Annotated in this window: 53 protein-coding genes and 2 pseudogenes (1 of these 55 cut by a window edge); 20 read left to right on the top strand and 35 right to left on the bottom strand. The window is 64.3% G+C overall.

All coding sequences use genetic code 11. The annotated features are described in order from the left end of the window. Together F6X42_RS28030 and F6X42_RS28025 are read right to left on the bottom strand one after the other, a co-directional pair. Nucleotides 1-166: the 5' portion of a MarR family winged helix-turn-helix transcriptional regulator gene (locus tag F6X42_RS28030; RefSeq protein WP_187637300.1), read on the bottom strand. Its footprint begins 257 nt before the window's first position; only the first 166 of its 423 coding nucleotides appear in the window; the start codon lies at nt 164-166; its stop codon lies beyond the left edge, outside the window. 82 nt (nt 167-248) lie between these two features. Continuing rightward, complete coding sequence (locus tag F6X42_RS28025) at nt 249-671, bottom strand: MarR family winged helix-turn-helix transcriptional regulator (RefSeq protein ID WP_187637299.1); 423 nt, start codon at nt 669-671, stop codon at nt 249-251. A 252-nt stretch (nt 672-923) separates the two neighbouring features. Between F6X42_RS28025 and F6X42_RS28020 the strand changes: the two genes are divergently transcribed. From F6X42_RS28020 to F6X42_RS28005, 4 genes are read left to right on the top strand one after another with little or no spacing between them, the layout of a single operon-like run. Further along, complete coding sequence (locus F6X42_RS28020) at nt 924-3269, top strand: TonB-dependent receptor (protein ID WP_187637298.1); 2346 nt, start codon at nt 924-926, stop codon at nt 3267-3269. Nucleotides 3270-3290: 21 nt separating this feature from the next. Then, entirely contained in the window at nt 3291-3911 is a 621-nt protein-coding gene (locus F6X42_RS28015; RefSeq protein ID WP_187637297.1) for a MotA/TolQ/ExbB proton channel family protein, read from the top strand. Further along, the gene (locus tag F6X42_RS28010) at nt 3911-4309 is read left to right on the top strand and encodes an ExbD/TolR family protein (protein ID WP_187637296.1); all 399 of its coding nucleotides are present in this window, start codon (nt 3911-3913) and stop codon (nt 4307-4309) included. The genes F6X42_RS28015 and F6X42_RS28010 overlap by 1 nt, the downstream gene beginning before the upstream one ends. A 31-nt stretch (nt 4310-4340) precedes the next feature. Continuing rightward, nucleotides 4341-5045, top strand: coding sequence for an energy transducer TonB (locus F6X42_RS28005; RefSeq protein ID WP_187637320.1), 705 nt, complete (start codon nt 4341-4343; stop codon nt 5043-5045). A 7-nt stretch (nt 5046-5052) separates the two neighbouring features. Here the strand turns inward: F6X42_RS28005 and F6X42_RS28000 are convergent. Both F6X42_RS28000 and F6X42_RS27995 read right to left on the bottom strand, forming a co-directional pair. After that, nucleotides 5053-5376 (bottom strand): annotated as a pseudogene (locus F6X42_RS28000) (tannase/feruloyl esterase family alpha/beta hydrolase); the annotation flags it as partial. Nucleotides 5377-5389: 13 nt separating this feature from the next. Further along, a complete protein-coding gene (locus F6X42_RS27995) occupies nt 5390-6355 on the bottom strand; it encodes a GlxA family transcriptional regulator (RefSeq protein WP_187637295.1) in 966 nt (321 codons plus the stop codon). A 110-nt stretch (nt 6356-6465) separates the two neighbouring features. On the opposite strand from F6X42_RS27995, the gene F6X42_RS27990 reads away from it, so the two are divergent. Further along, nucleotides 6466-6756 (top strand): YciI family protein, encoded by a 291-nt coding sequence (locus F6X42_RS27990; RefSeq protein WP_187637294.1) that lies wholly within the window; start codon nt 6466-6468, stop codon nt 6754-6756. A 56-nt stretch (nt 6757-6812) separates the two neighbouring features. Here the strand turns inward: F6X42_RS27990 and F6X42_RS27985 are convergent, their stop codons facing one another. Beyond that, nucleotides 6813-7625: a DUF4377 domain-containing protein gene (locus F6X42_RS27985; RefSeq protein WP_187637293.1), complete on the bottom strand. Its 813-nt coding sequence runs from the start codon at nt 7623-7625 to the stop codon at nt 6813-6815. A gap of 272 nt (nt 7626-7897) precedes the next feature. Next, nucleotides 7898-8431, bottom strand: a complete 534-nt coding sequence (locus F6X42_RS27980; protein WP_187637292.1) for a DUF8737 domain-containing protein — start codon at nt 8429-8431, stop codon at nt 7898-7900. Nucleotides 8432-8518: 87 nt separating this feature from the next. Here F6X42_RS27980 and F6X42_RS27975 point away from each other — a divergent pair, with 87 nt between their 5' ends. Continuing rightward, nucleotides 8519-9451 (top strand): LysR family transcriptional regulator, encoded by a 933-nt coding sequence (locus F6X42_RS27975; protein WP_187637291.1) that lies wholly within the window; start codon nt 8519-8521, stop codon nt 9449-9451. On the opposite strand, the gene F6X42_RS44275 is transcribed toward F6X42_RS27975, so the two are convergent. From F6X42_RS44275 to F6X42_RS27955, 4 genes are all read right to left on the bottom strand, one after another. Continuing rightward, on the bottom strand, nt 9438-9581 hold the full coding sequence (locus tag F6X42_RS44275; RefSeq protein ID WP_246530250.1) for a hypothetical protein: 144 nt from the start codon (nt 9579-9581) through the stop codon (nt 9438-9440). The two genes, F6X42_RS27975 and F6X42_RS44275, sit on opposite strands and share 14 nt — an antisense overlap. A gap of 176 nt (nt 9582-9757) precedes the next feature. Continuing rightward, nucleotides 9758-10648 carry a transglutaminase family protein gene (locus F6X42_RS27965; RefSeq protein ID WP_187637289.1) on the bottom strand — a complete coding sequence of 297 codons (891 nt, stop codon included), beginning with the start codon at nt 10646-10648 and terminating at the stop codon, nt 9758-9760. After that, nucleotides 10645-13248 carry a circularly permuted type 2 ATP-grasp protein gene (locus F6X42_RS27960; RefSeq protein WP_246530249.1) on the bottom strand — a complete coding sequence of 868 codons (2604 nt, stop codon included), beginning with the start codon at nt 13246-13248 and terminating at the stop codon, nt 10645-10647. Before F6X42_RS27960 ends, F6X42_RS27965 begins: the two co-directional genes overlap by 4 nt. 68 nt (nt 13249-13316) lie before the next feature. Then, nucleotides 13317-16805, bottom strand: a complete 3489-nt coding sequence (locus tag F6X42_RS27955; RefSeq protein WP_187637287.1) for a transglutaminase family protein — start codon at nt 16803-16805, stop codon at nt 13317-13319. A gap of 291 nt (nt 16806-17096) precedes the next feature. On the opposite strand from F6X42_RS27955, the gene F6X42_RS27950 reads away from it, so the two are divergent. Continuing rightward, nucleotides 17097-18167 carry a zinc-binding metallopeptidase family protein gene (locus F6X42_RS27950; RefSeq protein ID WP_187637286.1) on the top strand — a complete coding sequence of 357 codons (1071 nt, stop codon included), beginning with the start codon at nt 17097-17099 and terminating at the stop codon, nt 18165-18167. A 78-nt stretch (nt 18168-18245) separates the two neighbouring features. Here F6X42_RS27950 and F6X42_RS27945 read toward each other — a convergent pair whose 3' ends face one another. The 3 genes from F6X42_RS27945 to F6X42_RS27935 form a co-directional block, all read right to left on the bottom strand. Continuing rightward, the gene (locus F6X42_RS27945; RefSeq protein ID WP_376776442.1) at nt 18246-19535 is read right to left on the bottom strand and encodes a DUF3443 domain-containing protein; all 1290 of its coding nucleotides are present in this window, start codon (nt 19533-19535) and stop codon (nt 18246-18248) included. 32 nt (nt 19536-19567) lie between these two features. Then, on the bottom strand, nt 19568-20017 hold the full coding sequence (locus tag F6X42_RS27940) for a DUF2844 domain-containing protein (RefSeq protein ID WP_187637319.1): 450 nt from the start codon (nt 20015-20017) through the stop codon (nt 19568-19570). A 525-nt stretch (nt 20018-20542) separates the two neighbouring features. Beyond that, complete coding sequence (locus F6X42_RS27935; RefSeq protein WP_187637284.1) at nt 20543-20968, bottom strand: phasin family protein; 426 nt, start codon at nt 20966-20968, stop codon at nt 20543-20545. Between the two features lie 350 nt (nt 20969-21318). Between F6X42_RS27935 and F6X42_RS27930 the strand changes: the two genes are divergently transcribed. From F6X42_RS27930 to F6X42_RS46000, 3 genes and pseudogenes are all read left to right on the top strand, one after another. Beyond that, nucleotides 21319-21714, top strand: a complete 396-nt coding sequence (locus F6X42_RS27930) for a hypothetical protein (protein ID WP_187637283.1) — start codon at nt 21319-21321, stop codon at nt 21712-21714. A 589-nt stretch (nt 21715-22303) separates the two neighbouring features. Next, the gene (locus tag F6X42_RS27925) at nt 22304-23095 is read left to right on the top strand and encodes a DUF4410 domain-containing protein (protein ID WP_187637282.1); all 792 of its coding nucleotides are present in this window, start codon (nt 22304-22306) and stop codon (nt 23093-23095) included. 20 nt (nt 23096-23115) lie between these two features. Then, a pseudogene (locus F6X42_RS46000) lies at nt 23116-23421 on the top strand (TonB-dependent siderophore receptor); the annotation flags it as partial. A 147-nt stretch (nt 23422-23568) separates the two neighbouring features. On the opposite strand, the gene F6X42_RS27915 reads toward F6X42_RS46000, so the two are convergent. The 4 genes from F6X42_RS27915 to F6X42_RS27900 form a co-directional block, all read right to left on the bottom strand. Next, complete coding sequence (locus F6X42_RS27915; protein WP_187637281.1) at nt 23569-24066, bottom strand: universal stress protein; 498 nt, start codon at nt 24064-24066, stop codon at nt 23569-23571. A 118-nt stretch (nt 24067-24184) separates the two neighbouring features. Beyond that, nucleotides 24185-25048 (bottom strand): chloride channel protein, encoded by an 864-nt coding sequence (locus F6X42_RS27910; RefSeq protein ID WP_312892922.1) that lies wholly within the window; start codon nt 25046-25048, stop codon nt 24185-24187. A 121-nt stretch (nt 25049-25169) separates the two neighbouring features. Beyond that, entirely contained in the window at nt 25170-25511 is a 342-nt protein-coding gene (locus F6X42_RS27905) for a hypothetical protein (RefSeq protein WP_187637280.1), read from the bottom strand. 18 nt (nt 25512-25529) lie between these two features. Next, a complete protein-coding gene (locus F6X42_RS27900; RefSeq protein WP_187637279.1) occupies nt 25530-25847 on the bottom strand; it encodes a DUF1840 domain-containing protein in 318 nt (105 codons plus the stop codon). Nucleotides 25848-26084: 237 nt separating this feature from the next. On the opposite strand from F6X42_RS27900, the gene F6X42_RS27895 reads away from it, so the two are divergent. From F6X42_RS27895 to F6X42_RS27885, 3 genes are all read left to right on the top strand, one after another. Further along, on the top strand, nt 26085-27251 hold the full coding sequence (locus tag F6X42_RS27895; RefSeq protein WP_187637278.1) for an HPP family protein: 1167 nt from the start codon (nt 26085-26087) through the stop codon (nt 27249-27251). A gap of 117 nt (nt 27252-27368) precedes the next feature. Then, nucleotides 27369-27785 carry a MarR family winged helix-turn-helix transcriptional regulator gene (locus F6X42_RS27890; protein WP_027195810.1) on the top strand — a complete coding sequence of 139 codons (417 nt, stop codon included), beginning with the start codon at nt 27369-27371 and terminating at the stop codon, nt 27783-27785. 2 nt (nt 27786-27787) lie between these two features. Then, nucleotides 27788-29602 carry a chloride channel protein gene (locus F6X42_RS27885; protein WP_187637277.1) on the top strand — a complete coding sequence of 605 codons (1815 nt, stop codon included), beginning with the start codon at nt 27788-27790 and terminating at the stop codon, nt 29600-29602. A 53-nt stretch (nt 29603-29655) separates the two neighbouring features. Here the strand turns inward: F6X42_RS27885 and F6X42_RS27880 are convergent, their stop codons facing one another. Further along, complete coding sequence (locus tag F6X42_RS27880) at nt 29656-30057, bottom strand: hypothetical protein (protein ID WP_187637276.1); 402 nt, start codon at nt 30055-30057, stop codon at nt 29656-29658. Between the two features lie 128 nt (nt 30058-30185). Next, a complete protein-coding gene (locus F6X42_RS27875; protein ID WP_187637275.1) occupies nt 30186-31088 on the bottom strand; it encodes a glutamate/aspartate ABC transporter substrate-binding protein in 903 nt (300 codons plus the stop codon). A gap of 258 nt (nt 31089-31346) precedes the next feature. Between F6X42_RS27875 and F6X42_RS27870 the strand changes: the two genes are divergently transcribed. Continuing rightward, on the top strand, nt 31347-31970 hold the full coding sequence (locus F6X42_RS27870) for a LysE family translocator (RefSeq protein ID WP_187637274.1): 624 nt from the start codon (nt 31347-31349) through the stop codon (nt 31968-31970). A gap of 321 nt (nt 31971-32291) precedes the next feature. After that, complete coding sequence (locus F6X42_RS44265) at nt 32292-32912, top strand: DNA cytosine methyltransferase (protein WP_187637273.1); 621 nt, start codon at nt 32292-32294, stop codon at nt 32910-32912. A 28-nt stretch (nt 32913-32940) separates the two neighbouring features. On the opposite strand, the gene F6X42_RS27860 is transcribed toward F6X42_RS44265, so the two are convergent. After that, nucleotides 32941-34542: a hypothetical protein gene (locus F6X42_RS27860; protein WP_246530246.1), complete on the bottom strand. Its 1602-nt coding sequence runs from the start codon at nt 34540-34542 to the stop codon at nt 32941-32943. Between the two features lie 875 nt (nt 34543-35417). Here F6X42_RS27860 and F6X42_RS27855 point away from each other — a divergent pair. After that, nucleotides 35418-36851 (top strand): UbiA family prenyltransferase, encoded by a 1434-nt coding sequence (locus F6X42_RS27855; RefSeq protein WP_246530245.1) that lies wholly within the window; start codon nt 35418-35420, stop codon nt 36849-36851. Nucleotides 36852-37051: 200 nt separating this feature from the next. On the opposite strand, the gene F6X42_RS27850 is transcribed toward F6X42_RS27855, so the two are convergent. Then, a complete protein-coding gene (locus F6X42_RS27850) occupies nt 37052-37438 on the bottom strand; it encodes a hypothetical protein (protein WP_187637271.1) in 387 nt (128 codons plus the stop codon). A gap of 149 nt (nt 37439-37587) precedes the next feature. After that, complete coding sequence (locus F6X42_RS27845; RefSeq protein WP_187637270.1) at nt 37588-39003, bottom strand: aminotransferase-like domain-containing protein; 1416 nt, start codon at nt 39001-39003, stop codon at nt 37588-37590. A gap of 183 nt (nt 39004-39186) precedes the next feature. On the opposite strand from F6X42_RS27845, the gene aptA reads away from it, so the two are divergent. Then, the gene (gene aptA / locus F6X42_RS27840; RefSeq protein WP_187637269.1) at nt 39187-40515 is read left to right on the top strand and encodes an omega-aminotransferase AptA; all 1329 of its coding nucleotides are present in this window, start codon (nt 39187-39189) and stop codon (nt 40513-40515) included. 25 nt (nt 40516-40540) lie between these two features. Here aptA and F6X42_RS27835 read toward each other — a convergent pair whose 3' ends face one another. Further along, entirely contained in the window at nt 40541-41065 is a 525-nt protein-coding gene (locus F6X42_RS27835) for a DUF6496 domain-containing protein (protein ID WP_187637268.1), read from the bottom strand. 197 nt (nt 41066-41262) lie between these two features. On the opposite strand from F6X42_RS27835, the gene F6X42_RS27830 reads away from it, so the two are divergent. Continuing rightward, entirely contained in the window at nt 41263-41514 is a 252-nt protein-coding gene (locus F6X42_RS27830) for a hypothetical protein (protein WP_187637267.1), read from the top strand. A 43-nt stretch (nt 41515-41557) separates the two neighbouring features. On the opposite strand, the gene F6X42_RS27825 is transcribed toward F6X42_RS27830, so the two are convergent. The 11 genes from F6X42_RS27825 to F6X42_RS27775 form a co-directional block, all read right to left on the bottom strand. Beyond that, on the bottom strand, nt 41558-42766 hold the full coding sequence (locus F6X42_RS27825) for an ABC transporter substrate-binding protein (RefSeq protein ID WP_187637266.1): 1209 nt from the start codon (nt 42764-42766) through the stop codon (nt 41558-41560). 102 nt (nt 42767-42868) lie between these two features. Next, nucleotides 42869-46525, bottom strand: a complete 3657-nt coding sequence (locus F6X42_RS27820; RefSeq protein WP_187637265.1) for a molybdopterin cofactor-binding domain-containing protein — start codon at nt 46523-46525, stop codon at nt 42869-42871. Further along, nucleotides 46522-47028 carry a (2Fe-2S)-binding protein gene (locus tag F6X42_RS27815; protein ID WP_187637317.1) on the bottom strand — a complete coding sequence of 169 codons (507 nt, stop codon included), beginning with the start codon at nt 47026-47028 and terminating at the stop codon, nt 46522-46524. The genes F6X42_RS27820 and F6X42_RS27815 overlap by 4 nt, the downstream gene beginning before the upstream one ends. A 31-nt stretch (nt 47029-47059) precedes the next feature. After that, entirely contained in the window at nt 47060-48259 is a 1200-nt protein-coding gene (locus tag F6X42_RS27810; RefSeq protein ID WP_187637264.1) for an amidohydrolase family protein, read from the bottom strand. A gap of 34 nt (nt 48260-48293) precedes the next feature. Further along, complete coding sequence (locus F6X42_RS27805) at nt 48294-49007, bottom strand: ABC transporter ATP-binding protein (RefSeq protein WP_187637263.1); 714 nt, start codon at nt 49005-49007, stop codon at nt 48294-48296. After that, nucleotides 49004-49813: an ABC transporter ATP-binding protein gene (locus tag F6X42_RS27800; protein ID WP_187637262.1), complete on the bottom strand. Its 810-nt coding sequence runs from the start codon at nt 49811-49813 to the stop codon at nt 49004-49006. The genes F6X42_RS27805 and F6X42_RS27800 overlap by 4 nt, the downstream gene beginning before the upstream one ends. Continuing rightward, complete coding sequence (locus tag F6X42_RS27795; RefSeq protein WP_187637316.1) at nt 49810-51762, bottom strand: ABC transporter permease; 1953 nt, start codon at nt 51760-51762, stop codon at nt 49810-49812. Before F6X42_RS27795 ends, F6X42_RS27800 begins: the two co-directional genes overlap by 4 nt. Before the next feature lie 175 nt (nt 51763-51937). Next, nucleotides 51938-52522, bottom strand: coding sequence for an amino acid synthesis family protein (locus F6X42_RS27790; protein ID WP_187637261.1), 585 nt, complete (start codon nt 52520-52522; stop codon nt 51938-51940). A 58-nt stretch (nt 52523-52580) separates the two neighbouring features. Continuing rightward, the gene (locus tag F6X42_RS27785) at nt 52581-53171 is read right to left on the bottom strand and encodes an amino acid synthesis family protein (RefSeq protein ID WP_187637260.1); all 591 of its coding nucleotides are present in this window, start codon (nt 53169-53171) and stop codon (nt 52581-52583) included. Then, nucleotides 53147-54088, bottom strand: a complete 942-nt coding sequence (locus tag F6X42_RS27780) for a UPF0280 family protein (protein WP_187637259.1) — start codon at nt 54086-54088, stop codon at nt 53147-53149. The genes F6X42_RS27785 and F6X42_RS27780 overlap by 25 nt, the downstream gene beginning before the upstream one ends. 14 nt (nt 54089-54102) lie before the next feature. Then, nucleotides 54103-55701 carry a 6-hydroxynicotinate reductase gene (locus tag F6X42_RS27775; protein ID WP_187637258.1) on the bottom strand — a complete coding sequence of 533 codons (1599 nt, stop codon included), beginning with the start codon at nt 55699-55701 and terminating at the stop codon, nt 54103-54105. 218 nt (nt 55702-55919) lie between these two features. Here F6X42_RS27775 and F6X42_RS27770 point away from each other — a divergent pair, with 218 nt between their 5' ends. Together F6X42_RS27770 and F6X42_RS27765 are read left to right on the top strand one after the other, a co-directional pair. Continuing rightward, nucleotides 55920-56612, top strand: coding sequence for a TetR family transcriptional regulator (locus F6X42_RS27770; protein WP_187637257.1), 693 nt, complete (start codon nt 55920-55922; stop codon nt 56610-56612). Between the two features lie 457 nt (nt 56613-57069). Beyond that, nucleotides 57070-57372 carry a tlde1 domain-containing protein gene (locus F6X42_RS27765; protein ID WP_187637256.1) on the top strand — a complete coding sequence of 101 codons (303 nt, stop codon included), beginning with the start codon at nt 57070-57072 and terminating at the stop codon, nt 57370-57372. Here the strand turns inward: F6X42_RS27765 and F6X42_RS27760 are convergent. Next, a partial coding sequence (locus F6X42_RS27760) for an integrase core domain-containing protein (protein ID WP_187637255.1) occupies nt 57315-57538 on the bottom strand: 224 nt, incomplete at its 5' end. The two genes, F6X42_RS27765 and F6X42_RS27760, sit on opposite strands and share 58 nt — an antisense overlap.

The following is a 57538-nucleotide window of genomic DNA, read 5'->3' as shown; positions in this document are numbered from 1 at the left end:
CGGCGATCTGCTTCATCGTCATCGGACCGGTGCGATTCAGACGCCCCAGCAGCGAAAACTGCGTGATGGTCAGCCCGACATTCGACAGATGCCGGTCGTAGATCTGCGATACGTGGCGTGCGGCCTGGCGGATCGCAAAACAGTCGTCGTCGAAAAGCGCTTCCATTCGCTGCACTTCCTTTGCTTGTCAGTGCATATGCACACAAAATGACGTTATAGAACCCGCCGAAGCGGGTTCCTCTGCCGATCTAGTCCGTGATGCTGAAAAGCTCTGCGCGCAGCGTCTTCGCGCGCCCGCGACCGAACTTCTTTTCGAATTCTTCCTGCGCGGCGCGCCACGCGACGGAGGCCTGATCGAACATGGTTTCGCCCTGTTCCGTCAGACTGAACAGCAGCGTGCGGTTGTCGTGGTCCGCCGCTTCAGCCAGCACGAGGCCGTCGCGCTGCAACGGCTTCATCGCGCGGACCAGCGTGGTGCGCTCCATGACCATGGCGTCCGCGAGCTCCGCCATCGGCAGGTTAGGCGTGCGCGCCAGCTTCGCGAGGATCGTGAACTGGGCAGCCGTCAACCCGACGCTGCCGAGATGGCGCTCGTAGATCTGCGTGACGTACCGCGCCGCCTGGCGCAGCGCGAAACAGTTGCATTCGTCGTAAGAGATAGGGCGGTTCATAAAACCAACTCTATGTGTGCATATGCACGCTGTCAAGTTTTTTGCGGTTGGGCGGCGTTTGTGACTTGCCAGCAGAAAATGTTATGTTATAACATTTGGCTCAAGCCGACGCCCCGGTTCCGGCGTGATCGCAGCCCGAACCGTCAACTTTCAGTTCGCCTGTCCTTCCCCTGCCGGCCAGGGGCGAGGTGGGCGAGCTTTTGCCGAACGCTTTTGTTCATCAACGCATCGTCCATAGAGCGAGCAACAATAATGAAAAACCGCACACTGACCGCCCAGGCGGCGATCGTGTTCTGTACCGCCATCTCGAACGCATGGGGCGCGCCAAGCAACGCCATATTGACGGGCACGGTCTCCGATCCCGCGGGCCAACCCGTCGCTCACGCGAAAGTGGAGGTACAGGACGCGAGCGGCGCCTCCATCGGCGCGTCGAACACGGACACGTCGGGCCACTTCTCGATCGACGGCGTGGCGCCCGGCACGTATGCGGTCGTCGTCACCGCGGCTGGTTTTGCAAGCGGCAGCAGTATCGCGACCGCCCAGTCCGGCGCCCCGGCGAACGTTAGCGTGCAACTGCAAAAGAGCGGCACGCTCGACGTGCAGGTCAACGCGCAACGCCTGAACGCTGCCCGCAACGGCTTGCTGCCCGAAACGGGCAGCAGCGTCTATCGCTTCACGCAGGCGGATATCGACACGATGCCGGCAGGCGCGAACACGCCGCTCAATCAGGTGCTGCTGCAAGCGCCCGGCGTCGCCAACGACTCGTACGGCCAGCTGCACGTGCGCGGTGAGCACGCCAATCTGCAATACCGGATCAACGGCATCATCATTCCGGAGCCGATCAGCGGCTTCGGCCAGTCGTTCGACACGCGCATCATCGATCAATTGAACCTGCTCACGGGCGCCCTGCCCGCGCAGTACGGCTACCGCACGGCCGGTATCGTCGACATCCGCACCAAATCGGGCGACATGGGCAGCGGCGGCTCGATCGACGTATTCGGCGGCAGCCATCAAACCGTCAAAACAAGTGCCGACGTGTTCGGCAGCGAGGGACCGTTCAGCTACTACCTGAGCGGCTCGCTCGGCATGAACAATCTCGGCATCGAGAATCCGACGGCGAGCGCCAATGCGATTCACGATCACACGCGCGAGGGCAATGCGTTCGGCTATCTTTCGTATCTGATCAATCCGCTCACGCGCGTGAGTCTGTTGTTCGGCGCGACCAGCAACCAGTTCGAGATTCCGAACACGCCGGGGCTCACGCCGAACTTCGCGCTCAACGGCCGCAGCACATTCGATTCGTCGCAACTGAACGAAACGCAATCGGAGCTGAACAATTTCGCGGCGCTCGCGCTTCAAGGGACCAACGGCGGCGCGCTCGATTACCAGGTCGCGTTCTTTACACGCTATACGCGCACGAAGTTCAACCCCGATCCGATCGGCGACCTGATGTTCAACGGCGTGGCATCGGAGGACTTCCATAGCAACACAGCCAACGGCGTGCAGGTCGATACGACCTGGCGCATCAACGACAGGCACACGGTCCGCGCGGGCGTCTTCTTCCAGCAGGAACACGCGGTATTCGACAATAGCGTGTCTGTGTTCCCCGCCGACGCGGACGGCAACCAGCTCTCCGACGTGCCCTTCAACATCCAGGACAGCAGCAGCAAGACCGGCTATCTGTACAGCCTGTACGCCCAGGACGAATGGAAGCTGACCGACCGGCTCACGCTGAACTATGGCTTGCGCTACGACCGCATGGACGAGTACACGAGCGCGAGCCAGTTGAGCCCGCGCATCGGTCTCGTCTACACGCTCACGCCGTCGACAACGCTGCATGCCGGCTACGCGCGCTACTTCACGCCGCCGCCGTTCGAACTCGTGTCCGGCTCGACGATATCGAAGTTCGACGGCACGACGAATCAGAGTTCGGTAACGCAGAACGATCCCGTGAAGCCGGAACGCAGCCACTATTTCGATCTCGGCATCACGCAGAAACTCGGCCCTGCCGTCACGCTCGGACTCGACGCGTACTACAAGAAATCGACCGACCTGCTCGACGAAGGACAGTTCGGTTCCGCTCTGATCTACGTGCCGTTCAACTACCAGTACGGCAGAACGTATGGCGTCGAATTCACCGCCAACTACAAACAGGACAATCTCTCCGGGTATCTGAACCTCGCGTATAGCCGCGCGCAAGGCAAGAACATCAACTCCGCGCAGTTCAATTTCGGTGCGGACGAACTGGCGTTCATCTCGAACAACTGGGTGTCCCTCGATCACGACCAGCGCGTGACCGCATCGTTCGGCGCGGCATACGACTTCCACCAAACCACCTTCACGTTCGACGGAATCGTCGGCTCCGGCCTGCGCAGCGGCTTTGCGAACACCGATCGCCTGCCCGTCTATGCGCAGTTCAACCTCGGCGCGATCCAGCACTTCAACGAGCCGATGATCGGCAAGTGGGACGCGCGTCTGGTGGTGATCAACGCATTCAACCGCGTGTACCAGTTGCGCGACGGCTCGGGCATCGGCGTCGGCGCACCGCAGTACGGTCCGCATTTCGCGGTCTATGCGGGCGTGACCAAGTACTTCTGATCGACGGCAGGGAGAATCATCATGCAGGAATGGACAGGCTTTATCGCGGCGATGCGCACAGGCGGATGGATCATGTATCCGCTCAGCGTGCTCGGCGTGCTCGCGTTGACCATCATCATCGAGCGAGCGTATGTGTTCGCCCGCTTCTCACGCGCACCGGCGCGCCTTTTGCAACCTACGTCAGCCGATGACGACCGTCTGGACAATCTCGCCCCGCACCACGCGTTCCGGCGCATGGCCACGCCGTGGTTGCCCGAATCGGACTCGCCGCTGTGGCTGCGCGAGGCGTCGGCGCAATCGATCGCGTCGCAGATCGAGCGCGACATGGGCCGCGGGCTGTGGCTACTCGAAACGATCGTCACGGCGGCGCCGCTGCTCGGCTTGCTCGGCACGATCGTCGGAATGATGAAATCGTTCCAGCTGTTCGGCGGCAATGGCCTCGTCGATCCGGGCGGTGTCACGGGCGGCGTGGCGCAGTCGCTGGTGGCGACCGCGATCGGACTGATCGTCGCGGTGTTTGCGCTGTTCGCGTTCAACTATTTTTCACGGCGGCTCGAGCGTCTGATGGATGAACTCGAACTGTTCGCCAACGCGCGACTCAGCGCGCTGCGCCTGCAACACGAGGCGCAAGGACAGCGCTGATGAAACTCAAACGCTCGCGCGCCTCGCGGCGCGGCCGCATCGAAATCATTCCGATGATCGACGTGATGTTCTTTCTGCTCGCGACCTTCATGCTCGCCTCGCTGGCGATGCAGCGTCTCGACGCGGTGCGAATCAACCTGCCTTCGGGACGCGCGCAGCCGATCAGCACGAGCGAGCCGCTGACGATATCGGTGAACGACAACGGCGAGGTTTCGGTCAATCGCCACGTCGTTCGCGCGGATCAGATCGAGCCCGAAGTGAAGCGTCTGCTGCGCGCAGACGGCAACGTCGTCATCGCAGCCGACGATCATGCGGGACACGGCGCGGTCGTGCAGGCAATGCTCGCCGCACGACGCGCGGGCGCCGAACACTTTCTGATCGCCGTGCATCGTGAGTAAAGATTGCCGCGAGTTGGTCGAGGGGCACGGTGTGGGGACGTTGGGAACCTCAATCGCTTGTCTGATTGCGCTCGGAATCTGGCTGTCGGTGCTGATTGCGCTGTCGTCCGGATTGCTGAAGTCGAACCCGCCGGCCACAACGCCAGCCCCACTGGATATGCGCGTGGTCGTACTCGACGAACCTGCGTCGCCTGCGTCTCGTGCACCGGAATCTCGGGCTGCGGTTCCACCGGAACAGGCGCCCCCGCACGCGCGGACGCCATCGCGCACATCGGCGCATCGCGCGGTGCCGCCTGCGCCGACCAGGCCACAAGCGCTAACGACGCCTGCCGCCGCAGCGCCGCCTGCACCGGTTGCGAGTCCGGCTCAACGCCCGTCGCAAGATGAACGGGCGGAACAACCGGCCGCCACCGGTTTGCCGCAAACATCCGAGGAGCACGCCGCTGCGCCGAGCGGCGCTGCAACGTCCAACACCGCCGCCCGTTCCATTTCGCAACCGCTACCGACGCTGCCCGACGACTTGCGCGAGCAGGCCTATCAGACGATCGCGACAGCCCGCTTCACGATCCACGCCGATGGCTCGGTCAATGTCGAGCTCGTTCACGCGACGCCGAACCCCCGTCTCAATCAGCTGCTGCTCGACACGTTGCGGCGCTGGCGCTTTTTTCCAGCGCTGCGCGATGGCCAGCCCGTCGACAGTACGCGGGACATCCGCGTGCATTTCAACGTCAGTTGAGCAGCGCTCACTGGCTTGCGCAGGTGAAATTCGCCGCGACGTTCACGTCGCCCGAGCCGTTATAGCGCGGAAACGTCGGATACTGACACAGCGGCCGCGTGCGTCCGGGCACGCCCGCCGTATCGGCGACGATCTGCGCGGGCGGCGCCACGCTTTTGTCGACCCAGTTTTCGAGCGTCGTCAGCGAATCCCACGAGGCGTTGAACACCGTACTGACCGCATGGCCATAGCCGGGAATCTCATAGAAGCGCACGAAGTTCGCCACGGCGGACGCGCCCATTGTCGCTTGCAGTCGCTGATAGTACTGCTCGGTCGAGCGCGTGCTGACGACTTTGCAATCGCCTTCAACGCAGATCCGCACGCAGACCGCGCACGCCTTTGCCAAGCCGTCGGCGCAACAGCGTCCGCAACGTGGCGCCGTCGACATAACCGACCTCGGCCGCGATCGCGTCGATACCGAGGCCGCTGCCATGCAGCAGCGACTGCGCGTGCTCGACACGCAGGTCCTGAAAGTAGGCCAACGGCGATTTGCCGAGTACGTCCTGGCAACGGCGCTGCAGCGTACGCGCGCTCGTCGCCAGCGCGGCCGCCGCATGTTGCAGCGAGAACCCTTCCTTCAGATGATCGCGCGCCCATCGCTCGAAACGCTGAATCAGCGGATCAGCCTGAGCGAGGTGATTGGGGATGATGTACGGCGCCTGCGATGAGCGCAGATCGGCGAGCAAGTAGCGCGACACGAGCGCGGCCAGTTCGGGGCTCGCGCGGCGGATCAGCCACAGCGCGAGATCGAGGTGCCCCATCGCTGCGCCCGCCGTCACCCCGACGTCCGATGGCACCAGCATGCGCGACTCGTCGAGCGACACCGCCGGATAGCGTTGCCGGAACAATGGACCCAGCCACCAGGTCGTCGTCGCTTCGCGATGATCGAGGAGTCCGGTTTCCGCGACGAGGAACGTGCCGATGCACGACGCGGCGAGCAGCGCGCCCTGGGCGTGCCATGCCAGCAGTTGCGCTGCGGCGTCGCGCACGTCCGGCCGTTCGAGAGCCGGCAGCAGTTGCTCCGGTGTGCCGGTACTGAGCGCGGGAATGATCACCCAGTCCGGCTTCAGGTCCGCGGTGATCGCTTGCACGGGTATGGCCAGCCCCTGCGCCGAGCGGACCTTCTTGCGCACGCCGACGATCGACAGTTCGAAGTGCGGCCGCCCGCCCATCTTCGCGGCGGCGAACCGGTTGGCGAGCGAGAACGCGTCGAGCATGACGGTGAGGCCGGTGTCGAACAGCCCCTGCAACGCGAGCACGGCGATGCGCATGGCGTAAATGACCCTAAAGTTGTCATTTGCGACGATACAGGTTTTCCCGGTGCAGGGCTACAGTGAACCCAGTTGCAAATCGCAACGAACGTCGATCAAGGAGGTCACTCATGAAAGTTTTCGCCATCGCATCCGCGCAACCGACCCTCACCCCCGACAAGCTTCAGCAGCACATGCCGCACGAGGTGCCGGCCACACTCCAGCTTTATCTCGACGGCAAGGTCGAGCAGTTCTGGTTCCGCGACAGGGCCGGGCCGATCTTCCTGATGAACGTCGAATCGGAGGACGAGGCAAAGGCAATACTCGACGCGTTGCCACTCGTGGCTGACGGACTGGTCAAGTACGAGTACCTGCCGGTGGGACCGCTCGCGCCGCTCGCGCGGCTGATCCAGAAGGGATGAGGTTGCTGGCGGGATCAGACGTGCCGTCGGCGTGGCCGGCGGCACGCCGAAAAGCATCACTGCCCCACCTTCTCCGATTCAACGACGAGGTCCAGTACATAAGCGACCGACGCCCCACCGGCAGGCGGGTTTGTGATCGTAAAACGCTTCACGCGCACCACGTTACGGATGCCCGGCGTGTGCGTATAGCCTTCGATACTCTGATTCAACGGCTGCCAGGGACCGGGCGTGCCGCTCGCCAGGCCCTGCTCGTCGAAGAAGCGCTCGCGCACGAGCAGACATTGCGCGTCCGGCGTCGACGGATGGTTGCACGGCACCGACTGCGGCGCTACTTCGAGGAACGCTATCTGACCGGGGCCGCCATAACGCGTTTCGGCCGTGGGCAAGCCGGTGAAGCTCAGCGTATTGCCGTTATCGGTGACAAGTTGCAGGCTCGGCGCGTTGTCACGTGCGAGCAGGTTCACGTTGACGCTGCCACGCACACGCTGCGAGACCGCATCGTCGAGTGCGGCAAGCGCGGCATCGTGGCAGGCCATCATCGTGCTGACCATCGGGCCGATCTGCAGATGTCCTTTCCTCACCGTGTAACCTGCTCCCATGCTGTTGCAGCTATTGACGACGGTGATCCGGTACGGACTGAAGTCCAGTTGCACTGGCCTGTCCGGGCGGGCGAACAGCGCATCGATGCGGTTGCCGTTGCTGTCGATCGCGTTGCTAAGTTGCCAGTGGTACCGGGTCAGCAGCTCGGTACCGGTCTGCGACGCCGGGTTCGCGACGGTCGTGGCCGCCGACGGCGCCGGCGCTGTCACTTCGGGTGTCTGCGCGCAAGCGGCGAGAACGAGCGGCAACAAAAAGAGGCGGAATTTCACGTCGGCACCTCGGTGAGTTCAGTGGTTGTTCCGGGCGTTTGCTCGCGCCGCCAGGCAAAGGGGCGCGAGAATCAGTCGCATGCGCGAAAGCCGGAAAAGCCAGTGAAGCGCACCGCCCGGCCGCATTACGCCGGGTTTGCGCACCTGCGTCGTTCAGGCCGCGAGCATCGACTCGACGACCGACAGCATAACGCAGGTGGATGGCCGAAGTCGCCGCTCGATGCCTGATCGGGTTGTTCGTTAGGTCGCCGAACTGCGGATCGTGATGCGGGCTACACGTTGGAAATGTCATGGCTCACGGCAGCAACGGCGCGAAGCCGTTTGAACCGGGGACGCAGCATCAGATAGAAAGCGGCAACATGCGTGATCGCCAGCACCGGCACATAGATGATCGGGATCGCGTACAGGGCGCCCAGTTCGCCCGAATGCGCGGGCAGATCGGCCGCTGTCGCGTGGTAGTAGTCGAGGATCAGATCGACCGCGCCGACCACATTGAAAGCGACCACGAGCGACCAGAAAAGCGGACGTATCCGGGCCATCAGCAACGCCAGCATCGCCAGCACGCCGGTGGCGAAATCCCCATAGGCAGCGAACACGGCGAAGCTCGCGGGCAACTGCGCACTGACGACGCCAGGCAGCAGGAAGGCGAGCCCGAAGAAGCGGAAGCTATGCAAGGTGGCGATCGCGCGTTGCGCGTCGAACGCGGTCATTGACCTGAGCTTCGGCCAGACGTAGGTGCCGAAGAACAACAGCCAGGCAACGTAGCCCAGAACGAGATGCAACTGGAAGAGAAGCTGCGATGACATGGTGCCTCCTATCGAAGGTTGGATGCGCAGGTGATAGGTGTACCATCGTCTCGCGCGAGCGACTATTCCTCACAATGTTGACAGGCTATGAAGCAGAACTTCACAGTCAGGCAGGGCGCGCTCGACGGCGTCGAGGTCTTCCTCAGCGTGGCCGAGCATCGCAGTTTTCGCGGGGCCGCGGCGGCACTCGGCGTGACGCCGTCGGCGGTCAGTCAGGCGGTGCGCGTGCTCGAAGCGCGCATCGGCGCAACGCTGTTCATCCGCACCACGCGCAGCGTCGGCTTGACCGAAGCCGGCGAGCGCTTTCTGGCTCGTGCCAAGCCGGCTTTCGAGGAACTCGTCGCCGCCAGCGAGGTGGCGCGCGGACTGGGCGAGCGACCGTCCGGCCTGTTACGACTTTCGGTGCCGCGCGCGGTCGTGCCGATCCTGCTGGAGCCGCTGATCGCGTCGTTCTGCAAGGCCAATCCCGAAGTCGAGGTGGAAGTCGCGGCCAGCAAGGAACTGATCGATCTCGCGGCGGAAGGCTTCGACGCCGGCATCCGGTTGGGTCAGTTCATTGCCGCCGACATGATCGCGGTGCCATTGACGCCGCCATTCCGCCTGGTCGTGGTGGGGAGTCCTGGCTATTTCACGGCGCGCGGCCGCCCCGAGAATCTGAACGATCTGCGCGCACATGCCTGCCTGCGCTGGCGGCGCTCCAGCGGCGCGCTCGCGTTGTGGTCGTTCAACGACAACGGCCAGCCGGTCGAGATCGCCGTCTCCGGTCCATTCATTGCCAGCGATTTTCCGGGCATGCTGGGCGCGGCGGTCGAAGGCATCGGCCTTGCCCAGTTACCTGAGCCGATGGCCGCCGAGGGGTTGCGAACGGGAAAGTTGCTGCGCGCTCTGGATGCGTACGCACCGGTGATGCCGGGCGTGTTTCTGTACTATCCGAGCCGCCGGCAGGTCATGCCGAAGCTGCGTGCGTTCATCGATCATGTGAAGAGCCGCACGGCGCGCCCGTTGCCTAGCGATAGTTGACGAAGTTGATGATGTCGTTGAGAAACCACGGCAGAATCAGTTGTGTGTCGGAATAGCTGGTGCCGACGGTGAGTCTCGGTGGTCTTGAAGCGGCGTCGGCGGGTGGTGCGCCGTCAGGAGCGTGCAGCATGTAGGCGTTCGTCTCGACCGCCGGCTGATTCTTCGCCGGAGTCGTTGTGCAGCCGGCAGCGAAAACGACGAGAACGGCTGCGAAGCAAAGGGACTTCATGAACGGTTGAACTCCGGCGGCGTTTTCTCCATTATGGCCGAACTCAGTCGAATACCGGCAACGAACCGCGCCGGCTATCACAACTCCAGCACCGTCACCCCCACTTCCATCCGATGCGCGCCGCCACCAAGAATCGTCCCACGCAGCAACGATACATCGCTGTAATCGCGCCCAATCGCGAGCGTCACATGATCGAGATCGGCAAGCATGTCATTGGTCGGATCGAGATCGATCCAGCCGCTGGCGGGACAATGCACCGACACCCACGCATGCGATGCATCCGCGCCGATCAGGCGCGGCTGGCCCGGCGGCGGATCGTTGCGCAGATAGCCGCTGACGTAGCGCGCGGGCAAACCTAGCGAGCGCAAACAGCCGATCATCACCTGCGCGAAATCCTGACACACGCCGCTCTTCAGTTCAAACGCGCGTTCGGCCGGCGTATCGAACAGCGTCGCCGACGGCTTGTACACGAAGTCCTCGTGAATGCGATGCATCAGATCGATCGCGCCCGCGACGAGCGGGCGGCGGGGCGTGAAGCTCGGCAACGCATACGCGCGCAGCGACGGCCGCAGCGCGATATTCGGCGATGCGAAACAGTACTCCGCTTCTGGACGGAACGCGCCGCCCATGTGAAACCTCAGCGCCTCGGCCACCGTCTCCCAGGCCGGGGTGGCCTCGGCGTCGAGGTCGGTCCAGCGCGGCGTCAGCGCGACCGTGGTTTCGCTGATGAGTTGCAGACGTTCGTGAGGTGTATCGAGCGCGAAGTACAGCACGTCGTTGCCGAACGCGTCGATGCGGCTGTGCCGGTACGACGGCTCCGGCTCGATCCGCTCGCTTCGCGAGATCACACGCTGCCACGAACACGCGAGCGGCCGGATGGTCGCCAGATGCTGCGCGGTTTCGACGTACGTCGAATAATGGTAGGTAGTGCGATGCGAAACGGACAGCACCGTCGGTGTGTGCTTCATACCCACACCTGCGAAGCGACCGTTGTCGCGTGACTGAAATAGCGCGCGCTGATCTCATGCGCGGCCGCGTTGGCGAAACCGCCGATCTGATCGCACAGCGCAATCAGCTTGCCATACGATCCGTGTTCGTCGAGCTCGCACAGCGCTTCGAGCGACGGCAGCAACTCGACGCCCGGCAGCAGCTCCGCGAACGGCCGATGCCGCAGGCTGCCTGCCGCGATGGCGATCTCGTTGAGCTTGTTGCGCAGCCGCTCGTACACGCCATAAATGCCGCGTGGATTGTGCGGTTCGATCACGAGCAGATCGACCAGCGCGGGGACCTCGAACCGCCCCGGATACAACGAGCGATACGTGAGCGTGCTGTCGAACATTTGCAGCAGCAGATCGAAGCCGGCGGGCGTCGCGAGCTGGCCGTTCGCGGCGACGCCGCGCATGAACGCGGCCATTGTCGCGACGCGTTCGATATGACGCCCGACAAATAGCAGCCGCCACGCTTCATCGCGTGTCATGCGGTCGCCCTGCGCGCCGCTGATCGCCGATAGCTGCACCGACAGATGCTCGAGCGCATTCGCGAGCGTCACGCGGTCGTAGCGATCGAACGCACTGCCGCCGCTAGCGGCAGCCGCGCCGCCGTTGCCCTCGCCCACGCCCGCGCCCACGGCTGGCAGCAAGACCTGCAACGCGTCCTGAAAGTCGTTGCGCGCCGCGAGGATCATGCGCCAATGATCATTCGACAAACGCCCCCGCACCTCGCCGTTCGCGCGGGCCTGGCAATCGAGGTTCTGGCTGATGCTGACACTACCCGCGCTGTCGCCGAGATTCGCGATGAGCGCGCGCTCGAACGTCTGCGGCGATGCCGGCCCGTGCGGCGACGAGAGGTCGCCTGGCTGCACGAGGCCGCACCAGGTCGCGAGTTGGACCAGCGTCGCGAACATCGCGTCGGCGTCGTTGCCTTCGAGCGAGCCGAGAATCAGCCGCAGCAGCCGCACGTTGTTTTCCGCGCGCTCGCCGTAGCGGCCCGCCCAGAACAGGTTCTCCGCGGCACGGCTCGATACCGTGCGATGCTTGCGCGTGAGGTCGGCGGGCTGCATCGGCGAAGGCAGCAGCGTGAACGTCGAGCTTGGCTGGCTCGACAGCACCCAGGTATCGACGCTGCTGCCGCCGTGCTGCATCGATACCGTGGTCTGACGCTCGGCGGCCATGCGCGTGAAACCGCCCGGCATCACGTGCCAGCCGCCGTTGACGTCGGCGATCGCATAGACGCGCAGCACCGACGGCCGCCCGCCGATCGTGCCCGCCTCATAACGCGGCGTGCACGAAAAGCGCTGCTCCTGCTGGATCGTGAACGCGTCGGGCAACGCGTCGACGCGCTCGCGCCATGCCGCGAGCGGCTGCCTGCCCCGCTCGATGCCGGGCGGCGCGTCGCGTCCCGCGAGCGGCCATGTCGGCACGATCAACGCGTCGTCGAGATGCGTGAACGCGTGCTCGCGCGCGGCCTGTTCGCCGCACCACCAGGTCGGCACGCCGGGCAGCAGCAGCGCTTCGCCCAGCAACGCTTCGGCGATGCCCGGCATGAAACCGTGCAACGCCGGCGATTCGGCGAAACCCGAACCCGGCACGTTCGACACGATCACATTGCCCGCGCGCATCACCTGCAATAGCCCCGGCACGCCGATCGTCGAATCGGCGCGCAACTCGACCGGGTCGCAGAACGCGTCGTCGAGACGGCGCAGCACGACGTGCACGCGTTCGAGCCCAGCCAGGGTCTTCAGATAGAGCCGGTCGCCACGCACGGTCAGGTCCTTGCCTTCGACCAGCGTGACACCGAGATAGCGCGCGAGAAACACGTGCTCGAAATAGGTTTCGCTGTATGGCCCCGGCGTCAGCAGCGCGATATGCGGCGATGCATCAGCGCTTGGCTCGTTGCGCAGCGTCGCTTGCGCGGCCTGCACGAGCGTCGCGATCAGTTGCGAATAGAGCGGCGCGAGCCGGCTCACGCGCAGCGAGCGGAACGGCTCGGCGAGCAGCGTCGACACGATCAGGCGGTTTTCGAGCGCGTAGCCGAGCCCGGACGGCGCCTCGGTGCGATGCGCGATCACGCTCCACTCGCCCCCCGGCGTGCGCGCGAGATCGAGCGCGACGACCTGCAGATATTGACCGCCGGGCGGCGTGAAGCCCTTCACCGAGCGCAGATAGCCCGGATGGCCGAACACCAGCGCGGGCGGCAGTTGCCCCTGTTCGAGCAGCGTCCGCGGTCCATAGATGTCGGCAACGATCGCGTTGAGCAGATGCGCGCGCTGCGCGACGCCGCGCTCGAGGTGCGCCCACTCGGCCTCGCTGATCAGGAACGGCAGCAGGTCGAGCGCCCACGGCCGCGCCTTGCCGTTGTCCGCGTAGACGTTGTAGCTGATGTCGTTGTCGCGGATCTGCTGCGCGATCGACGCATGATGGTCCGCGAGCCGTGCCACGCCGCCTTCGTCGAGCAGCGCGAAGAACTGCCGCCATGGCTCGCGCAACGCGCCCGACGCGTCGCGCAGCTCGTCCCAATGTCCGTCATGACCCGGCAGCAAGCGCAACAAGGACGAAGCGTCCGCCGGCATGGCGGACGCTTCGAAGGGCAAAGTCGATTGAAAGGCCAAGGTCGTGTGGTGTCGGTGATGCGGGTTTTTCAACTGTGGCGCAGATCGAGAGTGAACGGAAACTCGAGGCTGCGCTGCGCTGCGCCCACGGCGAGCGGCCCGGGCGTATGACCGGACGCGAAGAAACGCGAGCGGCGCCGGCTTTCCGCCTCGTAGGCGTTGACCGGGAAAGTCTGATAGGTGCGCCCGCCCGGATGAGCGACATGATACTGGCATCCGCCGAGCGAGCGGCCACTCCAGGTGTCGACGAGGTCGAACGTCAGCGGCGCGTGGGCGCCGATCGTCGGATGAAGCGACGACGGCTGCGACCACGCGCGAAAGCGCACGCCGGCGACGCACTCGCTGACGCGGCCGGTCGGCTGCAGCGGCACCGGCACGCCGTTGACGCTCAGTACGTGACGATTGCCGTTCAAGCCCAGCGCGCGCACCTCGAGCCGCTCGACCGACGAATCGACATAGCGCACCGTGCCGCCGGAGGCGCCCTCCTCGCCCATTACGTGCCACGGTTCGAGCGCGTTGCGGATCGTCAGGTCGATGCCGCTCAGCGTCATCTCGCCGACGAGCGGAAAGCGGAATTCGAAGTGCGGCGCGAACCACGCGCTATCGAATGCGAAGCCCGCTTCACCGAGCTCGGCGAGCACGTCGTCGAAATCCATCTTCACGAAGGTGCCGAGCAGGAAGCGGTCGTGCAGCTCGGTGCCCCAGCGCGTCAGGCGCTGCGTGTATGGCGTGCGCCAGAATCGCGCGACCAGTGCGCGCAGCAGCAGTTGCTGCACCAGACTCATGCGCGCGTGCGGCGGCATCTCGAAGCCGCGCAGCTCCAGCAGGCCGAGGCGGCCGGTCGGTCCGTCGGGTGAATAGAGCTTGTCGATGCAGAATTCGGCGCGATGCGTGTTGCCGGTCACGTCGATCAGGATGTTGCGCAGCGCGCGGTCGATCATCCACGGCGGCAGGTTGTCGCTGTCGCGGCCGCCGAGCAGATCGACCTTCCGTTGCAATTCGGCGAACGCGATTTCGAGTTCATAGACCTGATCATTGCGCGCTTCGTCGATACGCGGCGCCTGGCTCGTCGGCCCGATGAACAGCCCGGAGAACAGATACGACAGCGATGGATGGTTGTGCCAGTAGGCGATCAGGCTCGCCAGCAGATCGGGCCGGCGCAGGAACGGGCTGTCGGCCGGCGTCGCACCGCCGAGCACGAAGTGATTGCCGCCGCCGGTGCCGGTGTGGCGCCCGTCGAGCATGAACTTCTCACTGCTCAGATAGCTGTGCGCGGCCGACTGATACAGGTACTCGGTGTGATCGACGAGCTCGTCCCAGTTCGCGGCCGGGTGAATGTTGACTTCGATCACGCCGGGGTCCGGTGTGACCTGCAGCACTTTCAGGCGCGGGTCGCGCGGCGGCGGATAGCCTTCGAGCACGATCTGCATCTTCAGCGCGTCGGCCGTCGCTTCGACCGCGGCGAGCAGGTCGAGATAATCGTCCAGATCGGTCAGCGGCGGCATGAACACGTGCAGCAGCGTGCAGCCGCTCCCGAACGAATCGGCTTCGGCTTTCGGGCCCGCCGCGCGTTTCGGGTCACGTGCCTCGATGCAGATCGCGGTACGGAGCGTGTCCTTCGACGATTCGCCATGCGCCGGCAGCGATTCGTCATGGCGCGGCGGCGCATACGCGAGCACGCCGCCGTGCGGCGTGCCGCTCAGCAGATCCGCCGCCGACAGCGACAGCGCCGCTGCCTGCCGGGCGCTCGCCGCTTCGTCGGTGTCCTGCCGGCTGTAAGGGCCGCCTTCTTCGTATTGCACGCGCAACTGCGCGGCCGTGCGCAGCGGCTGCGGCGGCGCGAACGGGTCGTGCGCGTGCTGATGCGGGTAGTCGGTCTTCGACACCCACGGCAGCGCATCGAGCGGCAGCCGGTAGCCCATCGGCGAATCGCCGGGAATCAGGTACATGCGGTCGTCGCGGAAGAACCAGCGGCCCGTGATCCACGTCGGCGCGAGGCCCGGCGCGGCGCGCTCGCGGCCGATCGGCAGCACGTAGCCGGACGGGCTTGCGAGCCCCGCGTCGAATACGCGGCGCAGCCGCACGCGTTCGAGCTCGTCGTCAAGGCGCGCGTCGAACGGATCGACGTTGACCGGCAGGCGACGCTCGCGCCACAGGTAGTACAAGGTGTCCTCGTAGCCGGGCTGGATGCAGTCCGTGTCGAGCGACAGCTTCGCGGCCAGATGCGCGATGAAGCGTTGCGCGTCGCCGGCCGTATAGCGGCCCGGCTCGCGTTCGTCGGCGAACAGCGCGGGGTTGTGCCAGCACGGCTCGCCGTCGGCGCGCCAGTACAGCGACATCGCCCAGCGCGGCAGTTGCTCGCCCGGATACCACTTGCCCTGGCCGATATGCAGGAAGCCGTTCGCGCCGTAACGTTCGCGCAGCCGGTCCATCAACGCGACCGCGTAGCCCCGCTTGGTGGGTCCAAGCGCATCGGTGTTCCATTCGGCGGCATCGCGATCACGCACCGACACGAAGGTCGGCTCTCCGCCCATCGTCAGTCGCACGTCCATGTCGGCGAGTTCGTGGTCGACCCGTGCACCCATCTCCAGCACGTCGTGCCACGCGGCTTCGCTGTACGGCTTCGTGACGCGCGGCGACTCCAGCACGCGTTCGATGGACATCGTGTGTCCGAACTCCACCTCGCATTCGTCGACCGCGCCCGCGATTGGCGCCGCGCTGCCCGGCTCCGGTGTGCAGGCGACCGGTATGTGCCCTTCGCCGGCGAGCAGCCCCGAGGTCGGGTCGAGCCCGATCCAGCCCGCGCCGGGCAGATAGACCTCGCACCACGCATGCAGGTCGGTGAAATCGACTTCGGTGCCGCTTGGGCCGTCGATCGATCTGACGTCGGGTGCGAGCTGCAGCAGATAGCCCGACACGAAGCGCGCCGCGAAACCGAGCTGCCGCAACGTCTCGACGAGCAGCCAGCCCGAATCGCGGCACGAGCCCGATGCGTTGGTGAGCGTCTCCTCGGGCGTTTGCACGCCCGGCTCCATCCGGATCAGGTAGCGGATCTCGTGTTGCAGCCGCTGGTTCAGCGCGACGAGAAAGTCCGCGGTGCCGGCCGGCGTGCGATCGATGCTCGCGACGAACGCGGCGAAGCGCGGCGTCATCGGCCGCTTCACGCTGTAGGGCGCGAGCTCGGCCGCGAGCTCCGGCGCGTAGTCGAACGGAAACTGCTCGGCCGAAGGTTCCAGAAAGAAGTCGAACGGGTTGTAGACGGCCATTTCGGCGACCAGATCGACGCTCACCTTGAACTCACGCGTCTGCTCGGGAAACACGAGCCGCGCCTGGTAGTTGGCGAACGCGTCCTGCTGCCAGTTGATGAAGTGCTTCGCGGGCTCGACGCGCATCGAGTAAGACAGGATCGGCGTCCGACAATGCGGCGCGGGCCGTAGCCGCACGACCTGGGGCGACAGCGTAACGAGCCTGTCATAGCGGTAATGAGTAACGTGATGCAACGCGACGCGTATGGACACTCCGGACTCCTCGACGAAAAGGGCAGCCGCCAAAAAAGCAAGCTCTATGCCGTTGCGGGACAAACTCGCGTGAACCGCCCGGTGTTGGCTGAATTGCGTGGGCGTTTTGCGTACCTCTTGCCTTACCGCCGGCCCGCGGCAGACCGTGCACCAAAGCGGCGCAGCACCGATGCACGATCATGACCATACTGTGCGTTAAACCGGTGACGTCTGGCAATCGCGGCATGAAGATTGCGATGGGCTTTCGCTCACCACCGCACACGACGTCGCACGCATCACGAGGCCCGCTCGATGAAAACCTTCCACTGCCATCGCTGCGCGCACCTCGTGTTCTACGAGAACGTCCGCTGCGAGCGCTGCGAGTCGCTGCTTGGCTATCTACCCGAACTGCGAGAAATCAGCGCGTTCGACTACGCCGGCGACGGCCGCTGGCGCAGCCTGCATCCTGACGCGAAAGGCGTGCTGTTCCGGCAATGTCACAACTACGCGGTCGAAAACGTCTGCAACTGGATGATCCGCGCCAATTCGCCCGATACGCTGTGCCGCGCGTGCCAGCTGACCCGCACGATTCCCAATCTGAGCGAACCGGAAAACCGGCTCTACTGGTACCGGCTCGAAGTCGCGAAGCGGCGTTTGCTGTACACGCTGGGCGAGCTTGGCCTCGACGTGCAGGCGCGCGACGCTGACCCCGAGCACGGCCTCGCGTTCGAATTCCTCGCCGACGGCGGCGACTGCGACCGCGTGATGACCGGTCACGACAACGGGCTGATCACGCTGAACATCGCCGAGGCCGACGACGCGCATCGCGAGAAAGTGCGCACCGCGATGGGCGAACCGTACCGTACGCTGCTCGGCCACTTCCGCCACGAGATCGGCCATTACTTCTTCAGCCAGCTGATCGAAAACGAACCACGCTGGCTCGAACCGTTTCGCGAGCTGTTCGGCGACGGGCAGGCCGACTACGGCCAGGCGCTGAACGCGTACTACCGTGACGGCGCGCCGGCCGGCTGGCAGGCGTCGCACATCAGCGCCTACGCGACGATGCATCCGTGGGAAGACTGGGCGGAGACGTGGGCGCACTATCTGCTGATCGTCGATGTGCTCGATACGGCGATGTCGTACGGACTCGCGCTGCTGCCGGACGATCCGAGCGAACCGACGCTGACCGACCGCACGCCAATCGAGGATGCGAGCTTCGGCAATCTGATGAAGCGCTGGTTTCCGCTCACCTATGCGCTGAACAGTCTGAACCGCAGTCTCGGCATGCCCGACGGCTATCCGTTTGCGCTCGCCGCGCCGGTGGTCGACAAGCTGCGCTTCGTGCATCGCGTGATCGCAGCGGCGGGTGACAGGAGCACATAAAAACGCCGCCGCCGGACCAACCGGCAGCGGGCATTCATCACGCTCGTCATCGAGCCGCGAGCGACAAGCCACGCGACCTCAGTAGGCCACATACGGCCCCTTCCCACCCGGCGTCGACTGCTGCTCGATCGCCGCATATACGTTGCGGCCGTAGAAGAACGGCAGCCCCCAGTCGAACACCGTCGAGGTGACGAATGCCGGTCCGGCGAGCAGCGGCAATGCCGAGTCGCCGCCATCAGTCTGCGCGATCGACATCGCGTTGCCGACATCGAACGTCACCGCGCTCGTCGTACCATTCACGCCTTCGATCATCGCGCCGAACTGCTGCGTCGAACCCGGGCAGTAATACGCGCTGTTCGGGCTCGCGCAAGCCGGCATCAAGGTGGTCTGGAAGAAGAGTCCCGTCGAGCCGCTGTCGAGAATGCTGCGCGTGTACGCGGTGCCGTTCTGCACCGTCGTGAACGTGCCGCTCGATGGACTCACGCCGATCACCTGCGCCCCGCCGAGCGCATTGTTGCTCTGCGTGCCGATGCCGAACACGAGCTGCCCCGACACCGATGGCGCGCCGCCCGACACGGTCGGCAGACTGAGCATGGAGCCGTTGTTGTCGGTCGCGAAGTACGGCACCGGATTGGCGACCTGGTACGTCTGCGCGAGCGGAATCGACGTGCAGTTGGTGCCGCTGCACCCGTAGTAGGTCGCTGGGATCGCCTGCTGCGCGCAGTTCGCGCCGCAGTCGTGCTTGAACACGCCGATGCCGAGAATGCCGTTCGCCTGCAAACTGGCCGGGGTGTTGCGCGCCGCGCCGACGGCCGCGCAATCGCCCGGCAGCGACGCGTAGTTCGGGTCGACCACCTGGATCGGCAGCGACGCGGCTTTCTCGCCGGCGAGCTGCACATCGGCGAGCTTCACCGCGCCCCACGTGTAGCCGTCGAAGAACTGCATGCATTCGGCGACGAGGTTGCCCGCGCCGTCCTTCTGCTGCGGCAGGCTCATCGACGCGGGCAGTTGCGACGCGAACACGCGCACGCCCCACGAGCCGGTATCGACGAGCACGTGATCGATCGTCTGGCAATTACTGGTGCCGGGTGCGCAGATCGTGATGCTGACGAACGGCATGTTCGGCACGTTGCTGATGCCGGAGTCGACCGTCACGCGCACCGCGTTCGCGGCCAGCACCTGCGGCGACGGCGACGTGTTGGTCACGGTCGAACCCGACGAGCTGGCCGAGCTGGCCGAGCTGGTCGAGCTGCTGGACGTGCTCGAATTGGCCGTGGTGCTCGCACCATCGCCACCGCCGCCCCCGCCGCCGCACGCGCTCAGCAGCAGAGTCAACAGCACGATGGGCGTCGCGCGCAGCACAGTCATCCACGAAGACCTGGATCGCATGATTCGCTCCGCTATTGAATGACGCTGACGTCGACACCCGCCGGCACCGCCCGCGGTAGATACGCATAGCCGGTAAACGCGCGCAGATGGCCGCTCGAGAACACCACGAGATCGCTGTTCGAGACCGCGAGCGGCACGCCGCGCCGCGTCGTGCTGGCGGTGACGTAGGCGTCGAAGGACGCGCCGAGCATCGCCTTCAGATCGGGCAGCGTCGGGCCATCCCATGCGATACCGAACACGATGCCATTGGCTGCCACGTACTCGCGCACCTGGGTGCCGGACGGCAGCGTGAGCGTATGCACCGCATACGCGCCTTGTGCGCTAGCCGCGCGAGCGACCGCGTGCAGGCGCGCCTGATCGCCGTCGACGGTGGCGGCGTTCTGGCCGAGCGTCGCGTGCGCGGCGAACGGCAACGCGCAGCATGCCCCGAGCATTGCGCAGGCAATGCGGGTAATCAGCATCGATTTCAAGAGATTTCCTTCGAGGTGAAACGCCCGCGACCTGGATGAAGCCGATCACAAACGCGAAACAGGGGGGCGCACACCTAACCGGCTAAGCCGGATTGCCTTAACGCCGGTTGGGCTGCGTGAATGCGTCTACGGAAAGGCGGGACGAAACTTTAGTCAGCGCAATGACGCGCGCCAATCGTTTGCGGCGCGATTCAAAGCTTTGCGAGCCAAGCCGCGGTTCGATTCCGTTTGATCGGCGCGGACAAAGCCTTTTAGCGACAATGCTTTGACGCCTCTTCCGTTTCCGTATGACATTTGGAACGAATAGCCGGTTGAAATTGCGGCCGTCGCGCGTAAAAGCTGCGAATAGGGGCTGCGTCTTTTCGCTCATGTAAGCGTCTGCCGAATAACGCGTGAGCGGGTGCCTATTCGTCCGACTACATTCGACTTGCAACGCAAATCGCGAAGGCCAAAAAAAACCGCGAAGGGCTATGGTGGCCCTCCGCGGTTTCGATCGTTCGGAAGTTGCAGCGCGCGTTACTTCTTCTGCTGCTCAAGCATCGACTTCAATTCCTGCACGTTTTCTTCGACGCGTTTCGCGATTACCGCATACGACTCTGCCTGCGTCTGATACGCGGCTTGCGCGAGTTGCTGCATGTCGGCGAGCGATTTGTGCAGGCTCTGCTGGATCAGCTCCGCGGTTTTGCTCGACGGCGCGGTGCCGGCCGCCGTGAGTTGCGTCGTCAGCGACTGTAGCTCGCCCAGCGTGGTGCGCAGCATGTCGGCCTGTTTCTGCGCGAGCGACTGCATCCCCTGGAATGCTGTCTGATTCGCCTGAACCAGCGCCTCCATGTCCTTGCGGCGCGCTTCCATGATGGCGGGCACGTCGAAGCCGGGGAGCTTGAACTGCTCCAGCATTTTGGTGAAATCGCCAAACGGATTGGCTGCATCAGGTCGGTCCATGCGAAATCCTCCTTGCGGTTGAAAACTCATCGCCTCTGCGCCGCCCGCACCAGGCGCGACGCCGATGCGGGCGGCGGCGTGTGCCGCGCGTGCGGCCACGGCGAGGTGGTTTTGGGGTCGCACGGCACATCGCAGCCATCATGCGCTATCCGGCTGCGTTGCGCCAGCGGGCTCACCCTGGCGCGAAGGGCAAGCGGTCGGTGCGTCTCTCCAAGGGCCGTGCCGCGCGCATCGAAAGGCTCGGAAAGTTATTGCATGGTTTTCGTAACCCGGCGGATCAGCGTGTCGACTATCGTTGCGAGGAGCCGGTCCATCGTGGCGCCGGCGCTGTTTTCGATGGAGGCGACATCATGAGAAAAGCATTCCTCAGCGCAGCCGTGGCCGCGGTTCTTGGCACCATCGCGACGGCCGCGCTCGCGGACGACGGCATGCCGCCGGGGCATGGTCCGATGATGGGTCATCCGAGCCCAGCCTTCGCCGTGGTCAACGATCTCGAACAGCTGCGCCGTCTGTATGCGCTGAACGGCCATGAAGGCGAGATCGTCGCGGTCTACCACGACGTGCTGAACAAGACCCAGGACCCGATGCTGCGTCACTACGTGTACGACTCGCTGGCGCGCGAGCAGCTCAAGCCCGTCAATCCCGAGCAGGCGATCGCGACGCTGCGCACGAGTCTCGCCGAAGATCTCGCGGCGGCGAACAAGGCGCCGCATGGAACGCCACCGGGTCCGTCGCCGGCGCAATAAGTTTTCGTCGCGGATTGCGAACGCAGCGCCGCGCGACGATCGCTGGAAGCGCTCCCCCAGCCCCTCCCCGCGCGGCGCTCGGGGACTTCGTGGGCTGTCCCACATTGGCGCTTCACTGGCGCTTTCCATCTTCCGTCAGGTGATTACGATAGGAGCTCCACAACGCAAGGACAGGGTGAAGGAATGCGCTATCCGCTGGACATGGCCATTGCCGCCGCCCTGCTCGTGTTCGTGCTGTGCTGCATCGTCAAGCTCGCTTTGAACTGATCGGCGGCTCGACTTCCACGCCCTCTCCTTCGACGCGCTCCCCCGCCGTTTCGCGTCGCGCTTCACCGCGTATGCCGCCGCGCGCAGCCGCGTTTCGCGCGTTCATTTCGCCGTGACATCACTCGAAATAATTGTTGAATGGAGTTCGGCGGGGCACTCGCCCATACTTCGTTCGCTGCCGGTGCGTGACGAATCACAGACGCATGAGATCGAAAGGCTTCACGTGCGAATCCCCTCGCCGATGATCGACGATCCCACGGTTGCCCGATCATCGGCGATGGACTCGAACAGACTGGCACCGCGTGCCGACGACAGGATCATCATGTTGACTTCAGTGAACTTCATCAAAAAGAACGCCGCCCGTTTCACCTGCATCGCACTCGTCTGCGGTAGCGCGCTTCTGAGCGGCTGCGCCGGCGCCAGCGTCACCAATCTGAGCGCGACGAGCGCGTCCGCGACGGCCGACGCAGGCACGCAATCGACGATGCATCCGGACACGATCTACGTCTATACGTTCGATGCCGATCCGCAGCAGGTCAAGCTCGACAACGGCGGCATGCTGCAGAAACTGAAGACGCAGATGTCGGGTTCGTCGGGCGCGCAGAAGCAGGTTGCCGATGCCGCCCAGGTGCGCGAGCAGGTCGCCGACGAAATCGTCCATCAGTTGCAGGCGATGGGTCTGCACGCGGTGCGCACCGACGCGCCGGTGCCCGCCGGCCAGAACGTGCTGCTCGTGCAAGGCAGCTTCGAGACGATCGACGCCGGCAATCGACGCCGTCGCACGCTGATCGGCCTCGGCGCGGGCAAGAGCGAGGTGAGCGGCTCGGTACGCATCGTGTACCAGCCTGCAGTCGGTGCGCCGCGTGTCGTGCAAAGCTTCATGGCCAACGCGGACAGCGGCAAGATGCCGGGCATGGTCGAAACCGCCGGCGTCGGCGCGGCGGCCGGCACCGTCGCGACTGCAGCCGCGGCCGGCGCGGGCCTGCACGGTGTGAGCGAAACGAAGCGCGCGGGCGTGTCCAACGATGCAAAGCGCCTCGGCGATGCGGTCGCGAAAGAGATCGCGCAGTTCGGCGTCGAAGCCGGCTGGATGCAGACCGCGCAGAAGAGCTGAGCGGAGGCGGTGGCGCCGCGGCCAGCGCGTTCGCCCAATCGACCGACACCGCCCCCGCCGCCGACGGCACGCTACCCGCCATCAAGGTCCAGGCGGCCGCCGTCGAAGAGCTGCCCGGCGATCTGTCGCCGACTTACGCGGGCGGCCAGGTCGCACGCGGCGTCGACTACGGCGTGCTCGGCAGGCAACGCAACATCGACATGCCGTTCAGCATGACCACCTACACGGCGCTTCGACCTGGGGGCGCGTTACCAGACGTCCATCTACGGCAAGAAGACGACGTTCCGCGCTACCGTGCAGAACGTGACAAGGCTTACCGGTCGGCCGTATCGGCCTACGGTGCGACGACGTACCTGACCCAGGGTGCGCCGCGTACGTTCCTGCTGTCGGTCAGCACCGACCTCTGATGGTCTGACGTGATGTCGGTCGCCTCCGTGCCAACGCTACCCAACACAAACAACCCAACCCAACGCTCATGAATGTTCGGCGGACCGCGTGGTCTCGCCTGTGCCCGCGACCGCGGCCGGCGTATCGGCTGCCGCGCCCATCGTCACCAGCACGCTGCACGTCACGCGATCGAGCAGCAGTCCGTCGTGGCGGCCGCCCCACCAGCGCGCGAGTCCGTGACTGCGACGATGGCCGACCACAACCAGATCGGCCTTCAGATCGTTGGCGAAAAACGGAATCTCATCGAGCGGTTCGCCGATCGCGAGATGACCTGTCGCGCGAATTCCGCGTGCGGCGAGTTTCTGCAAGCCCTCGTCGAGCAGCGCTTTGGCGGATTGGTTGATGAAATCGACTGGCACCGCGGACGTGATGTCCGCGCCCTGCATCCACGCCGTATTGTTGAGCACGGAAAGCAGGTGCACTTCCGCCTTCAGGTCTTGCGCGAGAGCCGCCCCGTCCTTCAACGCGTGTTGTCCTTCGCGGGTTCCGTCGTAACAGAGAAGAATGCGCTTGAAGCTCGACATGAGAACCTCCTTGCGCGGCGCGCGCGGCACATCGTCATTTAATTATATGTCTATTCGTGACATATACCGCGCGACGCTCATGCGTGCAAACACCTACAGAGACGCCATAAACAAGGCACTATTCACGAGGTTCGTCCGACACCGAACTCCTGCCTTGAAATAGCGAAATGCGCCGGAATCGTTCCCGCTCGCGTTCCTCGTCCTCGACCTTGTAGAGCAACGTCGACAATCCCCACGACAGCGCGCCGGCGATCAGCCCCGCGAGCGCGCACGACGCGAGCCCGAGCGTGCCGAGCGGCAAGGTCTGCAATGGGAACAGCGGGCCACTGCCCAGCAATAGCGGCCGCGAAAAGCCCGCCACCGCGCACGAAACCGCAGCGGGCAGCAAACTGCGCGGCCGCAATTCGAACAGCAGCAGTTCGACCGCGAGCAACACGGCGGCGACGGGCGTGCCGAACACCGCGGTCATGCCAGCGACCGCGCCCGCCACCAGCAGCGTCTTGCGTTCGCCGCTCGACAGATGGAAGAACTGCGCGATCAACGAACCGAGCGCGCCCCCCGTCATGATGATCGGCCCTTCGGCGCCGAACGGTCCGCCGCTGCCGATCGCGATCGCCGACGCCAACGGCTTCAGCACGGCCACCTTCGGCGACATGGTGCTCTTGCCGAACAGGATCGCCTCGATCGCTTCGGGAATGCCGTGCCCGCGAATCTGCTCCGAACCGAAGCGCGCCAACAGCCCGACGATCAGACCGCCGACGACCGGCACCACGATCACCCACAGCCCCAACGTATGACTGGCGGGCGAGCGCCCCGCTGTCGACAGCGTCTGAAAGAAGAACAGGTTAGTGAAGAAGCTGATCAGGTGCAGCAGGAAGTCCGCGACGAACGTGCTGAACAGGCCGACCACGGCGGCAATCACCGTGATTCGCAGAAGCCGGGTATCGGTGGCGAAGTCGCCTTTTGGCGCGTGTGTCTGCACTGCCGCTCCTGATGGTCGAATAAAGATGGGGGATTCGTGTGCCGTCGTGGCAGCATCGAGCATGCATCATGCCGTACCCGAGCGCACGCCGTTGCGCGGCGCGGCGGCCAGCAACGCCGCGCTACGACTGCGGCCACAGAAAGAAAACATGAGCAGCGTTTGCCGCGGGATCGACGGGCAATCCATAACCATGCGGCCGAGCGGTCCATGCCTCGTGCGGCGAACCGTTCGGCCATTTCACGAGCACCACCGCTCCATTGGACAACTGATCGACAACGGTGCCGCCATACACGCCGATCACCCTGCTTCGCACGCCGGCATCGCACGACGCGCGGCATGAGCCGCGCATCGGCTGCTGGTATCGGCCGGTCTCCAGCGCGGGCGAGAACGCATAGGCCAGCGGAACGGCGCAAACCGACATCAGCAGGATTGCGAATTGTCGACGCGATGTAGGTCGTTTCATCGCGACTCCTTCGACGAACTACAGCCCCCAGATAATGTCCGCATCCGACTCGCGCGCCGCACGCATCATGTCGAGAAACGGCCACGCGCGCTGCGACAACCGGTTGCGCGACTCGCGTTGATTGCTCGTCGAGCGATGCAATGCTTCGAGCGTCGTTTCCGCGGCCGCATCTTCGGTGATGGCGGCTTCGAGCCGATCGATCGCGCGGGGCAGCTCGTCATGGCTGATGACGCCGCGCTCGCCAAGCCGCTTCCCGACCAGGCCGAGCAGATATTGCGCGAGATCCCTGAGCATGACGACATCCGGCGACGCCGTCGATTGAAATGTAATCATCATGATGGCTCCCTCATCGGGATATCAGGCAACGGGCCAACCAATCCGCTCAACCCTCTGTCGATCATTTTATATCACGACGTGATAAAAAAGCACGGACACACGTCGATCCGGGGCCCGGCTCGCTGGATGCGTTTTTATATCATATTGAAATATAATCATGACCAGACTGTATTCGCGTTGCCAGGGTTTCCCCGGTAATGTTCGGACCCGCATCATCGACTACTTTCCGCTCCTATCTTGTCCCGCTCCCTTGCATTTGGCTGGCTAGCCAGCTTTCTCCCCGCCCCGGTCACCGTGAAATGGCACGAGCGTGCGCGTTCCTGCCTCGGCGCGCTGCTCGGTATCTCGTTTACTGGCGGTCTGATGTATCTGCTGCTCGGGCCGGCCGCGAACATTCCGCTGCTCGTCGCGCCGATGGGCGCCTCTGCCGTGCTGTTGTTCGCGGTGCCCGCGAGTCCGCTCGCGCAGCCGTGGTCGATCATCGGCGGCAACCTGGTGTCGGCGACGGTCGGCGTGACCTGCGCGATGCTGATCGGCGATCCGACGCTCGCGGCCGCCCTCGCGGTGGCGCTGTCGATCTCCGGCATGTTCGCGCTGCGCTGCGTGCACCCGCCATCGGGCGCGGTCGCGTTGACCGCGGTGCTGGGCGGCCCGGTCATTCATGCGCTCGGCTACCGCTTCGTGCTCGAGCCGATCGCGATCCAGTCGGCCGCGCTGCTGTTCGCGGCGCTCGTCTACCATGCGGCCACTGGCCACCGATACCCGCATGCGGGCCGCCAGGACCGCGCGACGCCGAGCCAGGCCGCCGACGAAGCCGCGCGCGTCGGCTTCACGCGCGACGACGTCAAAGCCGTGCTCGGACGCCGTGACGAAATGCTCGACATCGACACCGACGACCTCTATTCGCTGCTGCGCGAAACGCAGCTTCAGGCCTTCTCGCGCAGCTTCAACGAACTGTGCTGCGAAGACGTGATGTCGCGCCACGTCGTGTCGGTCTCCGCTGGCACGCGCGCCGCCGCCGCATGGCAGTTGTTCAGGCGCCACAACGTGAAGGCGCTGCCGGTCGTCGACGCGGCGCAGCAACTGCTCGGCATCGTCACGCGCGCCGATTTCGTCGACAGAAGAAGCTTCGGCTCGCTCGGTCCGATCCTGAACTACTTCGACGGCTGGCTGCGCGGCGATGCGCTTCGCACGTCCGACGTCGGCAGCGTGATGACCACCGACGTCTGCACCGTCGCCGCAACCGCGCCGATCACCGAACTGGTGCCGATGTTCGCGAACTTCGGCCATCACCACATACCGGTGCTCGATCGCGCCGGGCGCGTGGTCGGCATGATCACGCAGGTGGATCTGATCTCCGGCCTGTATCGACAAACCGCCACCCGGGCTCACCAGGCGGCCTGATTTTCAATTGAAAGACCGCGGAGACCCGCCGCGCGATGCCGCCGCGACGGCCGCAATTCGCACAAATACATCATGAAATGATACATTTTGGGTTTTCTTCACATCGGCGGATATGCCATGAAAGTACGGACTCGCAAGCTCCTTAAGAGGGATTTCGAGCAGTTGTCGCAGTTTCGCTACCAGATGCGGCGCTTCGAGCGCTTCTCCGAGCAAGCGGCGCAGAACGAGGGCATCACGCCATTGCAATACCTGTTGTTGCTGCATATCAAGGGCTATCCGGAGCGCGACTGGGCAACCGTCGGCGAACTCGCGGAGCGTCTGCAGGCGCAGCATCACGGCGTCGTCGCACTGGTATCGCGCTGCGAGGCACTGAATCTGGTGCGCCGCCAGGTCAGCGAGATCGATCGCCGCCAGGTTGAAGTACACATTGAAAAAGCGGGAGAACGGGTACTCGAGCGGCTTGCGGAATTGCATCGCGCCGAATTGAGATCGCTCGAAGGCTCCTTCCAGATTCCACAGATCGACCTCGACTAACCATGAGCATGGATTCCCACAAACGCGACTTCGCGGCGAATGCCCGGCTGCCCGGCATTTTCGCGCTCGCCGCGTGCATTGGCTTCGTCAGCACGATTGCCGCTTTTGTTCTGCTGAACCTGATTCGCCTCTTCACCAATCTGTTTTTCTTCGGCACGCTGTCGTTCGTCGACCGCTCGCCCGCCACCAACACGCTCGGTCTGTGGGTGATCGGCGTGCCGGTGGTCGGCGGTTTGATCGTCGGCCTGATGGCGCGCTTCGGCTCCGAAAAAATTCGTGGCCACGGCATTCCCGAGGCGATTGAAGCGATCCTGTTCGGCAAGAGCAAGATGTCGCCGAAAGTGGCGGTGCTCAAGCCGTTGTCGTCGGGCATCGTGATCGGCAGCGGCGGGCCGTTCGGCGCCGAAGGCCCGATCATCATGACCGGCGGCGCGCTCGGCTCGCTGATCGCTCAGTGTGTGAAGGTCACGTCGGCGGAACGCAAGACGCTGCTCGTGGCCGGCGCCGCGGCCGGCATGACCGCGGTGTTCGGCACCCCGGTCGCGGCCGTCCTGCTCGCGGTCGAGCTGTTGCTGTTCGAATGGCGCCCGCGCAGCTTCCTGCCGGTCGCGGTGGCCTGCGCGGTCGCCGGCTTCGCCCGGGCGATTTTCTTCGGGACAGGTCCGCTGTTTGCGCTGCAGACCGCCGCTCCCGATGGATGGTCGCTGCTGTCATGCGCGGTCGCGGGCGTGTTGTCGGGCGTGCTGGCCTCGGGGCTGTCCGCCGCGCTGTACAAAGTGGAAGACCTGTTCGGCAAGCTGCCGGTCCACTGGATGTGGTGGCCCGCGTTCGGCGGCATCGTCATCGGGATTGGCGGCTGGCTCGAACCGCGTGCGCTCGGCGTCGGTTACGACGTGATCGGCGATCTGCTGCATCAGCATATCGCGGTGCAGGTCGCTCTTTTGCTGCTAGCCGTGAAGGCGGTGATGTGGGTCATCGCGCTCGGCTCTGGCACATCGGGCGGCGTGCTCGCACCGCTGCTGATGCTCGGCGCCGGGCTCGGCACGGTGCTCGCGCACTGGCTGCCGGGCAGCGAGCCGGCGCTGTGGCCGCTCGTCTGCATGGCCGCGACGCTCGGCGCCACGCTCGGCGCGCCGCTGACGGCCATCGTGTTCGCGTTCGGCCTCACGCACGACGCCAACGCGCTGCTGCCCCTGTTGACGGCGACGCTGATCGCGCACGGCTTCTCCACGATCGTGATGCGGCGCTCGATCATGACCGAGAAAATCGCGCGACGCGGTTATCACATCTATCGCGAGTACGGCGTCGATCCGCTCGAGCGCCACTATGTCGACGAAGTGATGACCGCCTCGGTCGAATCGGTCGATGCCGCCACGACGGTCGGCGAAACGCTGCAGACGCTGTTCGGCGCGACCCAGCGGCGCCGCGCGTATCCGGTGGTGCGCGCCGGCGCGGTGATCGGCGTGGCCGACCGCATGTTGCTCGAACGCTTCTGCGCCGAAGACGCGCAGCGCAAGCGCGCGATGACGCTCGCCGATGTGTTCGCGCAGCACAACACCGCTTTTGCTTTGTCATCCGAAACCTGCCGGCTCGTGGCGACGCGGCTCGCCGTGCTGGGTCTCGAACGCCTGCCGGTGGTCGCCGATGGCAACAGCATGCGTCTGCTCGGCATCGTGTCGCGCAGCGATCTCATCAAGCCGTCGCTGGGTCACTTCGAAGAGGAGCACAAGCGGGAGCGTTTCCGTCGTATCGGGCCGTCGCTGGGCAAGCGGCGCTTCGCGCCGGTTCGTAAAACCGGCCAAAAAAGGCTGCGGTAAACACCAAAGGCCGAGGCCCGTTGGAGCCTCGGCCTTTTCATTTGCGCACGGCGCTATTTGCCCGCGCCACGCGACTCCGTGCAACCGAGCACCAGCGTATCGCCCGATTTCGCGCCGGGGCCCAACGCCGCGCTATGAACGTCGGCGTCGTCACAATGCCATTCGGCGTGGAAGTCGCGTGGGCATGCCAGCGTCGTGCCGCCTTTGTGCAGGCCGGGCAGCGGGTACTCGCAAGTCGCCCGTCCGTTGCAATGACGCGCGAGTTCGCGAGTCAGATTGCCGCGCGGTGCGCCGCAATTCTCGCCATAGGTGCCCGATACGATCGTGATCGCGCGCATTTGCGCGTCGGCGTGCGCGGACACCATGCATACGCCGCTCGCTAATGCCAGCGCAGCACGAAGCATTCCACTGACGAAAATCCGTCCGCACCGCGAAGTTTCCATCGGCTTCGTCACTTTGCACCTCCATTCCCGCTATAGGCGATGCGCTCAACCGAAACGCGCCGCCTCTACCTGGTATAGAGGAAACAGCAAAGGACCTCCATACCAATACCAACGCCGACACGCGATAGCGGAAAAAACCGTTATTCAAGCGCCTTGTCGTTCGGCTGCGCGTAAAGCTGTTTCAGCGAATCGCTCATCGGAAACTCGAAGCTGATGTTTTTCGGCGGCACCGGCTTGATGAACCATCGGTCGTACATCGTGTGGATTTCCGGTCCTTTCATCACCTGTTCGAGCGTGTCGTCGACGAGCTTTCTGAACTCGGGATCGTCGCGTCGCAACATGAAGCCATACGCTTCCGACGATTGCGGCGTGCCGGTGATGATCCAGTCCGACGGCTTCGCGGTCAGCGTGCGCGTGCCGGCAAGCAACACGTCATCCATCATGTACGCGACGGCACGGCCGCTTTCGAGCGTCAGGCGCCCTTCGCCGTAGTCCTTCGCGCTGATGATCTGCATGTTCATCTTCTTGTCCTCGTTCATCTTGCGCAGGATGCGCTCGGACGTCGTGCCCTGATTCGTCACGACCGTCTTGCCCGCGAGGTCCGGAAAGTCCTTGATGCCCGAGTCCTTGCGCGTCAAAAGACGCGTCGTCGCGACGAAGAACGTGTCGCCGAACGTCACTTGGCTCTGGCGCGCGGCGAGATTGGTCGTCACGCCACATTCGAGATCGACCGTGCCGTTCTGTACGAGCGGAATGCGATTCTGCGAGGTGACGGGGATGAAGCGCACCTTGAGGTCCGGACGCTTCGTTTTCACCTTGACCGCATCGATGACCTTGTTGCACAGGTCCTGCGAAAAGCCGACCACCTCGTTGTTCGCGTCGACGTACGAGAACGGCACCGACGTCTCGCGATGGCCAATCGCGATCACACCGCTTTGCTGGATCTTCGCGAGCGTAGACGTCGCGTCCTGCGCGAACGCGCCCGGACTCGCCAACGTTGCGACCGCGAGCACGGCAACAGTTGACCAATTCATCACTTTCATAGGTATCTCCAATCGTGCGGCAGGTTCCTGATAGATGGCGGGCTCCTGCGCCAGCCGTCTACATATGTTGCCATTAAAAAATTAATGGCAACATATGTTAACTACCGAGTGTTGAATTGCCGTGTGACGGCGCTTTCCGGCCAACCAGTCGTCATCGATCCGTACCGGACACCATTCTCTAAACCGTACAGGTACTGTACCGGGCCCTATCGATAGAATGAGCCTCACCGTTTTCTGTTGGCGACACCGGAGCCCCCCATGTCTTTCGTCACTCTCAGCGCGCTGCCCGCCAGCATTCTGTTCGCGCTCGTCACCTCGATCACGCCGGGGCCGAACAATACGATGCTGCTCGCGTCGGGCGTCAATTTCGGCTTTCGCCGTACGCTGCCGCATCTGTCCGGCATCAGCGTCGGAGTGGTGCTGTTGATGTTGTCGGTCGGCATCGGCCTCGGTGAGGCGTTCGTGCATTTCCCCGTGCTGTATACGGTGCTCGAAGTCGTCAGCGTCGCTTATCTGCTGTATCTGGCATGGAAGATCGGCACGTCCGGCGAGTTGAAGCTCAGGAGCGGCGAGCGTCGCCCGATGCGCTTTCATGAGGCGATCGCGTTTCAGTGGGTCAATCCGAAGGCGTGGATGATGGTGCTGACCGCCGCGACGACGATTCATCTGAGCAACAGCTTCGGTATGAACGCGGTTGCGATGGCCGCAGTGTTCTATGTGATCGGCTTTCCGTGCATCTGCGTGTGGGCTGGTTTCGGCACCGCGATGCGCGAGGTGCTGTCGAACCCGAAGCGGCTGCGCGTCTTCAACATCGCGATGGCGCTGCTGCTCGTGGCATCGCTGTATCCGATCGCGCTGAAGCTGCTTGGGCACGGCAACTGAGCTTTCGACGCGCGCCGCCGCGTCTTGTACGCATGCAATAAAGCTGGTACCTAAAATCCTGTGTTCATACGGGTTAAGCTGCAACGCGGTTCTCGACCAAGATACCTTAAGTTTGTACATTTGACTTCGCGATGGTCAAGGTAAGCAGGGAAGCTGATCGAACTGAAACAGCGTCGACATTGCTTCTGCTGTTGTCTGACAGCCCAAAATCTATTCTTTTGTCGCCAGAATTTACCTCCGCCAAAGGCCAGGGCGCACTGCGTCCATCTGGCACATATCTTTCGTAGAGGAAAATGTGATGCTCGTGACACGTAACAACCCTTGGCAATTGATGGCTGCGGCGCCAATACGGAAGGTGGTGACCCGCCGTGCCAGCCCTTCTCTAACGGTGGGCGGGCAGCAGGGCCAAAGGATGAACGAGATATGTGGCCTGAGGCAATACGCGCGGTCCGCGAGATGCAGCCAAAGGCGTTTCTTTTCGAGAATGTGAGAGGACTTCTGCGACCTGCGTTCAGCGAGTACCTCGATCACATTCTTCAGCGTCTCGAACGAGGCGGTTTCGAAGGGCCTCTCGCCGCCGTTCTGCCCACTGAATTGCGCCGCGAGCTGGAGGAATCTTCGCTGCTGGTCGGCGCGGGACCTTCTGCGTGCCGCGGTCCGTGCAGAGCGAAAGCTCGATATGACTTACGTGGACGGCGAAATTTTCGTTCGGATCGGATCTTGAACGTCGAGCAGATGGAGGAGCGCTATCCAAAGAGGCGCTCCACACTGCTTCGTAAGTGGCGCAAGCCTACTTCCTGGCGTTGGCGCTCGTCTGGCTCCTCGCCGGGTCGGCGTCGCAATCTACTGGAATGCAGGTGCGTGACGACAGTTTCGTGGACCTGTAGTAAACATTCGGAGCGAAGATCCCGTGGAACAATGATGACCCATCCTATCGCTTGAGCAATAGAGAAGATTACGCGCTAGACGCCTATTTCTTCATGACCATCATCTCGTCGAAGTTCACGGGACAACCTGAATTGGCTGGATGCTTTCCCGCCGCAACAACGAGACCGTCGTCGCGCAAATCCGCTTCCCAATTCATCTCCGAAGATGCTAGCAATATTGGTTCTGGACCGCATATCGTGCGCACTGCAGCCACCTCGTTTTTGTAGTGCGTCTCCTTCAGCAGGATATAGCCCGTAACGCTTGCCGCAGCGAGGACCGAGTTCGCGATGGCGAAGGCGACTACTACATGGAATAGTTTCCGATTGGATGAAAACCCCGCAATGACCAGAAATGGGACCATATAAAACATCGGGACGTAGCGGGCCCACCACGCTTGCGGATGTAGCAGAACGCTCGCTAACGTTGCGAGAAGAAACATTTTCGCAATATCACCGCCGCCTCTCCTTCTCCAGAAGAAAGAAGCGATGCACGCGATAAACATAACCCCGAAGAAGGGTCCGAACGCGCCGAAACGCGCAGCAGTCGTATGCAGCGCGATAAACGCGTCGCGCAAGTGGGCGTATGACGGGACAAAGGTAGGCTCCGCGTTCTCGCACGGCCTGCAATCCAGCGGCAGCGAGAAATACGATAAGAAAATCCTCTGCAAAGGATTCATTGCAAGAAAGTGTGCTGACACTCTTCCACCGATGATATCGACCTTGTCGCTGCCCAGCACGGGGTAGAAAATGTGTTTCCCAGCGACCATGTTCTGCAGGTACGGCGAATAGCCGATCACTGCGACAGCGACAAAAGACCAGATGACCAACTCTCCGATAACTTTCCGGTTCTGAGTCAGAAAGCGTCTCTTTTCGCCGCCAATAAACGCCGCCGTGAAGAAAACAGCAATCGAGATGGCGGCGAAGGCGGGTCCTGTCAGCTTCGAGCCGATCAGAAGCACGAGTGCGATACCTAGTTGAACTCCGGAATAAGGCCTACGCTTGAGTGCGAAAAGCAAATTGACAGAAAAGATGGCCCAGCAGTAGTAATGCGCAGCGTCGACATAAAAACTCGTCACCTGGCCGAGCGCTACCGGGTTGTAAACGCAGGCAACCGAAGCAATCAGTGAAGCTCTGGCAGATATTCCCGCTGACTGGAGCAAACCCATCAGAGCAACGCAGGCAGGGACACTGAGCAATAGCGTAAATGACTTTCCACTGTTGAACCGTGAAGTCAGAACCTTGGCCGTGTATGCAAAATACTCAAATGCTTTGGGGTAGTGTGCGGCCCAGAAGCTTCCGCCCAGTGCGTCGGTATCGGCAATGCCGTTTAGGGTGTGATCTATCGATAGCGGTGTCGCGACGTGATAGTTCAAGCCGTCGAAACTGAATTCTCGCAGGAATCCAAACGCAAACAACACCACCGCGATGAATAATATCGTAACGATCGTGGTGCGCCATTCGGAACGAGAAACATAGCCATAGATGACGACGGCTACAACGATGGCGAACGCCCAGATTCCTGCCAGCACGCCGCTATTGATGTCGAGGTTGTAGAGGATCGCTGCATATAGCGACGAGCCGAATACGAAGATGAGAATCTGGTCGCACAGCTGCGTCCAGTTCACACGCTCGAGGGCGGCTTGCATCCTCATCGATCTCCGCGTGGAGTTCACACGCTGAATGGCGTGATTCGTCATCGTGGACATACGGGCCTTCTCCGGTTGATGGAGACCCTCGTCGGTCGACGCATGCCCGCACGCTACCAAGGTCACCACTCTGACCGTCGAAGCATGCCCACGACAACACAACGCAAGGCCGGGGTTGGGATGAACGAAGTAGAAGAGGAACGACAGCGAATCGAACAGTGCCGATTATGGGCATTTGTGTGGCGCCGGGCAAGCTCGCATTGCGCGGACCGCCGAGGCACTTTTCTGCTGTCGGAGCGCCGCACAAATAGCGCAGCTCGATGCGTGGTGCTTGGAAAGCCGAGGCGTGGAGGACCCAGACGCGGAGAGTGTTCGACGTTATCGGCCAATATCACCACACTCCAAGCCGCTGTCACACCGGTCAGAGCCGGCAGGTCTATGCTCGCTTCAGACGCCAACGGTTCGCTGCAACGCAGCGAATAAGCGATAGCCGGCGATTGGCTTCATTGTCCGCCCACGAATCTGTCGTGCTAACCATATCGACAGGTCGATGCGGTCAGACAAGGGTCGAGTGCATGACGATCACGATCTTCATGCAGGGAACGTGCGCCCACCCTTCACTGCGGTAAGGCGCGTTCCACGTGGAGTTGCGCTTCTCAAGTACAGAAATTCACTGGCATCAGTAGATGTTCGTGGCTGGCAGAGCCGGCGATTGCGCTCGCCAGACTCCTTGACAACGCCATGAAAGTTGAGCGCCCGACCGAGGCGACGACGCAGAAATGAGTCGCGGCAGCGGCCCGTTGCGCTCGCGTGCTGATCCAGCCGGTCAATGCGACTTTTGCATTGCTTAAAGTCTGGAAGGTTGATGACGATTTATGTCCATCGAGGTCACCATGGCTGCCATTCCACTTTGCGTTGATCTGGACGGGACACTGACGCACAGCGATCTTCTGATCGAGTCGTTCCTCGCTCTCGTCAGGCGAAATCCGCTCTATCTGCTCTATTGTTTGGAATGGTTGCTGCGTGGAAAGGGATATCTCAAAGCGCAGATAGCCGCACGGGCCGCAATCGACGTGTCACTGCTGCCGTACAACGGACGCCTGATCGACTTCCTGAAGAAGGAGAGCGCGGCCGGCCGCGACCTCTATCTCTGCACTGCAGGCAATCAACGGTTTGCCGAACAGATCGCATCTCACCTCGGATTCTTCAAAGGGGTGATGGCGAGCAACGAGTCGATCAATCTGTCAGGCACGAACAAGGCGTCGGCTTTGACGGCGGAGTTTGGCGTACAAGGATTCGACTATTGCGGAAACGCGCGAGCCGATCTGCCGGTGTGGAAGCAGGCGCGCACGGCGATCGTCGTTGGAGGAAAGAGCATCCAGGCGGCCGCGCGGAAGGTGAATCAAACCACGGTCATCTTCGATAACAAACGGTCTCTCTTCAGGCTGGCCGTACGGGAAATGCGCGTCTATCAGTGGGTGAAAAACCTGTTGATCTTCGTGCCGCTTCTTGCGTCGCATCGCTTCACGAACTTCGACGCACTGAAGGTTGCCGGGATCGCATTTCTTTCGTTCTGCTTCTGTGCGTCTTCGGTATATATATTGAATGACATGCTCGACCTCGACGCGGACAGGCGCCATAGTCGCAAGTGCAAACGTCCGTTTGCCTCAGGCGAGTTGCCGCTTGTTAGCGGAATTGGCATGTTGTTCGTCCTGTTGCTGGCGTCGGCGAGCCTCGCGGTTTTCCTGCCGCCGTCGTTTCAGCTCGTGCTAGCGTGTTACGTCGCGATGACACTCGCTTATTCCTTCCACCTGAAGCGGGTGATGCTGGTAGATGTCTTCACGCTGGCTGCGCTCTATACCACCCGCATCGTGGCTGGGGGCGCGGCGGTCGATGTCGTGCCGTCAGACTGGCTAATCATGTTCTCGGTGATGATATTCCTCAGTCTGGCGTTGGTGAAGCGCTACACCGAACTCGACAAAATGCAGCGGCAGGGCACGGACTCCACGTCTGGCCGAGGTTATCTCACGGCGGACATGAGCATCGTGCGCTCGTTTGGACCCGCAGCGGGCTATGTCGCGGTGCTCGTTCTTGCGCTCTACATGAATTCTGCCGCCGTCACGGGGTTGTATCGTCATCCCCACAGGCTCTGGATCTTCTTTGTTCTCGTGCTGTACTGGATCAGCCGCGTCTGGATGGTAGCTTTCCGAGGGCAGATGCATGACGACCCGATCGTGTATGCGTTCAGGAACCGTTCTAGCCTGGTCATCATGATGCTTTGCGTAGCCGCAGTCCTTTTTGCGATTTGATCAAACGCTAGCTCTTTATACGTTGCATCGACCGATCGCCTGTTGTATGAACCCAGCTGCAGTGAGTCGACGCACGCAATTGCTCGAAACTCATGATCCTGCCGGCGATTGCACTCGCCGCGACGGTGGAGGGACTGGCGAGCCATACCTGACTCGGGCCGGACGATGCTGCCGGGGTCGTGCAGTTCGATCCTGTCACCTCACTCTCGGCGCAGGAAACTGATCGACGTCGGCGACACGTATTCGTGCGCATAGCGCCAGACTGTGCGCGCAAAAACGCTTTGTCCTGATGTCACCTCGGCGCGGCCGCTCGCTCTCGCGACGATTTTCTCAGCATAGGTCATCGGGCGTTGCCCCGCCGCCGTCAGTCGAGCACGCCAGCCCGCTCGTCTTGCCTCGGTAAGCCGGAACGGTCCGCCGCGTCGAATCAGTTCCGCCGTAAGTACATCTTCCCCGCGCGTGAACTCCTCGAGCGGAATGTCCTCGTCTCGCCGGATGCGATCGATTAGACCGAAGTCCGTCGAGGTGAATATGCCGAGATTGTGGCAGTTCTGTCGATAGATGCGCTCGAAGCTTTCGGCGATCACCGGGCGGATGCCCGCGCACCACTCGGCTGACCGTTGTCAGTGAAGGCTCAGCGCGCATTTCCAGTTCGCGATATAACCAAAGGTACAAAGTTAATTGTTTGAGGAAGGGCCGCTCAGAAAAGTACGGACTTTATTGTGTCGCTACACGTCTACCACGTCCCCTGCCCGACTCGCTCGATGAAGCGCCACAACGCGTCGTCGGTCGAATACGGCGCGTTGAAGCGGAACCACGCGCTCGGCGCGTCGTCGGGACGGAAGTAGGAGCCCGGCGCGAGCCAGATGCCGTGCGCGAGCGCGGCGGTCGCGACCTCGGCGGCGCGCTCCGCTTCGATCGGCAGACGCACCAGCATGAAGAGCCCCGCGCGCGGCCGGTGAAACGCTTCGAGCCCGAGTGCGTCGAGCCGTTCTTCGAGCGCCGCGTGCGCGAGCTTCAGCCGCTCGTTGACCGTCTCGACATGGCGCGCGTAACGCCCTTCCACCAGCACCTTGTCGACGATCCGCTCGATCGTTTCCGACGACGTCAGCCCCACCGCCATCTTCGTGCGCGCCAGTTCACGCAGTACCGCCTGCTCGGCGACCACGTAACCGCAGCGCAGCGCCGGCGTCACCGTCTTCGAAAAGCCGCCGACGTACAGCACGCGCTGCAGGCCCTCCATCGCGGCGAGGAGCGGCGCGCCGGCCGGCGCGAGTTCGCGGCTCACGTCGTCCTCGATCACCCAGATGCGTTCGCGCTCGGCGATCTGCAGCAAGCGGAACGCGGCCGACATGCCGAAGCTCGAGCCGGTCGGATTCTGTAGCGTGGTATTGACGAAGATCGCCTTCGGCTTGTGCCGCGCGACCAGCGTCGCGAGCACGTCCGTATCGACGCCGGCCGGCGTGCGCGGCACGCCATGCACGACCAGCCCGGCGAGCTTCAGGATCTGCAGCAGGTTGCAGTAGCCGGGATCCTCGACGATCACCGCATCGCCCGCGCGCAGCAACGTGCGCACGATCAGATCGAGACCCTGCGTCGCGCCCTGCGTGAGCAGCACGTTCGCGAGTTCGACCGGCAACCCGCGCCGGTCGAGCTGCTCGGCGATGCGCTCGCGCAGCGGCGCGAAGCCGTACGGATGACCGTAGTCGCCGAGACGCGCGGCAGGCACCCGGCTCAGTGCCCGCAGTGAATGCTGCAGCCCGCTCTCGTTGATCCATTCGCTCGGCAGCCAGCCGCAGCCGGCCTTGATCGGCACCGAATGATCGGCGAACACGTCGGACAGCAGCCACGTCGCGGTCAGGCTCGGCGGCTGCCAGTCGGCGACGGCCGCTCGCATCGACGGCGAGCGCGCCGCCACCCGATAGCCGGAGCCGCGCCGCGCCACCACGAGCCCCATCGACACGAGCCGGTTGTACGCCTCCGTCACCGTGAAGGTGCTCAGCGCGTGGCTTTGTGCAAGCTGCCGCACCGATGGCAGCAGCGCGCCCGCGCGCAGCGACTGCGCGTCGATCGCGTGCGCGAAGCCTTGCACGACCTGTTCGACGAGCGTCGGCGCCGCGCGCCGGTTGCGTTGAAGGTCCAGTTCGATCATGTTCCGGGTGAAAAACCAGGGAAGAAGGCGGACTCCGGACGGCCCGCCCACCGGGACAGTTCGCGCGAATCCGCCAGCACAGTTGGCACCACACTCCGTCAACTGTTTATGCCGCCATTAAACCGCGGACGCTACAGTTTGGCTACGCTAAAAGCCCCAACCGCGCCCCTTCGAGGAGATGCCATGACTTCGCGCCCCGTCATCGACGACCTGTCGTCCTTCTGGATGCCCTTCACCGCCAACCGCCAGTTCAAGGCCGCGCCGCGCCTGCTGGAATCGGCGAAGGGCATGTACTACCGAAGCACCGACGGGCGCGAGATTCTCGACGGCTGCGCCGGGCTGTGGTGCGTGAACGCGGGCCATAGCCGCGATGAAATCGTCGCCGCGATCACGCAGCAGCTATCGACGCTCGACTTCGCGCCGACCTTCCAGATGGGCCACCCGCTCGCGTTCGAAGCGGCGACGAAAGTCGCCGAACTGATGCCGGCCGGGCTCGACCGCATCTTCTTCACGAACTCGGGCTCCGAATCGGTCGACACCGCGCTGAAAATCGCACTCGCCTACCATCGTGCGCGAGGCGAAGCTCAGCGCACGCGCCTGATCGGACGCGAGCGCGGCTATCACGGCGTCGGCTTCGGCGGGATTTCGGTCGGCGGCATCGCGCCGAATCGCAAGACGTTTTCGGGGGCGCTGTTGCCGGCCGTCGATCATCTGCCGCACACGCACAACCTCGACCACAACGCGTTCTCGAAGGGCCAGCCCGCATGGGGCGCGCATCTGGCCGAGGAATTGGAGCGCATCGTCGCACTGCACGACGCTTCGACGATCGCCGCGGTGATCGTCGAACCGGTGGCCGGCTCGACCGGCGTGCTGATTCCGCCGCAAGGCTATCTGCAGAAACTGCGCGAGATCTGCACGAAGCACGGCATCCTGCTGATCTTCGACGAGGTGATCACGGGCTTTGGCCGCATCGGCAAGGCGACCGCGAGCGAATACTTCGGCGTCACGCCCGACCTCATTACGCTGGCGAAGGCGATCAACAACGCGTCGATTCCGATGGGCGCGGTCGCCGCGAGCCGCACGGTCCACGACACGGTCGTGGGCAGCGGCGCGCAGGGCGCGATCGAGCTGTTCCACGGCTACACGTACTCGGCGCATCCGGCCGCGGCGGCGGCCGCCATCGCGACGCTGGATCTGTACCGCCGCGACAAGTTGTTCGAGCGCGCGGCCAGCCTCGCACCGGCGTTCGAAGCCGCCGCGCATGCGCTGCGCGGCGCGAAGCACGTGAAGGACGTGCGCAACCTCGGCCTTGTCGCGGGCATCGAGCTCGAATCGCGCGACGGCGCGCCGGGCGCGCGCGCTTACGAGGCGTTCGTCAAATGCTTCGAGGCGGGCGTGCTGATCCGCTTCACTGGCGACATCCTCGCGTTCTCGCCGCCGCTGATCATCGACGAAGAGCAGATCGCGCGGCTCTTCCGGACGGTGGGTGAGGTGCTGGAGACCGTCCGGTAAGTAGGCCCGAACGCGCGACGCAACATCAGTGATGCGAGCGTGACGCCCGCGTATGCGCAGCCTTCTTCGCGGCAGCGGAGCGTCCAGCCGCGCCCTTCGTCGCCGCGGCCTTTTTGGCAGCGGCCGAGCGGCTCGCGGCAGGCCGCTTGGCCGCCGCCGACTTCGCCTGCTTCGACATCGCCGCCGACGACGCCCCGGCCTTGCTCTCGCGTTTGAGCACGCTCTCCGACACGCGCGCGCGCTTCGCGCTCGACTCCTTGCTCGCGCTCTTCTTCGCGGCGCCTTCGTGCTTGCCCGCCGCGCTGTCCTTCTGCGCTTTCTTGCGGGTCGCCTCGCTCGCCGCCCCCTTCTTCGGCGGCTTCAGGTCGACGCCCGCGCGACGCGCCTCGGACAGCCCGATCGCGATCGCCTGCTTCGGCGAGCGCACGCCGTGCTTGCCGGCGCGGACCTTGTCCACCTGCTCCTTGACGAACTCTCCCGCTTGCGTACTCGCTGACTTGCCGGCGCGTTTATCGGCCGCGGCACGCTTCAAGGTTTTCTGCTCTGGCATGACGGATCTCCGGTTGTGGATCTGACGTTATATCGTTCAGCAACGAGCGTGCCGGAGCCGCCATCCGCGCACGGTTCGGCGTCAGTTGGGCGGCGGGACTCGCGCGCGTCCGCGGGACGGCGTATGGTATGGAGATGAGCCCGGCATCGGCGCTAAACGCGCTGCCCCGGGTCGACTGCGGTGCATGGGAGACAGCCATGAAGACAGCTACCGTTCGCGCTGGCGCACATATCGAGGGCGTGCACTGGATCGCCGAATACGTCGAAGACGTCCACGAAATTCGCCTGTTTCGCGAGGGGCAGGAAGTGGATGTGCACAACGCGCCGTCCACGCTATTCGGCGATGAGGAAAACGCGGGCTCGAAAAACACCGCCGATCATCGCGCGATGGAAGCTGCCGTGCTCGCTTATCTGAAGCGCTTCGTCTCGGAGCACGACGCGGAAGAGTAGTTTTCGGCGCGGCAGTCACGACGCAGCGCCGCGCACCCCGTCCTCAATCAGCCGGCCGCAGCTTCTTCACCTCGGCATCCGATGGCTGCACGCTCGCGCCATCCACATAGCGGTACGACGTCATCACGCCCTTGCCATCCTTCACGCCGGTCACGCCGACATACGCGCCCATCGTCGACTGATTGTCCTGCGCGCGGTACATGATCGGCCCGAACGGCGTCTGCACGTTGAGCCCCTTGAACGCGGCGGCAAGCTTGTCCGGGTCCGTCGAGCCGGCCTTCTTGATCCCGTCCGCGATCGACATCAGCGCCGAATAGCCGACCACCGAGCCCAGCCGCGGATAGTCGTGATATTTCGCCCGATACGCGTCGACGAATTGCTTGTTCGCGGCCGTATCGATCGAATACCACGGGTAGCCGGTCACGATCCAGCCGCTCGGCGCTTCGGCGCCGAGCGGATCGAGGTAGTCGGGCTCGCCGGTCAGCAGCGACACCACCGCGCGGTCCTTGAAGAGCCCGCGCGTATTGCCCTCGCGCACGAACTTGCCGAGGTCGGCGCCGAACAGCACGTTGAAGATCGCGTCGGGCTTCGCATCGGCGATTGCCTGGGTTACGGCGCCGGCGTCGACGTTGCCCAGCGGCGTCGCCTGTTCGACTACGAACTGCACGTCCGGCTGCGCGGCCGTCAGCAGCTTCTTGAAGGTCGCCACCGCCGATTGCCCGTACTCGTAGTTCGGATACACGATCGCCCAGCGCTTCTTCTTCAGCTTCGCGGCCTCGGGCACCAGCATCGCGACCTGCATGTAGGTCGAAGGACGCAGACGGTACGTGTATTTATTGCCATCGGCCCAGACGATCTTGTCCGTCAGCGGTTCGGCGGCGAGGAAGAAGATCTTCTTCTGCTTCGCGAAGTCGGCGAGCGCGAGACCGGTGTTCGACAGGAAGCCGCCGAACAACAGTTGCACCTGCTCGCGCGCGATCAGTTCCTGAGCGACGCGGACCGCGTCGCCGGGGTTGCCGTTGTCGTCGCGCGAAACCACTTCGAGCTGCTTGCCGAGCACGCCGCCCGCCGCGTTCACCTGCTCGAGCGCGAGATTCCAGCCTTGCTTGTAAGGCCCGAGAAAGGCGGGCTGGGCCTTGTAGCTATTGATCTCACCGATCTTGATGGTCTGCTGTGCGCTCGCGCCGAGTGCGGCGAACGAGCACACGGTCGACACCATGAGGCGAGAGATCCATCCTGCGCGCGTGGTCATGCGTTTCTCCGTTATCAGAAGGACTGCTGGTTTGGTCGGACGTGCGAACGTGCGGACCTGCAAGCGTGCCGACATGCGCACCTCTGGACGACGGCCGGCGGCTCATTGCTCGCGCGGTTCCGCGCGGATTCTGGCCACGTTCGCGGCGACGTCCTGCCATGCCGGCTTGCCGCCCGCGAACTGCGCGCGTAGATACGACACGAGTTCGGCGACCTGGGCGTCGTTGAAACTGTCGCGGTACGCCGGCATCGTACCGAGTTCGGGCCGCGCAGGCGAGCCGATGCCGTCGAGAATCACGCGAATCAGGTTGTCCGGTGTCGCGCCATGCAGGTTCGTATTCAGCGCCAGCGACGGATGCGCGCCGAACAGTTGCGGCCCGCTGCCGGTGTGATGGCACGCGGCGCACGCGCCGTCGAAAAGCCGCGCGCCCGCCGTGACCGGCGCGCCTGTCATCGTGCTGGCCTGCTCGTAGTCGCGCGCGCTCGAGGCCGGATCGGCGTTCGGCTCCAGCGGATTGAGCGACGCGAGATAGACGGCCATCGCGCGGATGTCGCTGTCGGGCAGCGCCGCGAGATCGCCGATCACGGGCGCCATCGGCCCGGCCGCGACGCCGTGCAACGGCGCGTGACCGTCGCGCAGATAGCGGAACAGTTCGTCCTCGCTCCACGGCACCGGCGCAGTCGACAACGCCGACAGCGCGGGCGCTTGCCAGCCCTCGGCGCTGCCGCCGCCCATGAACGCCGCGCCGGTCTTCTCGGCGCCGAACGCGTTGCGCGGCGTGTGGCAGGCGCTGCAATGGCCGAGTCCATTCACCAGATACGCGCCGCGATTCCATTGGACGCTTTGCGCGGGGTCGGCGGCAAACGCGGTGCGGCCGAGAAACAGGCCGTTCCATGCAGCCATCAGCGGACGAACGCCGAACGGAAACGCGAGCTTCGTTTCCGGCGGCCGGTTGCGCACCGGCGTTTGCGACATCAGGTACGCGTAGAGCGCGTGCAGATCGTCGTCGGAGATATTCTGGAACGACGTGTACGGAAACGCCGGATACAGCCGATGACCGTCGCGGCTGATGCCGTGCCGCATCGCGCGCACGAACGCTTCGAGCGACCAGTGGCCGATCCCGGTCTGGCCGTCGGGCGTCAGGTTGGTGCTGTAGACGGTGCCGAACGGTGTCGCGAGCGGCTTGCCGCCGGCGTTCGGCACGCCGTTGCGGGCGGTGTGGCAAACCGCGCAATTGCCGAGCGACGCGAGCAGCTTGCCGCGCGCGACCAGTTCCGGCGCGAACGCGCTCGCGAGTGGCGGCGTGGTCGGCGCCAGCGGCGCGCTGGAAACCGCTGCGAACGACAGCGCGCCGACCCAGCCGAGCGCGCCCGCCGCGCCTGCGGCCAACAAGCCGAACAAGCCGCGCCGCCAGCGCTTTTTGCGGCGCGCCGCCGCCTTGTCTTGCGCGTGCGCGTCGGCGAGCGCGGCGCGAATCTTCTCCGGCGTGAAGGGCGGACGACGGAAACGTACGCCGGTCGCATCGTACAGCGCGTTGGCGATCGCGGCCGCGCCGGGCAGCGACGCGGATTCGCCCGCGCCCATCGGCGGCTCGCCGTGGCGCGGCATCATCACGACGTCGATCACGGGCACTTCGCGGAACGTCAGGATCGGATACGCGCCCCACTCCAGGCTCGTCACCGCGTTGTCGCCGAAACTGACCTGCTCCTTCAGCGCGCGGCTCGTCGTCTGGATCACGTTGCCGTGAATCTGATGACGCACGCCGTCGGGATTGACCACCGTGCCCGTGTCCTGGCCGACCACCACGCGAGTGACCGCGAGCTCACCGCTGTTGCGATTGACTTCGACATCGGCGACCCACGCGGACCATGCCGCGCCGAAACCCGGAAATTTGCTGTGCACGTAGCGGGCGTACGCAATGCCCCGGCCGCGCGCGATGTCGCCGTCCTGGTCGTCTGCGCCGCGCGTTTTGAACGCGGCTTCGCGCGGTTCCCACCCGGCTTTCGCCGCGACCGCCTTGACGAGGTCGATCGCGCGCGGGTCGGTCAAATGCGCGAGGCGGAATTCGACCGGATCGACGCCGGCCTGCTCGGCGAGTTCATCGATGAACGACTCGTGTGCGAACGTGTTCGGCAACGCGGACACGCCGCGCAGCCACGCGGCGCGCACGATCGGCGGCGTGTCGTCGCAGACGATGCGCATGCTGCGATAGTCGTACGGCGGCACGGCCGTGCGGTCGCCCATCTCGAAGACCTGCGGCTGCGCGGGGATCGTGCCGGTCAGCAGCAGCGCGAGCGTGGGCGCGTCGTTCGACGGATAGCGCGTCGCGAAGTCGTAGGCGGCGAGTTCACCTTCGGCGGTGAGCGCGCCGCGTAAGTCCATCAACTGCGCGGCGCCCTTCGGTTCCCACGCATGTTCGTCCTCGCGCGACAGCTGCACGCGCACCGGCGCGCCGACCGCGCGCGACAGCAGCGCGGCGTCGGCGGCAACGTCGTCCGCGCAGTTGCGTCCATAGCAGCCCGCCGCATCCATTCGCACGATGTCGATGCGCGCTTCGTCGAGCGCCAGCAGCAACGCGAGATCGGCGCGCAGCGAATGCGGGTTCTGTGTGCCGGACCAGATTTTCAGCGTCGCGCCTTCGCCGTCCCTGTTGCGATAGTCCGCGACCGCGCACGACGGGCCGATCGACGCATGCATCTGGAACGGCCAAACATAGGTGCGTTCCAGCGTGCGGGACGGGTCCTGGGCGAGCGCCGCATCCACGTCGCCGTCGAGCACCAGATCGCGCCGCGTCGCCGGATTGGCGCGCAACGCCGCTTCGACCTGCTCGCTCGTGTGGAGCGCCGGCAGGCCGTCGACCGTTTTCCAGCGCACGTCGAGCCGCCGAGCCGCTTGCTGCGCGATCTCCTCACGCTCGGCGACGATACCGACGAAGTCGCGAATCACGACCACCTTGACGATGCCCGGCAAGTCGCGAATCGCCGCTTCGTTCACTTCCAGCAGGCTATGCCCGATGAACTCACCCTGCGCGACACCCGCATAAGGCGGCCGCACTACGCGTCCATGCAGCATGCCGGGCACGCGCACGTCGTGCACGAAGCTCAGCTCACCGGTCGCCTTCGCGGGAATGTCGACACGCGGCGCGCTTTTACCGACGACGCGGTACGCGTGTGGCGGTTTCAGAGGTGCATCGTTCGACAGCAGCAGTTCGACACGCTGGCCCTGGATCAGCTCGCCATAGTGAATGCCTTGCGCCGGGTCGCCATCGCGCGCAAACACGCGGCCGTCCTGCACGTCGAGATCGCTCGCGTCAATATCGAGGCGCGCGGCCGCTTGCGCGAGCAGATACTGACGCGCTTGCGCCGCCGCCTGCCGCAGCGGCACCGCTGAAATCTGGATCGTCGCGCTGGCGATCGTCGGGCCCTGGTCCGGCGCTTCGCCGGTATGGCCGAGCACGATCGACACACGCGTCAGCGGCACATCGAGTTCTTCGGCGACGATCTGCGCGAGCGCGGTGCCGATGCCGGTGCCAAGGTCTACGTGACCGTTGAACGCGACCACGCTGCCATCGTCGCGCACGGCCAGAAACAGCTCGGCCTCGGTCGGCACGAACGACGAACGCGAACCCGGCTGGCCAGCCGCGGCCTTGACCGGTGCCTGCGGCGGCCGCGCGACGATCAGCACGCTCTGCGCGTCGTACAGTTGCTTGCGCGACGGCGGCGCGCCACGACGATCGATGCTGAAGTCGGGCCCGGTCATACGCGCGCTCCGTCCTGCACGTCGGTCTGCGCGGCGAGCAATTGCGCCGCGCGCTGCACCGCGCGCACGATCTCGACATGGGTGCCGCAGCGGCACAGATTGCGCGACAGCTCGCGCTGGATCGTCGCGACGGCCGGATGCGGATCGCGATCGAGCAGCGCCTTCGCGGTCATGATCATGCCGTTCAGGCAGTAGCCGCATTGCGCGGCCTGTTCGTCGATGAACGCCTGCTGCACCGGATGCAACGCGGTGCGCGTGCCGAGCCCTTCGAGCGTCGTGATCTCGCGGCCCAGCGCGACTTCGGCGGTCGTCACGCAGGCGCGCGTCGGCACGCCGTCGAGCAGCACGGTGCAGGCTCCGCATTCGCCGAGGCCGCAGCCGAACTTTGGCCCGTTCAGCGCGAGATCGTTGCGCAGCAGATAGAGCAACGGCGTCTGCGCCACCGCATTGACCACATGCGTCGCGCCGTTCACTCTCAGCACGAGCTGCGCGGCGCGGTTCATCATGATGCGAGCACCCTGTCGTGCCGCGCGTTCACAGCACCACCGGCACTTCGGTCGCGGGCGGCGTATTGCGGCTGCGCCGGCAACGGATCAGACCATCGATCATCACCATGCCCACACCCGGAATATCGCCGAGCTGCACGCTTTCGAGCAGCGTGTCGGCGGCCGTATGCTGCGCGCGGTCCATGAACACGAGATCGGCGGGACGGCCCACCTCGATCAACCCCTGGCGCAGGTTGCGCTGCCGCGCGGTATTGCCGGTCGCAAGGCAGAACGCGATTTCGGCGGGGACGTCGGCGAGGCTCGAGATCAGCGCGATCATGCGCAGAATGCCGAGCGGTTGCACGCCCGAGCCGGCCGGGCTATCGGTGCCGAGAATGATCCGGTGCGGGCATTTCAGTTCGATCGCATGGCGCGCGGTCAGCAACGCGATCCGCTCGTTGCCGTTGTGGACGATTTCGAGCGCGCGGCTCGACTGCTCGCACAGATCGCACACGTGCCGATACGACAGCGAGGTATGGCCGCCGTTGACGTGGCCGATCACGTCGGCATCGGCGGCGAGCACCACGTCGCGATCGATCAGGCCCGAGCCCGGAATCGACGGACCGCCCGTGTGAATCGTGCTCTGGATGCCGTACTTGCGGGCCCACGCGACCATCTGGCGCGCTTCCTCGCCGCCCTTCACGCTGCCGAGGCCGACTTCGCCAAGCAGCTTCACACCGGCTTCGGACAGCTCCTTAAAGTCCTGCTCGACCATGCCCTTCTCGATCACCGGCGCGCCCGCCAGCACCTTGACGCCGCCGCCGACGCCGGCCGCGCGCATGCCGTCGAACGAGCGCTGCGCGGTGATCGCGAGCGCCTTCACGCCGAGCACGTCTTTCGGACGGCCAGGCAAATGCACTTCGCCGGCCGAGATCATCGTGGTCACCCCGCCGTTCAGATTCGACTCGATCCAGCCGAGCTGATTCTGGCGTGGCGTCCAGTCACCGAACACCGGATGCACGTGCGAGTCGATCAGGCCCGGCGCGACCGTCGTGCCCTTACAGTCGACCGTCGTGCGCGCGCCTTCGAGATCGCAGTCTTTCTCGCGGCCGAGCGCGACGATCACGCCGTCGTCGATCACCAGCGTGTCCGCGTCGAGAATCGGCTGGTCGATATCGCCCGACAACAGCAGCCCGATGTTCGTTACCGCGACCTTGCCCGATAAGCCTGTCAACGTCTCTGCCGCCATCTGCCTCTCCTTTCGCCGAGACTACCGGATGAATTCACACGCTCAGATAAGCGCGCCTCACTGTTTCGTTCCGTGCGAGTTCGCCGATCGTGCCGCTGAAACGGATCTGCCCTTTTTCGAGCACATACGCGCGGTCGCTGACTAGCTCGGCGAAGTGCAGATTCTGTTCGGATAACAGAATGGATAGCCCTTCGCGCTTCAGTTCGAGAATCATGTTCGCCATCTGCTCGACGATCACCGGCGCGACGCCTTCGGACGGTTCGTCGAGCAGTACCAGATACGGATTGCCCATCAGCGTGCGCGACACGGTCAGCATCTGCTGCTCGCCGCCGCTCATCTGGCCGCCGGGGCGCTTCGGCATTTCGCCGAGATTCGGAAACAGGCGGAACAGCTTGTCGGGCGTCCATTGCGGCGCGCCTTCGCGCGGCGGCTGGCGGCCGGTGTCGAGGTTCTCCATCACCGTCAGGTCCGCGAACACACGGCGATCCTCGGGCACGAAGCCGACGCCCATGCGCGCGATCCGGTACGGCGCGAGCGCGCTGATGTTCTGGCCGCGAAACGTCACTTCGCCGTGGCGGCGCGGCAGCAGTCCCATCACCGCTTTCATCGTCGTCGATTTGCCGGCGCCGTTGCGGCCCATTAGCGCGACCACTTCACCACGGCCGACTTCGAGGCCGACGTCGAACAGGATGTGGGCGCGGCCGTAGAACGCATTGAGGCCGGAGACTTTCAGCATCGGTTCGTTCATTGCAATGCTCCACGATCCCGCGCGCTGCCTGACGCGTCGTGCAGCGGCGCGTGCGGTCGGAACGTCTTGCCGGTGCCGAAATAGACCTCCTGCACGCGCGCGTCGTTGCGGATCGTGTCGGCGTCGCCCTCGGCGATCAGCTTGCCGCGCGCGAGCACGATCATCCGGTCGGCGTACGCGAATACGACGTCCATGCTGTGTTCGGTGAACAGCACGCCGATCTCGTGTTCAGTCACCAGACGTTTGGTCAACGCCATCAATTCGTTGCGCTCCTTCGGCGCCATGCCGGCGGTCGGTTCGTCCATCAGCAGCAGCTTCGGCCGGTTCGCGAGCGCGATCGCGAGTTCGACACGCTTCACGTCGCCATACGCGAGCACGCCGCACGCGCGCTTCGCGTGCGCCCCCATGCCGACCTGTTCGAGCAGCGCGAACGCTTCGTCGGCATGGTGCGAGCCCGCTGGCTTCCATAGGCCGAAGGTCTTTTTCTCGCGCGACAGCAGCGCCATCTGCACGTTTTCGAGCACCGTCATCGAGTTGAACGTCGCGGCGATCTGGAACGTGCGGCCGACGCCGCGCCGCCAGATATCGCGCGGCCGCATGCCGACGAGTTCATGACCGTCGAGCAGAATCGAACCCGACGACGGCTGCAACTGGCCATTGACCATGTTGAAACACGTCGATTTGCCCGCGCCGTTGGGACCGAGCAGTGCCAGCAGTTGACCGGCTTCGAGTTCGAATGAAACGTCGTCGACCGCCTTCAGTCCTCCGAACGATCTCGACAGACCGCTTACGCGCAGCAGGCTCATAGGCCCTCCTTGACCGCGGCGCTGCGTTGCGAAGCCGACGCGGCGCTCCCGTTGGTCTTGTCGGCCTGATCGCCGTTCGCATCGCCGAAACGCTCGCGAACGAAGCCGACGATGCCCTGCGGAAACGCGACCACCAGCAGCAGGATCGCGAGGCCGAGCAGCGCCTGCCAGTAGTCGGTCTGTCGCGCGACCGTGTCCTGCAGCCACGTGAACACAGCCGCGCCGACGATCGGCCCGCTCAACGTCTGCAAGCCGCCGAGCAGCACCATCACGAGGCCATCGACCGAGCGGCTCACGCTGATCACTTCGGGCGAGATGTTGCCCTTCGAAAACGCGTACAGCGATCCGGCGAGTCCGCAGAACAACGCCGCGATCACGAACGACGCCCACTGCACGCGCTTCACGTCGATGCCGATCGCCTCGGCGCGTAGTGCGGAATCGCGCGACGCGCGCATCGCATAGCCGAGCGGCGAGAACAGCATGCGGCGCAACAGCCACACGCCGAGCACCGCGCACGCTAACGTCAGGTAGTAGAACGCGACCGGCGACGACAGCCAGTTCGACGGCCATAGACCGAGAATGCCGTTGCTGCCGCCCGTCACGTCGTCCCACTGGAACACGACCGACCAGACGATCTGCGCGAATGCGAGCGTCAGCATCGCCAGATAGACACCGGACAGGCGCACGCAGAACCAGCCGAACACGAGCGCGCCCACCACCGCGAGCAGTGGCCCGAGCAGCAACGCGGCTTCCATCGGCAGATTCAGCACTTTGACAAACAGCGCCGCGCCGTAAGCGCCAAGTCCAAAGTACGCGGCATGGCCGAACGAATGCAGGCCGCCCGGACCCATGATGAAATGCAGGCTCGTCGCGAACAGCACCGCGATCAGGATTTCAACCAGCAGCACCGGCATGTACGGAAACGCGTTGGCCGCGAGCGGCGCGAGCGCGAGCACCAGCAACACGAAGGCGGCCAGCCCCTTCAGACGCTTGCCCGCCGGACGCAATGGCGTTTCCGGCGCGCCCATCGCGCGCACCGCGGCGCTCGCGCGGCCGAGCAGACCCCAGGGCCGCACCACCAGCACGACCGCCATCACGACGAATTCGGCCACCAGCGTGAAGCGGCTCAGCGACAAACCGATGCCGAAGATCGTCACGTGCCCGATGCCGATGCACAGCGCCTTGATCTCGGCGATCAACAACGCCGCGACGAACGCGCCCGGAATCGAACCCATGCCGCCGACCACGACGACCACGAACGCATTGCCGATCGTCTCCAGATCGAGCGACAGGTTCGCCGACATGCGCGGTCCTTGCAGCGCGCCGCCGAGTCCCGCGAGAAACGCGCCGACGAAGAACACGCCGGTAAACAGCCACGCCTGATTGATGCCGAGCGCGCCGAGCATCTCGCGATCCTGCGTCGCGGCGCGCACCAGCGTGCCCCAGCGGGTGCGCGTCAACGCGTACCACAGCAGCAGCAAGACGACCGGACCGATCACGATCAGCGCGATGTCGTACGTGGGCAGCGGATGGCCGAGAAAGTCGACCGCGCCCGCGAGATGCGGCGCGCGCGGGCCGAACAGATCGTCGGGGCCCCAAACCCATAGCGCGGCGTCGCGAAAAATGAGCACGATCGCAAAAGTGGCGAGCAGATGGAACAGCTCGGGCGCCTGGTAGATCCGCCGCAATACGACGATTTCGACGAGCGCGCCGAGCACCGCGACCGCGAGCGCGGCGGCCAGCACCGACAGCCAGAAGCCGCCCGCGGTGTGGCCAAAGCGGCTCGCGATGCTATACGCGACGTAAATGCCGAACATATAGAACGAGCCGTGCGCAAAGTTGACGATGCGCGTCACGCCGAAGATCAACGACAAACCGGCGGCGACCAGAAACAGCGTCGATGCGTCGGCGAGTCCATTGACCAGTTGTACCAGCAGATTCGAAAGCATCGCGACCCTCGGCAGCTCGCCGAACAGCGCGCGCGCAACCTGCGCGAGCGGCCCGATCGGCGGACGTTGCAGCGCGGGCGGCACCATGCGCGCCCGCGTCAACGGCAGGACACTACCAGCGAAACACCCCGCGCAACAAGCGAAGGCAAACAAGCGTCTGACAAAAAGCGAACCCTCAACGCAGGCCGTCTTCGCCCTTGATCTCGTTCGCCTGCAGGCCGCCGATGCGCGGCAGCGGCCGGCCCGACGCGGTCACCGCAACCGCCACGACGATTTCGTTCGCGCGCGGCGCGTCGGCCACGCGCGCCTCGATCGCGTCGAAATGGCTGCGCACGTAGGCGGCGTCCTTGTGGCCGAGCGGCACGTCGATCGCGGTACCGAGCGTGCCGATCTTGTTCGCCGACGGCACCAGCGCCGCGCCCTTTTCGACCGCCGCGCGCAGCGGCGCGCCAAGCTTCGGATGCAGGATCGCGGCCGCATGTTCGAGCTCGCCCGCCTCGCCGACGATCGCCGCCTTGCCGTAGCTTTGCGCTTCGCCCGGCGCGATGCCCAACGCTTCGACGCAGCGCTTGCCGAGCAGCGCGCCGAGTTCCTCGCCGGCTTCTATCAGCGCGTCGAGCTTCGTTTCGTAGCGGCCCGCATACGGATTATCGATCACCGCGATCGCGACCGCGCGGCGCGCGGGCGGCTCGACGGCCTGGCCCATTTCGATGCGTGTTTCGTCGACCTGCACGACCAGCTTGCGAAGCCTGATTGCCATTTCCGCTCTCCGAGTTTCGATGCCTTGCTGTCTTGCTGTGGAGTTGCCGCGCGCCGCTTCAGCGCAAGCCGTCCTTGCCGACGATCGCCTCTTTCGCGAGACCGCCGACCCGCGCATGCACGCGCTGCCCCGTACTCATCGCGAGGATATAGACGATCTCGTCGGCGGCGGGCGCGCCGGGCACGCGCACTTCGATCGCATCGAAGTGGCTGCGCACGTAGCTCGCGTTGACATGCGTGAGCGGCACGTCGAGCGCGGTGGACGGCGCACCGACTTTCTTCGTCGACGGCACGATCGCGTGGGTCGGCACGCCGTGCTTTTCGAGCAGCTCGCGCATCGCGTAGCCGCCTGGCACGTGCCACAGCGCGCCGTGCTCGAGCTCGCCGCCCGCGCCGACGATCGCGCCCTTACCATAGCTTTCGATCGACGCATGCGGCACCGCCATCGCCGTCAGCAGCCGCTGCGCCATGTCGAAGCCGAGCGGCTTCAGCGCATCCATCGCGTGCTCGATGTTCGGCTCGTAGCGGCCCGCGAACGGATTCGTCATCACCGCGGCAAGCGCGCCGCGTCTGAGCGGCTGCGCGGGCGCGGGGCCGAACTCGTGAAAGATGTCCTCGACGTGCGTCAGCACGCGGCGTATTTCGAACACGGAGCCTCCGTTGTCAGTGAAGCGCGCGTTGTGGACAGCGCGCGTGAATCGGCGATGCCTGTCACCCGAGCCCGTCCTTGCAGGAACAGCGCGGCGCCTTCGATCAGACCCTGCTCGCGCAGCCGCGCCGCGACATCGACGCCGCGCGCCAACGCGACATCGATCAGCGGCTCCGGCAGGCTCGGCACGTCGACGGTCACCCGCAGATCGCCGAGATCGCTATCGTCCTTCAGCGACGATGCCGCACGCCGCACGATTCCCGCATGGTCGAGATCGACCGCGTTCGCGATCATCGTCGCGGCGGCGTCGGCGCTCGCGGCATCGCGCGCGAGCACCGTCACGCTGTTGGCGATGCCGAGACTGAAGCTGCGGCCGCGCCAGCCGCTCGTTGCGATGCCGCGAATCGGTTGCTGCGCGTCGAGCGTCAGGTGCGCGTCGAGCGTTTGGTCGTCGTGCGCGAAACGCGCGCCCGAAAATTGCGCGAGGTCCGCGAACACGCCCACGCGATACTGCTGCCCGGCGGCGAGGTGCAGCGCGATGTCGCCACCGTTGTTGACGAACGCGCGCGCGATGCCGTCGCGCGCGAACACGGCGATCAGTTCGTCGGCAACGCTGCCCGCCACTGCCGCCATCGGCGTGATGAAGCGCGCACGGTGCGGATGGCACGCGCGCCACATACGTTGCGCGACCGGCCCCTGAAGCGGGCAATCATGCAACGCCGCTAGTGCCTGCACCGGCTGGCGAAGCACGTTCAATTCGCCGACCAGTTCCTCCAACACACCACTGAAACGCTCCCAGCACGCGTCGTACGCGGCACGCACCGCGTCGGGCTCGCCGTCGGCCCCGAGGACCAGGTCGATCGGCCCATGCTGCCAATGGAAGCGCTGCTCGTCGAGCCGGATGCGAGTAGGAGTCATCGGGTGATGTTTAGTCAGGAAGCTGAACCAGGCATTGCAGGCGGCCACGGATTGTCCGGATCGCGCGCCAGCGTGCGCCGCGCGAGCGGCGCGCCTTCCGTATGCGTGGGCCCGCTCGCGAGCACGCTCTGCAACGAGCGCACCGCATCGACGTGGCCGCCGAGATCGCGGTAACTGTCGTAGGTCATCGTGAATTCGATCGGCGCGACGATCGCCGGTGTCGGCACCGTGCCGAAGGAGCGGTCCGGCATGCGCATCACGTCGACCATCACGGTGATGCCGCCGCCTGGCCACACATAAGCGGGTGCGCCGCCGCACGTCACGTTGACGAGCTTGCGCTTGATCGCGCGCGTGAGCAGCACCGGATTCTCGGTCGCGCCCGCGCGCAGACTGCCGCCCGCGCCGCCGAGAAACAGCACCGTCGCGAGCGACGGCTCGCAGTTCTCGCCGATCCGCTCGACCGTGCGGCGCACCGCGTCGGGCATCGGCGCGACGTGCGGCACGAGATGCTCGTCGAGCTCGTACCATTGCGCGTGTTCGCCGGTCGTCGATACCATCAGCACACGCATCCCCGGCTTCGCGATCGACGGATCGAATCCTTCGACGATCGCGAGCGGGTCCTGAATGTCGGTGCCGCCCCAACCGGTGCCAGGATTGGCGACCTGAAAATAGCGGCCGGGCGTCGATTTGCGGCCGCGTATCTTCACTCCCGAGCGCGTCATGCCGAGGCAGCGGCCCGCCTGATGCTCGGTCAGCACGCCGGTGATGTGATCGTCGACGACCACCACTTCATCGACGTGGCCGAACCATTGCTTCGCGAAAATGCCGATCGTCGCGGAACCGCAGCCGACGCGCATGCGTTGCTCTTCGACACCGTCGACGATCGGCGCGGCGCCCGCCCGGATCACGAGACTCGCGCCGCCGTCGATGCTGAGCTCAACCGGCTCCTTGTTGCCGAGCGCGAGCATCGTGTCGCAGGTCACGCGGCCTTCCTTCTTGCTGCCGCCGGTCAGGTGATGGACGCCGCCGAGGCTCAGCATCTGCGAGCCGTATTCGGCCGTGCTCACGTGACCGACGATCTCGCCGTCACAACGCACGTTCGCCTGTTCGGGGCCGAGAAAGCGGTCGGTGTCGATCTTCACCTTGAAGCTGCAGTAGCTGAAGATGCCTTCGGTGACGACAGTGATCATGTCGACGTCGTCGAGCTTCGACGCGACGATGAACGGCGCGGGTTTGTAGTCGGGATAAGTGGACGAGGCGCCGACGCCAGTGACGAATAGCACGGGTTCGGCGGTGCTTTGGTCTGCCCCGGGGGTTGCGCCGAATTCGATCGCCGCAGTTGCGCCATCGGCGCCGGCCTCGTTTGCACGCGACAGAAACACCACCGGATCGACGCGTATCAACCGCCCATCCGCATTCGCATAACGATCGCACGCGCCCGTGCGCCCTGCCGAGATCTGGCACAGCACCGGACACGCGTTGCATTCGATCTTGTCCGCCGCCATGCGCTCGCTGCGCGGCGCCGACTTTTCGAGCACGGTCGGGCCGGGCGTCGACGCGGTATCGCGATCGACACGCTCTGCACCGAAATCGACCTTCGTATGTTCTGTCATCGTGGGGTTCCGTACGACATAACAGGCGCGACATGGCTGGCGGTGCTGCGCGGTGCGCGAATCGTCCCGGTTTCAGGGCACTTTCGCGTGGACCGCCAATTTTCATGTTGCGGCCACTCACCGTTCATGTAGTATCTTCTACACCAAACTCGATTGAAATCTACTCGATCAAAATCGACTATGCAACGTGTTTTCCGTCGCGCGGGGTCTAGACCTTCATGAGTCCCATCGCCGCCCGCAAGCCGGGCGCCACCGGTATCCGTGCGAAACAGGCGCAGGACACGCGCGCCAAGATCCTGAAGGCGGCCATCAAGGTGTTCGCGAAGCAGGGATATGCGAGCGGCCGCATCGAAAGTATTTCGAAGGCCGCGCGTTCGCACGACCGGATGATCTACTACTACTTCGGCAGTAAGGAGCAGTTGTTCATCGAAGTGCTGGAAACGATCTACACGCAGTTCAACGAAGCGGAAAGCAAACTCGATCTCGATCTGCGCGATCCGGTGCACGGCCTCGAACAGATGGTCGAGTTCGTCTGGCAGTACTACCTCGATCACCCGGAGTTCGTCACGTTGCTGTCGAGCGAAAATCTGCACCAGGGCAAGCATGCGAAAAAATCGCTGAAGCTCAAGGAGATTTCGGGTTACGCGATCTCGGTCGTGCAGAAGCTATTGGACGCGGGTCGCGCGCAGAAGGTGTTTCGCGCCGATATCGCCGCACGCGACGTGTATCTGATGATTGCGTCGCTCGGCTATTTCTATAACGCCAATCAGCACACGCTCGGCGCGTTTCTCGGCGAACCGATGATGGACAAGGCAGCACTCGCGCATTGGCGCGAGGTGATCAAGGAGACGGTGTTGCGCGCCGTGTGCGTGCGGGTGCCGGCGAGCGTTGTGGCGACGACTGCCGCATAACAAAAATCGGCGCGCGCCAAGTTCCCGAATGCCGTGCGGATTGCTTCGATACCAATCCTGAACGGCGCGCATTCCTCCACAACGGTAACGGGCGTTTTCGTTTTGCGGCTTTCGTTTGCTGCGGTTTTCGTGGCTTGAGGCTTCACTGCGCCGACGTTCTTAACGTCCGGCTTTTGCACATCTGCGTTTTTAACGTTCGTCGCGGCGGCCCCCCGGATTTGACTGCGGGAGGCCAGTGGGGGCGTCACACACACTATAGGGTGGTACTCGCAACCTGGGCCATTTTTTCGCCGTATGCCCCATACGCTTAAGTTCAGTACGCGGCTTCGCTGGCGCTGCCTCCGCTGGCCCGATACAGGGACGCGGATGAACCACCGGCGCTTATCCCGAAGATTGCATGCAACCAGATGATCTGGTGTAATCGTTGGTTCGTACAACCAATGAAGGAAAAAAAAGAATGGCGTGGATTTACAAACAGACCAGCGGCGAGATGTATCACAACGGCGTTCTCATGGAAAAAAAGGGATATTCTGGCAAAGGTGAAGGAAAGAATAAGCGCAGCAAGCAATATGTGCGCGACAAAGGTCCTATTCCCGTTGGCCGGTACGAAATCACAGCACCGTTTGACCATACGCACACAGAGAGGTGGCGCCGTTGGTTCGGACAGTCAGATCGAGTTTATAAGTGGAAGCGCCGGGGTCATCAAGCTGCCAATTTGATCGCTGGCAGCGTCGCGAAGTATGCCTCATCCGGCGTCTGATCGGACAGACTTGAATGGGGCCGTTTCTGGTTGTAAAGATTCAGGTAATCGCCGATGGAGCGGCGTGCATGGCTGACTGATTCATAGGCTTTCAGATACACCTCTTCATATTTCACGCTGCGCCACACGCGTTCGACGAATACGTTGTCGCGCCAGGCGCCTTTGC

This window comes from Paraburkholderia podalyriae, from assembly GCF_014397785.1.
Classification (GTDB): Bacteria; Pseudomonadota; Gammaproteobacteria; order Burkholderiales; family Burkholderiaceae; genus Paraburkholderia; species Paraburkholderia podalyriae.
The sequence above is the reverse complement of the archived record's forward strand: the minus strand, read 5'-3'. Positions and strand labels throughout refer to the sequence as shown.

Coding starts and splice junctions, on each gene's coding strand:
- F6X42_RS28025 (WP_187637299.1), bottom strand. CDS start 671: ATGAACCGCCCTATCTCTTACGACGAATGCAACTGTTTCGCGCTGCGC.
- F6X42_RS28020 (WP_187637298.1), top strand. CDS start 924: ATGAAAAACCGCACACTGACCGCCCAGGCGGCGATCGTGTTCTGTACC.
- F6X42_RS28015 (WP_187637297.1), top strand. CDS start 3,291: ATGCAGGAATGGACAGGCTTTATCGCGGCGATGCGCACAGGCGGATGG.
- F6X42_RS28010 (WP_187637296.1), top strand. CDS start 3,911: ATGAAACTCAAACGCTCGCGCGCCTCGCGGCGCGGCCGCATCGAAATC.
- F6X42_RS27995 (WP_187637295.1), bottom strand. CDS start 6,355: ATGCGCATCGCCGTGCTCGCGTTGCAGGGGCTGTTCGACACCGGCCTC.
- F6X42_RS27990 (WP_187637294.1), top strand. CDS start 6,466: ATGAAAGTTTTCGCCATCGCATCCGCGCAACCGACCCTCACCCCCGAC.
- F6X42_RS27980 (WP_187637292.1), bottom strand. CDS start 8,431: ATGTCATCGCAGCTTCTCTTCCAGTTGCATCTCGTTCTGGGCTACGTT.
- F6X42_RS27975 (WP_187637291.1), top strand. CDS start 8,519: ATGAAGCAGAACTTCACAGTCAGGCAGGGCGCGCTCGACGGCGTCGAG.
- F6X42_RS44275 (WP_246530250.1), bottom strand. CDS start 9,581: ATGCTGCACGCTCCTGACGGCGCACCACCCGCCGACGCCGCTTCAAGA.
- F6X42_RS27965 (WP_187637289.1), bottom strand. CDS start 10,648: ATGAAGCACACACCGACGGTGCTGTCCGTTTCGCATCGCACTACCTAC.
- F6X42_RS27960 (WP_246530249.1), bottom strand. CDS start 13,248: ATGCCGGCGGACGCTTCGTCCTTGTTGCGCTTGCTGCCGGGTCATGAC.
- F6X42_RS27950 (WP_187637286.1), top strand. CDS start 17,097: ATGAAAACCTTCCACTGCCATCGCTGCGCGCACCTCGTGTTCTACGAG.
- F6X42_RS27945 (WP_376776442.1), bottom strand. CDS start 19,535: ATGACTGTGCTGCGCGCGACGCCCATCGTGCTGTTGACTCTGCTGCTG.
- F6X42_RS27940 (WP_187637319.1), bottom strand. CDS start 20,017: ATGCTGATTACCCGCATTGCCTGCGCAATGCTCGGGGCATGCTGCGCG.
- F6X42_RS27935 (WP_187637284.1), bottom strand. CDS start 20,968: ATGGACCGACCTGATGCAGCCAATCCGTTTGGCGATTTCACCAAAATG.
- F6X42_RS27930 (WP_187637283.1), top strand. CDS start 21,319: ATGAGAAAAGCATTCCTCAGCGCAGCCGTGGCCGCGGTTCTTGGCACC.
- F6X42_RS27925 (WP_187637282.1), top strand. CDS start 22,304: ATGTTGACTTCAGTGAACTTCATCAAAAAGAACGCCGCCCGTTTCACC.
- F6X42_RS27915 (WP_187637281.1), bottom strand. CDS start 24,066: ATGTCGAGCTTCAAGCGCATTCTTCTCTGTTACGACGGAACCCGCGAA.
- F6X42_RS27905 (WP_187637280.1), bottom strand. CDS start 25,511: ATGAAACGACCTACATCGCGTCGACAATTCGCAATCCTGCTGATGTCG.
- F6X42_RS27900 (WP_187637279.1), bottom strand. CDS start 25,847: ATGATGATTACATTTCAATCGACGGCGTCGCCGGATGTCGTCATGCTC.
- F6X42_RS27890 (WP_027195810.1), top strand. CDS start 27,369: ATGAAAGTACGGACTCGCAAGCTCCTTAAGAGGGATTTCGAGCAGTTG.
- F6X42_RS27885 (WP_187637277.1), top strand. CDS start 27,788: ATGAGCATGGATTCCCACAAACGCGACTTCGCGGCGAATGCCCGGCTG.
- F6X42_RS27875 (WP_187637275.1), bottom strand. CDS start 31,088: ATGAAAGTGATGAATTGGTCAACTGTTGCCGTGCTCGCGGTCGCAACG.
- F6X42_RS27870 (WP_187637274.1), top strand. CDS start 31,347: ATGTCTTTCGTCACTCTCAGCGCGCTGCCCGCCAGCATTCTGTTCGCG.
- F6X42_RS27860 (WP_246530246.1), bottom strand. CDS start 34,542: ATGCAAGCCGCCCTCGAGCGTGTGAACTGGACGCAGCTGTGCGACCAG.
- F6X42_RS27855 (WP_246530245.1), top strand. CDS start 35,418: ATGTCCATCGAGGTCACCATGGCTGCCATTCCACTTTGCGTTGATCTG.
- F6X42_RS27845 (WP_187637270.1), bottom strand. CDS start 39,003: ATGATCGAACTGGACCTTCAACGCAACCGGCGCGCGGCGCCGACGCTC.
- aptA (WP_187637269.1), top strand. CDS start 39,187: ATGACTTCGCGCCCCGTCATCGACGACCTGTCGTCCTTCTGGATGCCC.
- F6X42_RS27835 (WP_187637268.1), bottom strand. CDS start 41,065: ATGCCAGAGCAGAAAACCTTGAAGCGTGCCGCGGCCGATAAACGCGCC.
- F6X42_RS27830 (WP_187637267.1), top strand. CDS start 41,263: ATGAAGACAGCTACCGTTCGCGCTGGCGCACATATCGAGGGCGTGCAC.
- F6X42_RS27825 (WP_187637266.1), bottom strand. CDS start 42,766: ATGACCACGCGCGCAGGATGGATCTCTCGCCTCATGGTGTCGACCGTG.
- F6X42_RS27820 (WP_187637265.1), bottom strand. CDS start 46,525: ATGACCGGGCCCGACTTCAGCATCGATCGTCGTGGCGCGCCGCCGTCG.
- F6X42_RS27815 (WP_187637317.1), bottom strand. CDS start 47,028: ATGAACCGCGCCGCGCAGCTCGTGCTGAGAGTGAACGGCGCGACGCAT.
- F6X42_RS27810 (WP_187637264.1), bottom strand. CDS start 48,259: ATGGCGGCAGAGACGTTGACAGGCTTATCGGGCAAGGTCGCGGTAACG.
- F6X42_RS27805 (WP_187637263.1), bottom strand. CDS start 49,007: ATGAACGAACCGATGCTGAAAGTCTCCGGCCTCAATGCGTTCTACGGC.
- F6X42_RS27800 (WP_187637262.1), bottom strand. CDS start 49,813: ATGAGCCTGCTGCGCGTAAGCGGTCTGTCGAGATCGTTCGGAGGACTG.
- F6X42_RS27795 (WP_187637316.1), bottom strand. CDS start 51,762: ATGCTTTCGAATCTGCTGGTACAACTGGTCAATGGACTCGCCGACGCA.
- F6X42_RS27790 (WP_187637261.1), bottom strand. CDS start 52,522: ATGGCAATCAGGCTTCGCAAGCTGGTCGTGCAGGTCGACGAAACACGC.
- F6X42_RS27780 (WP_187637259.1), bottom strand. CDS start 54,088: ATGACTCCTACTCGCATCCGGCTCGACGAGCAGCGCTTCCATTGGCAG.
- F6X42_RS27775 (WP_187637258.1), bottom strand. CDS start 55,701: ATGACAGAACATACGAAGGTCGATTTCGGTGCAGAGCGTGTCGATCGC.
- F6X42_RS27770 (WP_187637257.1), top strand. CDS start 55,920: ATGAGTCCCATCGCCGCCCGCAAGCCGGGCGCCACCGGTATCCGTGCG.
- F6X42_RS27765 (WP_187637256.1), top strand. CDS start 57,070: ATGGCGTGGATTTACAAACAGACCAGCGGCGAGATGTATCACAACGGC.